The organism is Providencia sp. PROV150, from assembly GCF_028481025.1.
Lineage (GTDB): Bacteria > Pseudomonadota > Gammaproteobacteria > Enterobacterales > Enterobacteriaceae > Providencia > Providencia hangzhouensis.
This window is the reverse complement of sequence record NZ_JAMPPJ010000002.1, coordinates 115,343-170,900: the sequence shown is the minus strand read 5'-3', so window position 1 is coordinate 170,900 and position 55,558 is coordinate 115,343. Positions and strand designations below refer to the sequence as shown.

Annotated in this window: 67 protein-coding genes and 1 pseudogene (2 of these 68 cut by a window edge); 30 read left to right on the top strand and 38 right to left on the bottom strand. The window is 40.7% G+C overall.

Annotation, left to right across the window (positions count from 1 at the left end; all coding sequences use genetic code 11):
* From PSE83_RS03020 to PSE83_RS03010, 3 genes are all read left to right on the top strand, one after another.
* Window positions 1-375: the 3' portion of a GNAT family N-acetyltransferase gene (locus PSE83_RS03020; RefSeq protein WP_004254423.1), read on the top strand. The gene continues 168 nt to the left of window position 1, outside the view; the window shows 375 of its 543 coding nt (coding positions 169-543); the start codon falls outside the window, past its left edge; it ends in the stop codon at window positions 373-375.
* A 176-nt stretch (window positions 376-551) separates the two neighbouring features.
* Complete coding sequence (locus PSE83_RS03015; protein WP_004254427.1) at window positions 552-1,979, top strand: Na+/H+ antiporter NhaC family protein; 1,428 nt, start codon at window positions 552-554, stop codon at window positions 1,977-1,979.
* 15 nt (window positions 1,980-1,994) lie between these two features.
* A complete protein-coding gene (locus PSE83_RS03010; RefSeq protein ID WP_004254429.1) occupies window positions 1,995-2,984 on the top strand; it encodes a D-cysteine desulfhydrase in 990 nt (329 codons plus the stop codon).
* An 85-nt stretch (window positions 2,985-3,069) separates the two neighbouring features.
* On the opposite strand, the gene yqfB is transcribed toward PSE83_RS03010, so the two are convergent.
* Window positions 3,070-3,399, bottom strand: coding sequence for a N(4)-acetylcytidine aminohydrolase (gene yqfB / locus PSE83_RS03005; protein WP_004254432.1), 330 nt, complete (start codon window positions 3,397-3,399; stop codon window positions 3,070-3,072).
* A gap of 184 nt (window positions 3,400-3,583) precedes the next feature.
* Between yqfB and PSE83_RS03000 the strand changes: the two genes are divergently transcribed.
* Window positions 3,584-4,366: a GNAT family N-acetyltransferase gene (locus PSE83_RS03000; protein WP_172767188.1), complete on the top strand. Its 783-nt coding sequence runs from the start codon at window positions 3,584-3,586 to the stop codon at window positions 4,364-4,366.
* A 137-nt stretch (window positions 4,367-4,503) separates the two neighbouring features.
* On the opposite strand, the gene PSE83_RS02995 is transcribed toward PSE83_RS03000, so the two are convergent.
* The gene (locus PSE83_RS02995; protein ID WP_004254440.1) at window positions 4,504-5,424 is read right to left on the bottom strand and encodes an alpha/beta hydrolase family protein; all 921 of its coding nucleotides are present in this window, start codon (window positions 5,422-5,424) and stop codon (window positions 4,504-4,506) included.
* A gap of 145 nt (window positions 5,425-5,569) precedes the next feature.
* Here PSE83_RS02995 and PSE83_RS02990 point away from each other — a divergent pair.
* From PSE83_RS02990 to PSE83_RS02970, 5 genes and pseudogenes are all read left to right on the top strand, one after another.
* Window positions 5,570-5,836 (top strand): annotated as a pseudogene (locus tag PSE83_RS02990) (inositol monophosphatase family protein); the annotation flags it as partial.
* Between the two features lie 13 nt (window positions 5,837-5,849).
* Window positions 5,850-7,010, top strand: a complete 1,161-nt coding sequence (locus tag PSE83_RS02985) for an MFS transporter (RefSeq protein ID WP_004254467.1) — start codon at window positions 5,850-5,852, stop codon at window positions 7,008-7,010.
* A gap of 186 nt (window positions 7,011-7,196) precedes the next feature.
* A complete protein-coding gene (locus tag PSE83_RS02980) occupies window positions 7,197-7,385 on the top strand; it encodes an FAD-binding oxidoreductase (protein WP_109912282.1) in 189 nt (62 codons plus the stop codon).
* Window positions 7,386-7,388: 3 nt separating this feature from the next.
* Window positions 7,389-8,162, top strand: a complete 774-nt coding sequence (locus tag PSE83_RS02975; protein ID WP_036957743.1) for a GNAT family N-acetyltransferase — start codon at window positions 7,389-7,391, stop codon at window positions 8,160-8,162.
* A gap of 117 nt (window positions 8,163-8,279) precedes the next feature.
* Window positions 8,280-8,831 carry a hypothetical protein gene (locus PSE83_RS02970; RefSeq protein ID WP_004254476.1) on the top strand — a complete coding sequence of 184 codons (552 nt, stop codon included), beginning with the start codon at window positions 8,280-8,282 and terminating at the stop codon, window positions 8,829-8,831.
* 47 nt (window positions 8,832-8,878) lie between these two features.
* Here PSE83_RS02970 and ddlA read toward each other — a convergent pair whose 3' ends face one another.
* Together ddlA and PSE83_RS02960 are read right to left on the bottom strand one after the other, a co-directional pair.
* The gene (gene ddlA / locus PSE83_RS02965) at window positions 8,879-9,982 is read right to left on the bottom strand and encodes a D-alanine--D-alanine ligase (RefSeq protein WP_036957745.1); all 1,104 of its coding nucleotides are present in this window, start codon (window positions 9,980-9,982) and stop codon (window positions 8,879-8,881) included.
* 133 nt (window positions 9,983-10,115) lie between these two features.
* On the bottom strand, window positions 10,116-11,000 hold the full coding sequence (locus PSE83_RS02960; RefSeq protein WP_004254481.1) for a LysR family transcriptional regulator: 885 nt from the start codon (window positions 10,998-11,000) through the stop codon (window positions 10,116-10,118).
* A 149-nt stretch (window positions 11,001-11,149) separates the two neighbouring features.
* Here PSE83_RS02960 and PSE83_RS02955 point away from each other — a divergent pair, with 149 nt between their 5' ends.
* Window positions 11,150-11,764, top strand: a complete 615-nt coding sequence (locus PSE83_RS02955) for a LysE family translocator (protein WP_004254484.1) — start codon at window positions 11,150-11,152, stop codon at window positions 11,762-11,764.
* A gap of 23 nt (window positions 11,765-11,787) precedes the next feature.
* On the opposite strand, the gene PSE83_RS02950 is transcribed toward PSE83_RS02955, so the two are convergent.
* Both PSE83_RS02950 and leuE read right to left on the bottom strand, forming a co-directional pair.
* Window positions 11,788-12,261 (bottom strand): NUDIX hydrolase, encoded by a 474-nt coding sequence (locus PSE83_RS02950; RefSeq protein ID WP_036957747.1) that lies wholly within the window; start codon window positions 12,259-12,261, stop codon window positions 11,788-11,790.
* A 351-nt stretch (window positions 12,262-12,612) separates the two neighbouring features.
* Window positions 12,613-13,254, bottom strand: a complete 642-nt coding sequence (leuE, locus tag PSE83_RS02945; protein ID WP_004254492.1) for a leucine efflux protein LeuE — start codon at window positions 13,252-13,254, stop codon at window positions 12,613-12,615.
* A 473-nt stretch (window positions 13,255-13,727) separates the two neighbouring features.
* Here leuE and PSE83_RS02940 point away from each other — a divergent pair, with 473 nt between their 5' ends.
* The 5 genes from PSE83_RS02940 (at window position 13,728) to PSE83_RS02920 (ending at window position 16,400) form a co-directional block, all read left to right on the top strand.
* Window positions 13,728-14,429 carry an AzlC family ABC transporter permease gene (locus PSE83_RS02940; RefSeq protein ID WP_004254495.1) on the top strand — a complete coding sequence of 234 codons (702 nt, stop codon included), beginning with the start codon at window positions 13,728-13,730 and terminating at the stop codon, window positions 14,427-14,429.
* Window positions 14,426-14,740 carry an AzlD domain-containing protein gene (locus PSE83_RS02935; RefSeq protein ID WP_004254498.1) on the top strand — a complete coding sequence of 105 codons (315 nt, stop codon included), beginning with the start codon at window positions 14,426-14,428 and terminating at the stop codon, window positions 14,738-14,740. Before PSE83_RS02940 ends, PSE83_RS02935 begins: the two co-directional genes overlap by 4 nt.
* Before the next feature lie 187 nt (window positions 14,741-14,927).
* Window positions 14,928-15,395: a DUF1456 family protein gene (locus tag PSE83_RS02930; RefSeq protein ID WP_036957750.1), complete on the top strand. Its 468-nt coding sequence runs from the start codon at window positions 14,928-14,930 to the stop codon at window positions 15,393-15,395.
* An 88-nt stretch (window positions 15,396-15,483) separates the two neighbouring features.
* A complete protein-coding gene (gene parS / locus PSE83_RS02925) occupies window positions 15,484-15,945 on the top strand; it encodes a type II RES/Xre toxin-antitoxin system antitoxin (protein WP_004254502.1) in 462 nt (153 codons plus the stop codon).
* Window positions 15,942-16,400, top strand: coding sequence for an RES family NAD+ phosphorylase (locus PSE83_RS02920; protein WP_004254505.1), 459 nt, complete (start codon window positions 15,942-15,944; stop codon window positions 16,398-16,400). The genes parS and PSE83_RS02920 overlap by 4 nt, the downstream gene beginning before the upstream one ends.
* Here PSE83_RS02920 and PSE83_RS02915 read toward each other — a convergent pair whose 3' ends face one another.
* From PSE83_RS02915 to PSE83_RS02890, 6 genes are all read right to left on the bottom strand, one after another.
* A complete protein-coding gene (locus PSE83_RS02915; protein ID WP_004254508.1) occupies window positions 16,401-17,291 on the bottom strand; it encodes a LysR family transcriptional regulator in 891 nt (296 codons plus the stop codon).
* Window positions 17,292-17,336: 45 nt separating this feature from the next.
* A complete protein-coding gene (gene accA / locus PSE83_RS02910; RefSeq protein ID WP_004254511.1) occupies window positions 17,337-18,296 on the bottom strand; it encodes an acetyl-CoA carboxylase carboxyl transferase subunit alpha in 960 nt (319 codons plus the stop codon).
* A gap of 105 nt (window positions 18,297-18,401) precedes the next feature.
* Window positions 18,402-18,824: a helix-turn-helix domain-containing protein gene (locus PSE83_RS02905; protein WP_004254515.1), complete on the bottom strand. Its 423-nt coding sequence runs from the start codon at window positions 18,822-18,824 to the stop codon at window positions 18,402-18,404.
* 30 nt (window positions 18,825-18,854) lie between these two features.
* Window positions 18,855-19,418, bottom strand: a complete 564-nt coding sequence (locus PSE83_RS02900; RefSeq protein WP_004254518.1) for a GNAT family N-acetyltransferase — start codon at window positions 19,416-19,418, stop codon at window positions 18,855-18,857.
* On the bottom strand, window positions 19,399-20,859 hold the full coding sequence (locus PSE83_RS02895) for an AMP nucleosidase (RefSeq protein ID WP_377146078.1): 1,461 nt from the start codon (window positions 20,857-20,859) through the stop codon (window positions 19,399-19,401). Before PSE83_RS02895 ends, PSE83_RS02900 begins: the two co-directional genes overlap by 20 nt.
* 104 nt (window positions 20,860-20,963) lie before the next feature.
* Window positions 20,964-21,872, bottom strand: a complete 909-nt coding sequence (locus PSE83_RS02890; RefSeq protein ID WP_004254524.1) for an AEC family transporter — start codon at window positions 21,870-21,872, stop codon at window positions 20,964-20,966.
* A 298-nt stretch (window positions 21,873-22,170) separates the two neighbouring features.
* Here PSE83_RS02890 and PSE83_RS02885 point away from each other — a divergent pair, with 298 nt between their 5' ends.
* From PSE83_RS02885 to PSE83_RS02870, 4 genes are all read left to right on the top strand, one after another.
* Complete coding sequence (locus tag PSE83_RS02885) at window positions 22,171-22,938, top strand: basic amino acid ABC transporter substrate-binding protein (RefSeq protein ID WP_004254527.1); 768 nt, start codon at window positions 22,171-22,173, stop codon at window positions 22,936-22,938.
* Window positions 22,939-23,003: 65 nt separating this feature from the next.
* Window positions 23,004-23,768 (top strand): amino acid ABC transporter permease, encoded by a 765-nt coding sequence (locus PSE83_RS02880; RefSeq protein ID WP_004254530.1) that lies wholly within the window; start codon window positions 23,004-23,006, stop codon window positions 23,766-23,768.
* Window positions 23,755-24,477, top strand: coding sequence for an amino acid ABC transporter ATP-binding protein (locus tag PSE83_RS02875; RefSeq protein WP_004254533.1), 723 nt, complete (start codon window positions 23,755-23,757; stop codon window positions 24,475-24,477). Before PSE83_RS02880 ends, PSE83_RS02875 begins: the two co-directional genes overlap by 14 nt.
* 99 nt (window positions 24,478-24,576) lie before the next feature.
* Window positions 24,577-25,116 carry an NADAR family protein gene (locus PSE83_RS02870; protein WP_172767194.1) on the top strand — a complete coding sequence of 180 codons (540 nt, stop codon included), beginning with the start codon at window positions 24,577-24,579 and terminating at the stop codon, window positions 25,114-25,116.
* Between the two features lie 105 nt (window positions 25,117-25,221).
* On the opposite strand, the gene PSE83_RS02865 is transcribed toward PSE83_RS02870, so the two are convergent.
* A complete protein-coding gene (locus PSE83_RS02865) occupies window positions 25,222-25,680 on the bottom strand; it encodes a GNAT family N-acetyltransferase (RefSeq protein ID WP_036957755.1) in 459 nt (152 codons plus the stop codon).
* 103 nt (window positions 25,681-25,783) lie between these two features.
* On the opposite strand from PSE83_RS02865, the gene pdxR reads away from it, so the two are divergent.
* Both pdxR and PSE83_RS02855 read left to right on the top strand, forming a co-directional pair.
* Entirely contained in the window at window positions 25,784-27,271 is a 1,488-nt protein-coding gene (pdxR, locus tag PSE83_RS02860) for a MocR-like pyridoxine biosynthesis transcription factor PdxR (protein WP_004254548.1), read from the top strand.
* Window positions 27,272-27,364: 93 nt separating this feature from the next.
* A complete protein-coding gene (locus PSE83_RS02855) occupies window positions 27,365-27,946 on the top strand; it encodes a YebB family permuted papain-like enzyme (protein WP_004254550.1) in 582 nt (193 codons plus the stop codon).
* Between the two features lie 197 nt (window positions 27,947-28,143).
* Here PSE83_RS02855 and yajD read toward each other — a convergent pair whose 3' ends face one another.
* From yajD to PSE83_RS02825, 6 genes are all read right to left on the bottom strand, one after another.
* A complete protein-coding gene (gene yajD, locus PSE83_RS02850) occupies window positions 28,144-28,491 on the bottom strand; it encodes an HNH nuclease YajD (RefSeq protein ID WP_004254555.1) in 348 nt (115 codons plus the stop codon).
* A 171-nt stretch (window positions 28,492-28,662) separates the two neighbouring features.
* Window positions 28,663-29,694 (bottom strand): methionine synthase, encoded by a 1,032-nt coding sequence (locus PSE83_RS02845; RefSeq protein WP_004254558.1) that lies wholly within the window; start codon window positions 29,692-29,694, stop codon window positions 28,663-28,665.
* A 29-nt stretch (window positions 29,695-29,723) separates the two neighbouring features.
* Window positions 29,724-30,701: a DUF1852 domain-containing protein gene (locus PSE83_RS02840; RefSeq protein ID WP_004254561.1), complete on the bottom strand. Its 978-nt coding sequence runs from the start codon at window positions 30,699-30,701 to the stop codon at window positions 29,724-29,726.
* Window positions 30,702-31,365: 664 nt separating this feature from the next.
* Window positions 31,366-32,403 (bottom strand): DUF4238 domain-containing protein, encoded by a 1,038-nt coding sequence (locus PSE83_RS02835; protein ID WP_272660647.1) that lies wholly within the window; start codon window positions 32,401-32,403, stop codon window positions 31,366-31,368.
* A 24-nt stretch (window positions 32,404-32,427) separates the two neighbouring features.
* Window positions 32,428-32,676 (bottom strand): ogr/Delta-like zinc finger family protein, encoded by a 249-nt coding sequence (locus tag PSE83_RS02830; RefSeq protein WP_272660646.1) that lies wholly within the window; start codon window positions 32,674-32,676, stop codon window positions 32,428-32,430.
* Window positions 32,677-32,721: 45 nt separating this feature from the next.
* A complete protein-coding gene (locus tag PSE83_RS02825) occupies window positions 32,722-33,828 on the bottom strand; it encodes a phage late control D family protein (protein WP_272660645.1) in 1,107 nt (368 codons plus the stop codon).
* A gap of 158 nt (window positions 33,829-33,986) precedes the next feature.
* Between PSE83_RS02825 and PSE83_RS02820 the strand changes: the two genes are divergently transcribed.
* The 6 genes from PSE83_RS02820 to PSE83_RS02795 are packed head-to-tail and all read left to right on the top strand — an operon-like array spanning window position 33,987 to window position 39,489.
* The gene (locus PSE83_RS02820) at window positions 33,987-35,150 is read left to right on the top strand and encodes a phage tail sheath subtilisin-like domain-containing protein (RefSeq protein ID WP_272660644.1); all 1,164 of its coding nucleotides are present in this window, start codon (window positions 33,987-33,989) and stop codon (window positions 35,148-35,150) included.
* Window positions 35,151-35,162: 12 nt separating this feature from the next.
* A complete protein-coding gene (locus PSE83_RS02815) occupies window positions 35,163-35,675 on the top strand; it encodes a phage major tail tube protein (protein ID WP_004254594.1) in 513 nt (170 codons plus the stop codon).
* Window positions 35,676-35,735: 60 nt separating this feature from the next.
* Window positions 35,736-36,038 (top strand): phage tail assembly protein, encoded by a 303-nt coding sequence (locus PSE83_RS02810; RefSeq protein WP_272660643.1) that lies wholly within the window; start codon window positions 35,736-35,738, stop codon window positions 36,036-36,038.
* Window positions 36,038-36,187 carry a GpE family phage tail protein gene (locus PSE83_RS02805; protein ID WP_319867245.1) on the top strand — a complete coding sequence of 50 codons (150 nt, stop codon included), beginning with the start codon at window positions 36,038-36,040 and terminating at the stop codon, window positions 36,185-36,187. Before PSE83_RS02810 ends, PSE83_RS02805 begins: the two co-directional genes overlap by 1 nt.
* The gene (locus tag PSE83_RS02800) at window positions 36,184-39,054 is read left to right on the top strand and encodes a phage tail tape measure protein (RefSeq protein WP_272660642.1); all 2,871 of its coding nucleotides are present in this window, start codon (window positions 36,184-36,186) and stop codon (window positions 39,052-39,054) included. The genes PSE83_RS02805 and PSE83_RS02800 overlap by 4 nt, the downstream gene beginning before the upstream one ends.
* A 3-nt stretch (window positions 39,055-39,057) precedes the next feature.
* Entirely contained in the window at window positions 39,058-39,489 is a 432-nt protein-coding gene (locus PSE83_RS02795) for a phage tail protein (protein ID WP_272660641.1), read from the top strand.
* 51 nt (window positions 39,490-39,540) lie between these two features.
* On the opposite strand, the gene PSE83_RS02790 is transcribed toward PSE83_RS02795, so the two are convergent.
* Window positions 39,541-40,551 (bottom strand): protein NO VEIN domain-containing protein, encoded by a 1,011-nt coding sequence (locus PSE83_RS02790; RefSeq protein WP_272660640.1) that lies wholly within the window; start codon window positions 40,549-40,551, stop codon window positions 39,541-39,543.
* Window positions 40,552-40,733: 182 nt separating this feature from the next.
* Between PSE83_RS02790 and PSE83_RS02785 the strand changes: the two genes are divergently transcribed.
* On the top strand, window positions 40,734-41,186 hold the full coding sequence (locus PSE83_RS02785; protein ID WP_172767205.1) for a hypothetical protein: 453 nt from the start codon (window positions 40,734-40,736) through the stop codon (window positions 41,184-41,186).
* Between the two features lie 59 nt (window positions 41,187-41,245).
* Here PSE83_RS02785 and PSE83_RS02780 read toward each other — a convergent pair whose 3' ends face one another.
* The 17 genes from PSE83_RS02780 to PSE83_RS02700 all read right to left on the bottom strand — a co-directional run bounded on the left by PSE83_RS02780 (window position 41,246) and on the right by PSE83_RS02700 (window position 52,111).
* Window positions 41,246-41,866 carry a tail fiber assembly protein gene (locus PSE83_RS02780; protein ID WP_272660639.1) on the bottom strand — a complete coding sequence of 207 codons (621 nt, stop codon included), beginning with the start codon at window positions 41,864-41,866 and terminating at the stop codon, window positions 41,246-41,248.
* Window positions 41,866-43,578, bottom strand: coding sequence for a phage tail-collar fiber domain-containing protein (locus tag PSE83_RS02775; RefSeq protein ID WP_272660638.1), 1,713 nt, complete (start codon window positions 43,576-43,578; stop codon window positions 41,866-41,868). Before PSE83_RS02775 ends, PSE83_RS02780 begins: the two co-directional genes overlap by 1 nt.
* Window positions 43,575-44,186 carry a phage tail protein I gene (locus PSE83_RS02770; RefSeq protein WP_272660637.1) on the bottom strand — a complete coding sequence of 204 codons (612 nt, stop codon included), beginning with the start codon at window positions 44,184-44,186 and terminating at the stop codon, window positions 43,575-43,577. Before PSE83_RS02770 ends, PSE83_RS02775 begins: the two co-directional genes overlap by 4 nt.
* Window positions 44,179-45,090, bottom strand: a complete 912-nt coding sequence (locus tag PSE83_RS02765) for a baseplate assembly protein (protein WP_272660636.1) — start codon at window positions 45,088-45,090, stop codon at window positions 44,179-44,181. Before PSE83_RS02765 ends, PSE83_RS02770 begins: the two co-directional genes overlap by 8 nt.
* Window positions 45,091-45,092: 2 nt before the next feature.
* A complete protein-coding gene (locus tag PSE83_RS02760; RefSeq protein WP_272528689.1) occupies window positions 45,093-45,434 on the bottom strand; it encodes a GPW/gp25 family protein in 342 nt (113 codons plus the stop codon).
* The gene (locus PSE83_RS02755) at window positions 45,431-46,060 is read right to left on the bottom strand and encodes a phage baseplate assembly protein V (RefSeq protein ID WP_272660635.1); all 630 of its coding nucleotides are present in this window, start codon (window positions 46,058-46,060) and stop codon (window positions 45,431-45,433) included. Before PSE83_RS02755 ends, PSE83_RS02760 begins: the two co-directional genes overlap by 4 nt.
* Entirely contained in the window at window positions 46,057-46,695 is a 639-nt protein-coding gene (locus PSE83_RS02750) for a phage virion morphogenesis protein (protein ID WP_272660634.1), read from the bottom strand. The genes PSE83_RS02755 and PSE83_RS02750 overlap by 4 nt, the downstream gene beginning before the upstream one ends.
* Entirely contained in the window at window positions 46,688-47,140 is a 453-nt protein-coding gene (locus tag PSE83_RS02745; RefSeq protein ID WP_004254663.1) for a phage tail protein, read from the bottom strand. Before PSE83_RS02745 ends, PSE83_RS02750 begins: the two co-directional genes overlap by 8 nt.
* Window positions 47,140-47,310, bottom strand: coding sequence for a hypothetical protein (locus PSE83_RS02740; RefSeq protein WP_004254667.1), 171 nt, complete (start codon window positions 47,308-47,310; stop codon window positions 47,140-47,142). The genes PSE83_RS02745 and PSE83_RS02740 overlap by 1 nt, the downstream gene beginning before the upstream one ends.
* Window positions 47,307-47,840: a lysis system i-spanin subunit Rz gene (locus PSE83_RS02735; protein WP_272660633.1), complete on the bottom strand. Its 534-nt coding sequence runs from the start codon at window positions 47,838-47,840 to the stop codon at window positions 47,307-47,309. Before PSE83_RS02735 ends, PSE83_RS02740 begins: the two co-directional genes overlap by 4 nt.
* A complete protein-coding gene (locus tag PSE83_RS02730; protein ID WP_172767214.1) occupies window positions 47,840-48,376 on the bottom strand; it encodes a lysozyme in 537 nt (178 codons plus the stop codon). The genes PSE83_RS02735 and PSE83_RS02730 overlap by 1 nt, the downstream gene beginning before the upstream one ends.
* A 1-nt stretch (window position 48,377) precedes the next feature.
* Complete coding sequence (locus PSE83_RS02725; RefSeq protein WP_004254680.1) at window positions 48,378-48,665, bottom strand: hypothetical protein; 288 nt, start codon at window positions 48,663-48,665, stop codon at window positions 48,378-48,380.
* Window positions 48,666-48,683: 18 nt separating this feature from the next.
* On the bottom strand, window positions 48,684-48,887 hold the full coding sequence (locus tag PSE83_RS02720) for a tail protein X (protein ID WP_123381977.1): 204 nt from the start codon (window positions 48,885-48,887) through the stop codon (window positions 48,684-48,686).
* Window positions 48,887-49,375, bottom strand: coding sequence for a head completion/stabilization protein (locus tag PSE83_RS02715; RefSeq protein WP_272660632.1), 489 nt, complete (start codon window positions 49,373-49,375; stop codon window positions 48,887-48,889). The genes PSE83_RS02720 and PSE83_RS02715 overlap by 1 nt, the downstream gene beginning before the upstream one ends.
* A 102-nt stretch (window positions 49,376-49,477) precedes the next feature.
* The gene (gpM, locus tag PSE83_RS02710; protein ID WP_272660631.1) at window positions 49,478-50,173 is read right to left on the bottom strand and encodes a phage terminase small subunit; all 696 of its coding nucleotides are present in this window, start codon (window positions 50,171-50,173) and stop codon (window positions 49,478-49,480) included.
* Between the two features lie 20 nt (window positions 50,174-50,193).
* On the bottom strand, window positions 50,194-51,243 hold the full coding sequence (locus tag PSE83_RS02705) for a phage major capsid protein, P2 family (protein ID WP_141173620.1): 1,050 nt from the start codon (window positions 51,241-51,243) through the stop codon (window positions 50,194-50,196).
* Between the two features lie 46 nt (window positions 51,244-51,289).
* On the bottom strand, window positions 51,290-52,111 hold the full coding sequence (locus tag PSE83_RS02700; protein ID WP_172767218.1) for a GPO family capsid scaffolding protein: 822 nt from the start codon (window positions 52,109-52,111) through the stop codon (window positions 51,290-51,292).
* A 162-nt stretch (window positions 52,112-52,273) separates the two neighbouring features.
* On the opposite strand from PSE83_RS02700, the gene PSE83_RS02695 reads away from it, so the two are divergent.
* Together PSE83_RS02695 and PSE83_RS02690 are read left to right on the top strand one after the other, a co-directional pair.
* Window positions 52,274-53,998 (top strand): terminase large subunit domain-containing protein, encoded by a 1,725-nt coding sequence (locus tag PSE83_RS02695; protein WP_272660630.1) that lies wholly within the window; start codon window positions 52,274-52,276, stop codon window positions 53,996-53,998.
* A 2-nt stretch (window positions 53,999-54,000) separates the two neighbouring features.
* On the top strand, window positions 54,001-55,056 hold the full coding sequence (locus tag PSE83_RS02690; protein WP_272660629.1) for a phage portal protein: 1,056 nt from the start codon (window positions 54,001-54,003) through the stop codon (window positions 55,054-55,056).
* A gap of 56 nt (window positions 55,057-55,112) precedes the next feature.
* On the opposite strand, the gene PSE83_RS02685 is transcribed toward PSE83_RS02690, so the two are convergent.
* Window positions 55,113-55,558, bottom strand: partial view of a hypothetical protein gene (locus tag PSE83_RS02685; RefSeq protein ID WP_272660628.1) — the end only. Its footprint extends 988 nt past the window's final position; only the last 446 of its 1,434 coding nucleotides appear in the window; the start codon falls outside the window, past its right edge; it ends in the stop codon at window positions 55,113-55,115.

Below are 55,558 nucleotides of genomic sequence, written 5' to 3'. Positions count from 1 at the left end.
GAAATTTACGCGGTAACGTTAAAAAATGAAAACCAAGCTATTGGCCTGATTGGATTATCATTTAGCCATGAAAGTAATTTTCCCATTGGGGAAAATGATGCAGAAGTCAGTTATTGGATTGGTGTACCGTTCTGGGGTAAAGGCCTTATACCAGAGTCAATTAACGCCATCATGCACCATGCATTCACTAATTTGAAATTAGATAATTTATGGTGTGGTTACTTTCAAGGTAACGAACAATCTAAAATTGCCCAAGAAAAATGCGGCTTCAAATACTATGCAACTCTTGAACCACAATTTATTGAATTAATTGGTGAAACTAAGACAGAAGATATTAGTAAAATAACCGCTAAAGAGTGGCAAACTCGACAGTAATATTTGATTCTATCTATACATGTGGCCAGCATTTATCTGTTTGGCCTTTTTCTTATTAATTTATTGTCACAACTCATTTCAATGATGAATAAAATTATTCTACCGTGTTCCTATTAATGCTATGATTTTTCAATAATTATAAAATTCATACTTTCACTAGGATCACAGGTAAACACATGCAGGACTATGGTATTTGGACCGTTATCACTCCCATTGTGACTATAATTTTGGCGATATTAACTCGCCAAGTCATGCTTTCATTAATGCTAGGAATATTCGTTGGTTTTACTGTCATTAACGATCACAACCTATTATTAGGTGTGCAAGGTACCGTTGATGGTATTATTGATACATTTTCATCTGCAGGGAATACGCGAACAATTGTCTTTATGGTCATGATCGGAGGGATAATGAGGCTTGTTGTTGTGACAGGCGGAGTTCGAGCATTAGTTCAGCTACTAACCAATAAGACAAAACTGATTAAAAACCGTAAATCTACCCAGTTTCTTGCCATTATCATTACTTCTCTTATTTTTATTGAAAGCTCAATTAACCAATTAGTCGCTGGCGCCTCAACTAAAAATCTAGCACGACAATATGGTGTTGCTCCTGAAAAAATGTCCTATATTATCCAAACAGCATGTGTTTCTGTTTGTTCCTCCGCCATCATCAATGGTTGGGGTGCAGTAATAATGGGGTTAATCGGGGTACAAATTTCCCAAGGTCTGATTCAAGGCGAGCCCTTTGATATTTTAATTACTTCGATTGGTTACAATTTAATGGCATGGTTATCTATTATAACTATCCTATTCTATGTATTTACCAATATTTCATGGGGTCCCATGAAAAAAGCTGAAGATAAATATCAACAAAATTTTATTGAGGGGAATATTTCCCAGTTACAAAGCCAAGATAATGAAGAAGAGATTATTGATCACCCTAACGCTCATTCTTCATTAAACTTCTTTATTCCTATTTTATCTACGGTGTTAATGGTCCCTATCGCACTATATATCACTGGTGACGGTGACTTTAGCAAAGGAAGTGGTTCGACATCCGTATATTGGGGAGTCATGTTTGGTACTGTGGTATCTTTCTGTTGGTTTATCGGTCGGCGGTTACTAAATATTGATGAATTCTTTAAAGAATTATTTATCGGCTACGCCAATATGCTAAAAATCAGCTCAATTATGATCTTAGCGTTCTTGATGGGAAATGTCTCTGCTGAGTTAAACACGGGAGCCTATATTGCTGAAGTCACTCAAGGAGTTATGGCCCCAGGTTTTTCTATTGGATTTATCTTTATAATTAGCGCCATTATGTCTTTAGCAACAGGCACCTCTTGGGGAACTTTCGCGATAATGATACCTATCGGGGTTCAATTAGGTTTATCTGTAGGAATGCCTGTTGAATATATGATTGGTGCAGCAATTTCTGGCTCAATATTTGGCGATATGACCTCCCCAATTTCTGCGGATGCTATTGTTGCTTCAATGGCGACAGACTGCGAACATATTGAGCATATTCGTACTCAAATGCCTTATGCGTTAGTAACTGCCAGTATTGTTCTTGCTATTTACCTTTACCTTGGTTTTTCTTATTAATTATTGGGAGTTTAGATGTCTATCCAACAACAACTAACACAGTACGCAAAAATAGATTTACTTAACTCGTCAACTCCACTTAATCGATTGAATAATTTATCGCATAAGTTTGGTCGTGAGATTTATATAAAACGTGATGATATGACTCCCCTTGCTATGGGGGGAAATAAACTGCGTAAACTAGAATTTTTAATGGCTGATGCATTAGCCAAAAAAGCAAAAATTATTGTTACCGCGGGGGCAATTCAATCAAACCATGTCCGCCAAACTGCAGCTGTTGCTGCCATGTATGGGCTTGAATGCGTTGCGTTATTAGAAAATCCAATTAAAAGTGATAACCCTAACTTTCTGCATAATGGTAATAAATTATTAACTGACTTATTTGCCACCCGTTGTGTGATGTGTGATGAATTAACCGACCCACAATCCCAAATGGAAGCGCTAATTAAAACACTTTCTCTTAAAGATGCCTATATTGTCCCTGTGGGTGGGTCAAATACATTAGGTGCTTTAGGCTATGTCCAATGCGCTATTGAGATAGCTCAACAGAAACCAGAACATATTGAATTTGATAAAATTATTGTTGCTTCAGGAAGTGCTGGAACCCATGCAGGGCTTGCCATTGGTTTACAAGAATTACTACCACAGAGCCAAGTAATTGGCGTGACAGTGTCACGAAAGCAACAAGACCAAGCCCCTAAAGTTGAAAAATTGCAATCCGAACTGGCTCAATGGTTGGGTCTAGCTAAAACACCTGAAGTACAATTATGGGATAACTTTTTTGCTCCCATGTATGGAATGCCAAACCAAAAAGGCCTCGCCGCAATCAACTTATTAGCGCGGCAAGAAGGTATTTTATTAGACCCAGTTTATACCGGTAAAGCCATGGCTGGGTTAATTGACTACTTGGAAAGCTCTGAAGAAAAAACTCCCGTTCTGTTTATTCATACGGGTGGAGCCCAAGCATTATTTGCTTACTCAGATATTAGCCAAACAATTAAGTAATCATCATCAGATAAAAGGGCCAGATTGCCCTTTTATCTTCCTTTGTAAAGCTAAAATACTCGACTTCCCTCTTTATTATTGTTGATTAGTCTGTACTATCCAATAATTGGTAAGTGATCACGTATAAATATTGCTCGTTTGGGTAAATCTCTTTGATAAGCGCTTTCAACGTCTCTAGGCTCATGGCTTCTTGTTTAGCATGGTATTCAGAAATGTCATCATAAGAAATGGGCTCTACCGACAATATTTTAATATCAGTGTAATATTCACCTGTTTCCAGCGCGTATACCTTCACAATACTCCCAGGAACATAATGGCTCTCGCTTTTATCACGAATAGTGATAATTTTTTTACCGGAAACCACCAATGGAAGTAAACGCTCAAAAAAGGTTATCGTGTCTGGTGCGTTATTCATAATAATTCTCTTATTTTTATACAATCTCTTTTCTAGGAAGACCTATTTTCTTATAAATCCAATAAATTGCAATAAAATGGTTCTTTTTGTGCTTTCAATTATACGAACACTATAGCGATCATTCCGTTTTATATACAATCAGGCCATAAAAAGATTATCTACGTCTATAAACTGAGTACACATAATGGATAACAATGAAAATTTGTTCTATCAACAAGAATACTATTTTTGGTCTGCAATATGTGCAAATACGGTGAAAATTAGCAACCAAACTAGTGCTTATTTTTCTGAGCTACCATTGCCTATATTTAATTATATTTACCTCCACCAAGGCGCACTCATTTCAGATTACGAGAAGGCCGAAGCGCTGTTCAAAAAACAAACTAAGCCTTATGTGCTGGTTGTTCATGACCAAATACTTTCACTATTTGAGTCAGAAATAATAACACGGAGATTAGTCTTTGATGGTGAATCAACCGCAATGATTTTGCCACAAGGGGCTCTGTCTCAATACAATTCACCACCACCGCTTAATACTGATTTTCAGATAATACAGAGTAATGAGCGACTCAAAGATTGGGCTCAGCCGTTAATTACAGCATTCCATGTCGATTCTGATACAGATGAAAGTGACTCAACTGTTACTGACGAGTATATTCGTTATCACCAAAGAGCACTTGATAAACAAACTAATATGGTGCATTTAGTCTTATTTGCAGATCAGCAACCAGTCTCAACCTTAACTATGACATTTAATAATGAAACAGCTCGACTTGATGATATTGGTACTGATATTCAATACCAAGGTAAAGGGCTCGCGACTTCACTTATTAAACATGCGCTATACCTTTGCCATCAACAAGGGATTAAACAGTGTGTATTGGAGTCATCCAGTGAAGGGTTATCTATCTACAAAAAACTGGGTTTTGAACCTATTTTTAATTACTACAGCTATATTTCGGAGTGATTTTATTGAATGCATCTTAATAATCAAGATGCATTTTACTTTACCTAAAAAAATAAGGTTTAATGTAATCACTAATCGCAAAACTACACCTAGTGACACAATCATGGGGATTAATATAATGATAACTCCCAGTATATTTATTTTGTCACCGTTTGGTACCAATGCTGAATATCTGTCACAATTTGTTCAGTGTGCAACTGCCCATCTTTATCTTTGAAATAATGGTCTAAATCTTGATAAGAACGGTAACTAACATGGGTATTACGAACTTGTTTCATCATATTATCTGTACCATGAGCATCCACGTTGGTATCCGCCATCGCTTGTATCACCAAATGTGGGGTTTTAACTGACTGGATAAGTTTTAAATTGTCAATGGTGAGCATCTCATACCACCATTTCGAGCCATGGCCGCTGACAAATTGGTCGTTATTTAATTGCTTTTGTTTTACCGCTTCTGCAAATTGTTTAAAACCTTCCTTTGAGTTAGCAATTTCTTCTTTAGGTGTATTATTTTCAATACTATATAGAACATCATTAATGAAGTGTTGGCCGCCAACATTCAATGCAACGGATGCGGTAATAAAGTTTTCTTGTGCAACAATTAAATTAGTTACCAGCGCACCTTCACTTCCGCCTAATAGCACTATGTGTTGGTAATCATTTTTTAATTGCTTTAATACTGCTACATAATTATTGGCGCGTTCTAATGGCGAGTCTTTCGACATGTAGTCAACAGGACATTCTTCTTCTGAAGCTTCTTCGCCATTAACCCCCACTTGGCTGTTTAATCCTGTTTTTTCAACTAATAAAATATCATTATGAGGAAATACAGCCCCGAAATTTTTCAACATATTGGGGTTATTAATGACGCTTTTACAATCTGAGCCTTGTAATAAAACTAATAAATCCTTTGATTTTTTGGCTTGTTTTTGGATTAAATAATAATTTATATCTTTGCCTGCAAAGTGCATAGTTTGCATACTCACAGGTAAATTCTGTGCAAATACACTTAATGGATAAATTGAAAACAACAAAGGCGTAATTTTTAGTTTCATTGCACACTCATCATGTTCTATAAGGACCTTTCGACAATATTATATTGAGTTTTTTATAACAAATAGCGCCTAAAATGCCCTCGTAAAACAAGATTAAATATAGATATACGGTTTAGACCTGTACAATTTTTTTATGGCGCTTGAGAAACAAGTATTAATGACTCGCTATGGGGGAGAATGCTATGCAATGGCAATGTTAGCAGCGGGTAAAATCGATATTTGTGTCGAATTCGCACTGGAACCTTATGATATTGTTCCATTAATCCCTATTATAGAACGTGCTATTGGCAAAGTGACTACATTAGATGGTTGCTGAGCTGAAATTGGTGGTACGGTTGTAGCAACAGGCTACCCAAACCTTCATGAACAAATTCTGGCTATCTTAATACAGGTAGTTAATTTTATCTTTTAAGAAGTATTATAAAATGCAATCTACTCAACAAGTTAATAGTCATGTTTCCTTTATGCCTGCGAAAAGGGAACAAGTTTCTACTCGAATTATTTTTTTTATTGCCGGTTTTGTTACCGCGGCCTGGGCAGCCATTGTTCCTTATGTCAAACTTAACACAGGGGCAAATGATGCCACCCTTGGCATGCTACTATTATGTTTCGGTGGAGGAGCACTTATTGCTATGCCAGTAACTGGTGCATTAGCTGCCAAATTTGGTTGCCGCCGTTTAATGGTGTTTTCTACCATCGCCTTTAGTTTGTTATTCCCCATTTTATCCTCTTTATCGCAAATTAACTTTATTATCATTGCCTTATTATTATTTGGAATTTTCATTGGCTTAACAGATTGCGCGATGAATGTTCAAGCGGTGATTGTTGAAAAATCATCTGATAAGCCAATTATGTCCGGCTTTCATGGTTTTTATAGTGTCGGGGGGATAGCTGGTGCAGGTACCATGAGTTTGATCTTGTTGCTTGGTGTTTCCGCGACAATGGCATCAATCATCGTTTCAGTTATTGCCGTAGTTTTATTAGCTATTTGCTATAACGGTTTAATCCCTTACGCTAACACCCCAACAGGCCCTCTTATCGCTATACCGAAAGGCATTGTTTTGGTTATTGGGGTTGTTTGTTTTGCCGTTTTTCTTGCTGAAGGTGCAGTTCTTGACTGGGGAGCTGTATTTTTAATTGAACACCATGGATTAGAAGAAACTTTAGGCGGCTTAGGATTTGCTGCTTTTGCCACAACTATGACGATTGGCCGATTACTAGGCGACAAAATTGTTATGCGAGTCGGTTCCTCTCGCGTCGTATTTTTAGGTGCTTTACTCGCTTGCCTCGGTTTTGTTATTGCTGTTTTATCTCCTCATCTTATATTTGCCATCATGGGTTTTGCATTAGTCGGTGCAGGTTCATCTAATATAGTACCGGTGATGTTTTCTGCTGTAGGGAAGCAAAAAACGATGCCAGAGGCCCTTGCCGTACCTGCAATTTCAACTTTAGGCTATTTAGGTATTTTGGCGGGACCTGCAGCTATTGGTTTTGTTGCTTTTCAACTGTCCCTGGCAACTGCATTATTATTAATTTCTGCATTATTAGTTATTATTGCTTTTGTGACTCGTTTTATCCGTGTGTGATTTTTTGAATCTCATAAGGCAGCCCTTGCAGGTTCAGGTAAAATACTCTGTGTTGAAGATTATATTGATGATAAGCCTGAACACAACGCGTTAGCTATCGCACAAAACGCCCTTACAACAATTAAAAATTCATTTATAGGTAGTAACACGCTAAATCTTGAAAACGCTTTCACAGGAATGCGACCTATGCCTAAAGATGAGATGCCAATTGTCGGAAAAGTTGCTGATTTCGAAGGTTTATATATTATCAGTATGCACGCTGCGATTACGCTAGCGCCTTTGATATGCCAATTGGCTCAAGATGAAATCTTGCATGGGATAGAACAAGCCGCATTAGGTCCATATCGATTAACTCGTTTTGTATCAGGTAACTGACAAATGAATATTCCGTTGTACTATTTAAGACATTATCAATCGATTGAAAAAACATTCTGGACATCTATTTGTGAACATAGTATCCAGATTGCACAACACACAATTTGCTATTTAACGCCCCTTAATTCGCCAGCGTTTAACTTTATCTATTTACAGCCTGACTCGACCAGCCACGCCTTTATGCAGGCTCACAACCTGTTTGTTTCACAGAAGAAAAACCATACCTTAGTGATCCCCGAAGAGATGCTCCCGCAGGTGGTAACTGAGGCTGAGTCATTAGGGTATAAACGTGACAGTGTCACGACTGCAATGGCGCTGACCTTAGTAAAGCAAAATGAAGTTGAACTGCCTGATAACCAAGTTGATATCGTCTTAGCGAATCACGATTTGTCCTTGTGGGCAAAGCCTCTGGTTTCTGCGTTTTACCTGTCTGAAGAGCACGACCAGGTTATTCAGGAATATGTGCGTTATCATGAGGATGCATTACAACAAGGCGCCCCGCAGTTTCACCTTGTGTTACTCGTTAATGGTGAACCAGCGACCTCCATGACGGTGACGATCGAAGGTACGTTAGCGCGTTTTGATGATATTGGTACCGAGCCAAGCCATCAAGGTAATGGTTACGCTTCACAACTTATTGATTATGCGTTAGCATTTTGCCGCCAACAAGGTGTAGAACACTGTTTCCTAGATGCGTCTGAAGCGGGATTTGATTTGTATAAAAAATTTGGATTTGAACCTCTCTTTCGCTATATCAATTATGTTTGGTGCAAATAATTTATAACCATAATGTTATTTGTAGAGCTATCTGAAGTGGGATCATTGTTCACACAGTGGTTCCAAGCTCAGTCATTCCAGATTAATCATAATGACAAAATTATCTAATATTTACATATGAAAATTAATATTATTGGCACTAGTGGTAGCGGTAAAAGTACCCTTTGCCAACAACTTTCGCTGTTGTTAAACGTCCCTTCTATCGAATTGGATAGCTTATATTGGTTAGCGAATTGGCAAGGTTCTTCGGATGATGCGCTTAACCAGAAACTCACCGCTGCATTAGATAAAGCGGTATCTGGATGGGTTCTTGATGGAAACTATACTCGAACCCAACCCATTAAATGGAAAGAGGTTGATATGGTGGTATGGCTGGATTACTCCTTACCAAGAACGCTTTATCAGTCGATTACGCGCACATTGTCGCGCATTCGTTCAGGGCAAGAGTTGTGGGCAAATACAGGTAATAAAGAACGTTGGAAAAATGCTTTTTTCAGTCGTGACTCGATAATTCTGTGGCTACTAAAGACTTACTATCCAAATAAGAAAAGAAATCTAAGTCATATGGCAAATATCAACTTACGCCATATTCAGTTTGTTCGACTCACCTCACCAAAAGAAACAAACTTATTTTTACAACAAATGAAAGCTCAAGTTCAGGGTAAATAAACATCTCGGTAGCCATAAAAACTACCGAGATAGTATTTTTTCAGCAATTAAAGCTCATCACATGCCGTTTTCAACATCGCAGTTTGTTGGAATTTTTCAATTCCTAACTCAATCAAGCGGCTGATTAATTGCGGGTATGTCATACCCGCTTGTTGCCACAATTTGGGGTACATACTGATGTTCGTAAAGCCAGGCAATGTGTTGATTTCATTGATAACTACGTCGTTGTTTTCCGTTAAAAAAACATCCACACGGGACATTCCACTGCAATTTAATGCGCGATACGCGGATAAGGCAATCTCGCGTATTTTATCACTCACCGCAGCATCTAACTGTGCAGGAGCCACGACAGAGGCGCCATTTTCATCAATATACTTAGTGTGGTACGCATAGAAACTATCGTGTAATACGATTTCACCACAAGGGCTGGCAAGAGGTTCTTCATTACCCAGTACGGCGCATTCAATCTCACGCCCTTTTACTGCACTTTCAATAAGGACTTTCATATCAAATAAGAAAGCAAAGTCCAGTGCTGCGTAAAATTCCGATTCAGTGCTGACTTTACTGATCCCGACAGATGAACCTTGATTTGCTGGTTTAATAAAAAGTGGTAAACCTAATTGCGCCACGGTCGCTTCATATTCAGTTGTTGCGCGCTCATTTTTGAGCACTGTTATAAACGGAGCAATATTTAAGCCTGCATCTCTAAGTAATCTTTTGGTAACGTCTTTATCCATACAGGCAGAGGAACCTAAAACCCCCGGACCGACAAATGGTAAATTCGCCATGCGCAATAAACCTTGTAACGAGCCGTCTTCACCTAAGTTACCGTGAACAATAGGGAAAATAACATCGATTTGTGGCAATGGCTTAGCATCTTCTAACGAAATAAACTGTTCGCTTGTTTTACCTGGAACAAGTGCGATAGCTCGCTTAGGCGTATTCAACGCAATACGAGAGGGATCATCACCATGCAATAAAAAATCAGATTCGTTATATTCATGCCATTGCCCTTCTTTATTAATCCCTAAAAGGCATACATCAAATTTATTGCGATCTAACCCATTGATAATATTTTTAGCAGACTGTAGTGAAACTTCATGTTCTGTTGATCGGCCACCAAAAATAACACCGACTCGTATTTTGCTCATTATTTGCTCCGACATAAAACACCAAACCTAGCCGAGAAATATAGCACGCAAAGAAAAGGTTATGGCATAAATTATTTATTTTTCATTAAGATTAGCTGGCTTTATGACCAAACCTTCTTTTTTTGATAGCTAATTATCTTTTATCTATCAGAGTTTCAATACTGATATTCACCTGTTCAATTAGCCACTGCGTAAAAATAGCCGCTGCACTGCCTTGCTCTACAGGTTTAGATGACAATAAATAATATGCTGAATTATCTTCAATAAAGCCATATGGCGCGGTTAATTGTTTCGATTTTACTTCATCTGCAACCATCAAAAATGACGCAAGCGCCGCCCCTTGCCCAGCCAAAGCCGCTTGTATACACAAATAAAAGTGTTCATATGTAATAGTTTTATTATTTTGAAGCGCTATTTCTTTTATATTTTGCCAAGTTTCCCATGCAGTTGGCCTAGATAGAGTTGACAGTAGCGTTATATGACTAAAGTTTTCTTTAAAATCAAGTTCAGGCCGAACCACGACGCCCATACATTCTGAGCACACTTTCACCGCGCAAAGGTTGTCATTCCATTTGAAATCATTACGCCTCAATGCTAAATCAACATTCGTTTTTGTGAAATCGATAACACCACCTGCCGCCACTAAATGCACTGTAATATGGGGATATTGTTGATAAAAATGTGTAAGCCGAGGAATTAACCACTTCATTGCGATTGTAGGTTCACAAGACAAACTAACAACATCAGGAAAGGTACTGTTTTTTATCTTTTCAACACCCTCCTTGAGCTGTTCAAATATTACACTGGTTGTTTGTAACAATATTCGTCCATTCGCCGTTAAAAATACAGCACGGTTCCTTCGTTCGAATAGCTCAACACCAAGGTGTTCTTCTAATAAACGAATTTGTCGGCTAATCGCACTATGAGTCACATTCAGCTCTTGAGCCGCTTGCACAAAGCTACCTGCTTTCGCAGCAGTGTCAAAAAAACGTAATGACGTTAACGGTGGTAGTTTCATATATAGGTAATAAAAACTGACAGATTTATGTCAGGATAAATCGCTTTTTAGTTTTATTCAATCTATTGATAATAAAAACAATAAATGAACAAACAATTTCAGAATAAATCTGTTTTTGGTCTGTTTTCATTACCTTTTAGGAAATTAATATGAATGAAATTATTGCAGTTGCAACTATTACCATTTTAGCAGTCATTAGTCCGGGGCCAGACTTTGCTATGGTAACTCGTAATAGTTATACCTATGGCATTAAAACAGGCTTACTGTGTGCGCTAGGTATTGCTATTGGTGTGCAGGTTCATGTGTTTTATACCATTTTTGGCATCACTTTGGTCATTATGAGTTCACCCGCATTATTCTTAATCGTTAAACTTATTGGGGTGTTTTACTTGGTATACATCGGATTTAAATCATTGACCAATAAAGTAAAAATATCCTCAGATAAAGCAGTATCAAAGCCATTATCGGCCCTAAACGCGTTTAAAAATGGTTTTCTGACAAATGCATTAAACCCAAAAACCATGTTTTTTGTGGTTTCTGTGTATAGCCAAGTTATCAGTACACAGAACTCAATTTGGCTAAATTTGAGTTATGGCCTATTTATTTCTTTCACTCATTGGCTTTGGTTTAGTCTAATTGCTATTTTCTTTGCAACGCCAGCAGTCAGAAACAAAATTCTTAACTACCAATTTATTATGGACCGAACGATTGGAATTCTACTGATTTTATTGGGATTATCTCTACTATTCTTTAATATAAACTAACTCCACATTCACATTCATGGTAGTTATTTACCCTGCAATCGATAATATTCATTGACCACTTTCGCCAACTCAACCACATCGGTTGGAATATTGAGTTTGGCGAGTTGGTCAAATGGCACCCATTCAAATGGGGCAAAAGGCGATTGTGATGAGGGTAATAGCTCACATAAGTAAATCATATCAATATGCCAATGGTTCCCTTTCTTTTTATCCGCAATAAATTCTTTCAAGATAGCGATGGGCAACGGTAATACTTGTGTATGGGATGAATCCTGCACTTGCGATACAAAGGGGAAACCGCAACTGACCACTTGGCACTCTAATCCAGTTTCTTCAAGAACCTCTCGGAAAACAGCATGTTGTGGTTCTTCATTTGCTTCAATGTGACCGCCTGGAGGTAACCAAAAACCAAGTTTTTGATGTTCGTGTAATAAAAACTCACCATGCTCATTACGGATCATTGCTGTTGCCGTAAAATGTTTAACTTCCTCTCTCATCTCACCACATCCCTTTTTTATTTTGTTATTCTTACATTGTATTTCTGGTGTTGAGCCTAACACCTTGTTGCCTTCCAGTCACGGTAACCATTTCAACTTACATGAGGCATTTAAAGCGCAGTCAGCGGAAAGAAATTATCGTATGCTTAGCTGATAGCGATTGATTATTAACTCAGGTGGTTAAATTGAAAAAAGAATTTGATTTTTATAAGCAACAAGCTATGAACTTTGAGAATGGGGAACAAAATAAAAACCCATGAGATTTGTTATTGTTCATCATAAAGATGCGCAATAAATTGAACAAATTAGAGAAATAGCCAGCACATAGACTGGCTATTTCTGATAAAACCATTACGCGGTTAATGCAAGTTTTGCTCCAAACATCAAGAATACAGCACCAATACAGCTATTAGAGAACTTCGAAAGCTTTTTATTATGTTTAACCATATTCGTTACGGCAACAGCACCAAAAATCAGCAGTGATAAATAAATCATGCTACAAGTTTCTAAAATTAGGCCAAGTATGAAAAATGGCACACCTGCACTTGGGTAAGCTGGGTCAATAAATTGGATAAAAAATGAAACATAGAAAATGATCATCTTAGGATTTAGTAAACTTAAAAAAACGGCTTTTTTATAGGTGCCCTTGGTTTCTAAGATAATTGAATCAACATCACCTGTATTTTCTTTCTTATGCAATACGCTATACAGGGTTTTAATCCCTAAATAAAATAAATAAGCCGCCCCTGCGTATTTTATAACACTAAAAAAGATAGGTGATGTTTTTACTAAAGATGCAACGCCTAAAAATGATAGAAAAATGAGCACAGCATCTCCTGTAAAGACACCTAATGCGGCTTTATAACCATTTTTCACACCATATTTTGCACTGCTAGTTAAAACAAATAAAGAATTAGGGCCTGGTACCAATGTAATAAAAATAACACCGATAAGATAAGTCCATAAGTTTGTAATACCGAGATTTTCAAGCATAGGAAACCCGCTAACTCAATAAAAGTTATAACAAAAAATTCACATCATTTATTTATGACTATATGATACAGGCTTCACATTACTTATAAAAGATATCACCACATAATAATGCCAATATAAAATATAAATCCAAATAATATTAAAATACCAGATAAACAACAATGAATAAAGATCAAAAAACAGAATAATAACCCAAAACAAGAACCTTAGTTAGAAGCTAACTATAAATAGCCAATCAAGTAGTTGTAAATGCTAAAATAGATAATTAAATCAGCATTTAATTTTATAGAATAAATAAAAGCAGTAGTAGTGATTTGATTAAGGTTTCGCGTTATAACATAAAAGTTCGTGCTATTTAAAAGTAAAATTGGATCAAGCCAGTATAAAACTAAAATAGCCCATTACTAATATTTCATCTCTTTAAAATCAATCAAGTTATATAAGTGTTCAAAATTACAATAAGGTTAGCGTAAATGGTGTCACAACAAAGTAATCAATGGCAAAAAGCAATGATGGCAGGCGCTGTTCATACCGCTCCTCTTAATCTTGCTGTTATTCCTTGGGGAGTTTTAGCAGGTTCAATGGCGGTCGAAACTGGTCTCGATTTCTGGCAAAGCGTAGCGATGTCCGCGATGGTATTTGCAGGTGCAGCACAATTAGTCACCCTTGGGTTGCTTAACTCGGGTGCTGGCTATATCACGATTGTTATTTCTGTTTTTTTTATCACTTCCCAGCATTTACTTTATGGACTGACATTACGCCCCCAAGTTAAAGACTTTACAACTCCTCAGCGCCTTAGTATCGGTTTCTTATTAACAGATGAATTATTTGCAATTAGCGCTGCTAAACGTCAGAGTTTAAGCTTTCCTTATTTGTTTGGTGCGGGGTTTAGTTTTTATCTCGTTTGGTTAATTACTAGTCTTTGTGGGATTGCAATGGCCAATATTGTAGGCGATTTGAGCCGCTTACATCTCGACTTTTCTGTCGTGGCAACTTTGCTTGCAATCGTCGTTCCATTAACAAAAAAAATAAGTACGTTGTGTGGCGTGATCTTTTCACTCGTCGTCGCTATCGTACTTTCAATGTACTCCTTCAGTAGTGCTATTGTTATCGCAGGTGTGGGTGGGATGTTTGTTTCGGTAGCCGTTTCACGTTTATTGAAGGAGGAAAAATGATTTGGCTTTTAATTATTACCTTAACAGCGGTTGTTTTTACTCTACGTTATATTTTTCTAATACCACAGTTGCCAATACGCCTTCCTCTTGTGGTTCGTCAAGCATTAGGGTATTCAGCACCTTGTTTATTAACCGCAATTTGTGCCCCTGTTATCCTATTAGAAAACCATGAATTGCGATCCTTCCCTGATAATCCTTATTTATGGGGGGCGCTATTCTGTGTCATCGTGGCTTCTGTATTAAAAAACATGCTGCTAACTGTCGGCCTTACCTTAGTATTTTTCTATTCTCTTATTTATTTTATCGGTTAACTTATTATTTAAGATAAAGCATCGTTCAGCGCTTTGCTTTATCTTGGTTAATCCCTCATAATATAGCCCTCTCAAAATACATTCCTTTTCAATTTCACCCTGTCATTGATTGTCATAGTGAATACTTTATTGGCCTTACTCAATAAATAGCCAATTAACCTTTATAGATAATGGATAATACAATACCATGCTTAATAATTATGTTTTACGCAGCGTTCGCTATATGTTGGACTTAAGCGACGCCCAAATGGTTAAAATCGTAAAACTCGCAGATTTGGCTGTCACAAAAGAAGAAATGGTGGCTTGGTTAAAAAAAGATAATGAACCTGAATATGTTGAATGTAACGATAATGTAATGGGGCATTTTCTAAATGGCTTAATCTATCACCGCCGTGGTAAAGATGAAAACCACCCCGCTCCCGAAGTCGATAGCCGACTTAATAACAATATTATGCTCAAAAAATTACGCGTGGCTTTTGAATTAAAAGATACGGATATGATTGAAATTTATCAGCTTGTTGATTTTCGTGTATCCAAGCCTGAGCTTAACGCAGTTTTCCGTAAACCTGGGCATAAAAACTATCGCGAATGTGGAGACCAATTACTGCGTTACTTCCTAAAAGGCCTGACAATTCGCCTACGTGGTGATAAATAACCGTTATTTTTGTTTGTTTTTTATTCATTAATTTTGCATTCTCCTGACATTTGTCTATAATAGAAGTGACAAATGTCAGGAGATTCAAATGAGAAACTATATCCCCACAACCCCACTTCAACCGACTGCTTCATCCTTTAAACCACTGTGGCGCCATGTAGGGTTACCCGCAGAACGTGGTATTGAGTTAACTCATTTCTTGCGTCAAGGCCTATCTGTCTCTGTCTTAGACAATATCCAAGAATGGTCAGGAATGAGCAAAACTGAATTATTGCGAATATCCGGCATTAATGAGCGCAATATTGCTCGACGTAAAAATGCTGGCCAGCCCCTTAATGCTGATGAAAGTGAGAGAATTGCTCGTCTAGTGCGGGTATTCGATGCTGCGGTGCGTTTATTTAATGGAGATAAGCACGCGGCAAGTGATTGGCTTAACCACCCAGTTAAAGGGTTAGGACATTTACGCCCTATTGAGCTTATTGCGACAGAAAGCGGAGCCATTGAAGTGATTGATTTGATTGGCCGTATTGAACATGGCGTATTCTCATGATTTTATATCGATTGGTTAAATCCAATTTTGCGCATGATGCATGGTCGGGCCAAGGAGCTATGCTCTACGGCGGGCGTTGGAATCATAAAGGGACTCCTGCTGTTTATACTTCAACAAGTATTTCATTAGCGACCCTTGAAATACTCGTTCACATCAATCAAGACATACTATTGAGCCAGTTCAGCTTACTATCCATAGATATCAATGATAAGTACGTGATGAAATTGTCGTTAGATCACCTTCCGACAGATTGGCAACAAGACCCCGCACCAACCTCCACCATGGATATTGGCACTATATGGCTTAATAACCAAGATAGTCTAGCATTATTAATTCCCTCTTGTATTGTTCCCTATGAATACAACGCAATTATTAACCCGTTACATCCGCAATTTCAAAAAGCTTTACATACCGTTAAACCACTAGATTTTAGTGTTGACCCGCGCTTAGCATAATTAGATATTTGCTAATAAATACTGTAAAAAAGCATCTATTTTCGGTGATAATGCACTACGGCTCGCATAAACCGCGCGAAGTTCTATAGGCGCTGGCGATACTTCATCGAATGCTATCCGCACTAATTTCTTCTGTTTAATCTGTTCTTCGCATGCATCTAACGCCAAAATAGCATAACCTACCCCATTCACTGCAGCAGCATGAGCCAAAATACCACTATTCACTCGGTAGCTGCTGTCAATTATCACTTTTTTCTGTAAGCCAGATGAATCAATAAATATCCACGGTTGCCCCTGTAATGCACTCAAGCTCGAAATGCACGGCATATTGGCTAAGTCAGAGTATGAACACGGTTTTCCTACTTTTTCAATTAATTGGGGTGATGCAACCACAACGCTTTGCCATGATTTGATCAGACGTGAGTGATAGCTACTGTCTTCAAGATGACCACGATGAAAAGTGAGTAATAAATCAATATCATCACTAATAACATCTTGAGGTATTAGTTGTGTATCACAGTGAATATTCAATTGTGGGTGAGATAATGCAAACTTCGCTAATAAATCTGCTAATAATAAACTACCGGATTCACTGGGAATAGTTAGCCTTAACGTACCTGTAACTTGTTGTGGATGACATATTTGCACTACAACTTGCTCTAATTCACTGACTAGTTTTTGGCTTTGTTCAAATAAAATATTTCCTGTTTCCGTTAGCCGCATTTGCCGGGTTGTACGTTCAATTAACTGGCTATTAAGTTGTTGTTCCAACTGTTTAATATAACGACTCACATTCGATGTTGGCATTGAAAGTAACTTTGCCGCATTGACAAAATTTCCTTGTGTCGCGACGGCAATAAACACTTTCAATAAATTCAGGTCAACAGCCATTTCTAATTCCTACAGTTCACGCGCTATTAACTTGAACTAATAGCACTAGCAGTAACCAAAATCCATTATTTTTTGATACCGCTGTGCCAGTAATTCGTCTATGTCTAATTGAGTTAGCTCATTTAAATCAGTGAGTAACTGTTGTTTTAATTGTTGTGCAGCTAACTGATAGTCGCGGTGAGCTCCACCCAAAGGCTCAGGTATAATAGTATCGATAATACCTAACTCTTTTAACCGTGGAGCGGTCATTCCCATTACTTCAGCTGCAATTTGTGCCTTCTGGGAATCTTTCCATAAAATAGAGGCACAACCTTCTGGAGATATCGCCGCATAAGTACTGTATTCCAACATATTAATACGATCCCCCACACCAATCCCTAATGCACCACCAGAACAACCTTCACCTGTAATGATACAAATAATAGGGGTTTTTAAATGAGACATTTCTATAATATTGCGTGCAATAGCTTCTGCTTGCCCGCGCTCTTCAGCACCAACACCGGGGTAAGCCCCAGCAGAATCAATAAATACCATCACTGGTAAGTGGAAATGTTCCGCCATTTTCATTAAACGAAGTGCTTTACGGTAGCCTTCTGGCGATGGCATCCCAAAATTACGCATAACTTTCTCTTTTGTTGTCCGCCCTTTTTGTTGCCCAAGCACCATAACCGGCCTACCATCTAAACGAGCAAGGCCACCCACCAGCGCTTTGTCATCAGCAAAAGCTCGGTCACCCGCTAATTCCTGAAACTCAGTAAATATTAATGGAATATAATCAAGGGGATAAGGCCTTAATGGGTGTCTCGCTAATTGGACAATCTCCCATGCCCCAAGCGATGCAAATATGGTTTTCGTAAGCGAATGACTCTTTTTTCTCAAGAGCTGGATTTCTTCTTCTAATTTAATCTCTGATGGATGTCCTTTTTGCTTGAAGGCAATAAGCGCTTCAATTTTGTCATTGAGTTCAACGATAGGTTTCTCAAATGCAAGAAAATGATTAGTCATAATGTTCCTAAAATGGTAACAGCAATCTTAGGAGTGTAATCAGAGAATCAATCCCATTCTATGCTTAAAAATAGGATTGATTGTTATCAAGAATGGGATAATGTTTTAACGCTGACTTTTCTTTAGCGAATTTGATTTTAAGCTGTTTTCCATAATCTTTTGAAAATTAGGGCATAAAAAGTGATTTTCTTCAGGACAATTCGCAATATGCAAAATACCCTTTTTTAAGGCTAGTAACCCCTGTATGGTTTGCTCAATTTCTTCTGCTTTTTCAAGTAGGCTAGCACGTTCAATATTAGGGCCATCCTTATGGTTGAGCATGCTAGCAATTTCATCGAGTGAAAATTTAGCTTCTTGCCCCAATGCAATTAAAGACAAACGGTTTATTACGTCTTTCCCGTGATAAACCCGTTTTAACCCTTTACGCCCTATCGGCTTAATCAGCCCTCTCTCTTCATAATAACGTAGGGTTGATGCTGCTAAACCTGATAATTGGCTAACTTGAGAAATATCTAACTCATCAGACATGAAATACTAACCCGCTATAATACTCGCTAATCAGGCTAATTGTTGGCGCAGTAACACCGTAATCGTGCCATTCATAAAAATTTCACGGTCAACAACGTAACCTAACTTTTCAGCCACACGTAAAGAAGCTAAGTTCCTCGGTTCAATAAAACAAATAGATTGCCGATACTTATTTTCTTTCGTCAGCCAAGACAGTGCAGCCTGCATAGCCTCTGTTGCATAGCCTTTTCCTTGATGTTCAGGTGCAATGACCCAACCCGCTTCTGGAATGCCTTTAACATGGGGTTCGACCATACGATGAAAATCCGCGAAACCTAAATCACCAATATATTGACCACTCGCTTTTTCACGGACAGCCCAATAGCCAAAGCCTAGTAATGGCCATAAACCACCATAAGCTAACATTCTCATCCATGATTCGCGCTCACTAGAAGGCATACCCCCAATGTAACGAACCATTGACTCAGTCGCCCATAACTTCGCAAGTGCAGGAAAATCACTTACTTGGTGTTTATTTAATATCAGTCTATCTGTTTCAAGTTCAGGTATTACAGCCATTGATTGCTTCTCCTTGCTATCTAAATGGGGGTTCATCGAACGTTCTTAATTTCCTTGAATGCAATTTATCCCCTTCTTTCCTCAATAAATCAATAGCACGAATACCTATTTGCAAATGTTCTGAGATTGCACCTTCATAAAAACTGTTTGCTTGACCGGGCAATTTAATTTCACCATGCAGAGGCTTATCAGAAACACATAACAGCGTGCCATAAGGAACCCTGAAGCGATACCCCTGAGCTGCAATTGTGGCACTTTCCATATCCACGGCAACCGCGCGGCTTAAACTAAAACGGCGAGCTGTTGCAAAAAAACGTAATTCCCAATTTCTGTCATCTGTTGTAACAACGGTTCCAGTTCGTAGACGTTGTTTTACCAATTCCCCAGGCATATTGCTAACTTGTTTTGTAGCGTCATATAGCGCACGCTGGACTTCCGCAATACTTGGAATAGGAATATCTGGCGGTAATACATCATCAAGAATATGGTCATCACGCAAATAAGCATGGGCCAAAACATAATCGCCAATTTTTTGGCTTTCTCTTAACCCACCACAATGGCCAATCATCAACCAAGCATGTGGTCGTAAAACGGCTAAATGATCGCAAATATTCTTTGCATTTGAAGGACCAACACCGATATTTACTAAAGTAATTCCTGCCCCATCTCTAGCGATTAGATGATATGCAGGCATTTGAAATTTTTTCCATGTTAAATCAGAAGTCGCAATTTGTGGATCTGCATTCTCAGCGGTTAAATAATTATGTCCAACACAAGATAATGCAATATAACGACTTTCAGGATCACGTACCTGTTCACATGCCCAATTCACAAATTCATCGACATAACGATTATAATTAGTGAAAAGAATGTACGGTTGAACATGTTCAGGTGGGGTTCCTGTATAATGCTTTAATCGCGCTAATGAAAAATCCACACGTAATGCATCAAAATGAGACAGCGGCATTTCATCCGTAGCAGAGTTCAAACCATCTGTAATATCATCACTGATATGAGATAAATCGGTTATCGGAAAATGTGCAGCTAAATTACTGCTCATACTCCTATCTAATGCTAAATCTGAACCATCAATGACAAAAGGATAAGGAATTTCAATTTTTGAAGGGCGAACGGAAAAAGTGACATCATAATCCTGTTGTAGGATAGATAATTGCTCAACTAAATAAGCACGGAATAGTTCTGGCTGAGTCACCGTAATGGTGTAATCACCCCGTTTAACAAAACGTGCATAAGCACGGGTTTTTTCGCAATGATCAACTTTGCCTTCCCATGTAACACACAGTTCGGGATAAGCAAATAACCCATTTTCCCTTTCTGTAATATCGGGTATGCGGCCTTCTTTTACATAAATAGCGATAGCATCTCTTAATGAATCAATCGCATTGCTATATAACAACGAAAGTTTATCTAAAACATCTTCAATAGATAAGTTTTCATATTTCTGGCATTTTTCCAAAGACACACACAACTCCTTATCATCAGATAAAATTATCTCCGATAACATAGAGTATCAATGTGACAGTTGCAAAATATATCGCGATTAACGTACTTATATCACAGTTAATGTACTACAAAGGATAAAACAATTGGTAATGTGAATACCGCAGCCACGGTTTGTAATGTAATTATACCTGCCATTAGTTGGCTGTCCCCATTTAACTGACGCGTTAAAATATAAGCGGTTGGCGCAGTAGGAATAGCAAAAAATAGTACTAATAGAATTGTTTCAAGGTTTGGCAAAGAAAATAAGCCCGCCACTGTTAATGCTAAAATAGGCATAAGAAGTAAACGTAACAATGTTGACGCCATAATAGGCTTAAATTCATTTCTTAGTGTTGAGGTTTGTAATGCGGCTCCAATACAGATTAAGCCTAATGGTAAGCTGGCAGCTGCGAGCAGTTTTAAAAATTGGTCCGAGCCAAAGGGTAATCCCACTGGGGATATATTCAATAACACGCCAACGACACAGGAAATGATCAATGGATTTTTTATGATTGGTAATAAAATTTGCTTAGCTGAAACCTTTTGTCCTGAAGATAACGAAAGCACAGCAATGACATTACAGCTTGGTACTAAAACAGCCATAATTACCGCAGCAATAGCGATCCCTTCTTTGCCAAATAAATCAGCAACAATTGCCAACCCTAAATAAGTATTAAAACGCGTTATTCCTTGGATATGCGCGCCAAATCTCGGAATAGGTATTTTGAATAAATATTTACAACCTAGAACTAACACTGAACTAATCGCTAAAACACAAAGGATGGCGCTCGCTAAATAGGGTAATTTAGGGTTGTTCAAAGGTGCCGTTGCGAGACTGTTAATTAATAATGCAGGAAACAAAATAAAATAGTTTAATTTTTCAGCACTCGGCCAAAAATCAGCGGTGAATATTGTCGAGCGACGCAATACAAATCCCATTGTAATCAGAGCAAATAATGGCCACAAAACTAATAGAATCTTATCCATGAGAACGTAATCTGTTTTTATTTGAGCATTAAGTGAGTTTGTTAATCAGTCTATCGTTAAATTTTTGTAGCTGATAGGTAAAAAAAGCGCTATTCCCATATTTTGCTTTTCTTAGCTTATTTTCGATTAAATCGAGATTGCATCGACTTTCTCTTATTTATATTTAAATAATATATTTTTCCGCCCTTAAAACACAAGCTCCTAAACTTATCTCACTTCGGCATATAAAAATCATTTGCTTAGGAGTTCAATATTATGTATTTTTATTCATTATAAATGCATAATTAAAGAGGTTGGTATGTTTAAAAAATTAGTTTTTGCTGGCTGTATGTCATTGGCAGCCTTCGCCGGGAATGTTTACGCAAAAGAAAGCTATACCGTTGGTGCTGGTGGGACTTACCGTCCGTTTGAATATGAAAATAGCCAAAAACAGCTCGAAGGCTTTGATATTGATATCATTAAAGCAATTGCAGAAGCAGAAGGTTTTGACGTTAAACTTGTCAATACCCCTTGGGAAGGGATTTTTGCGACCTTATCGTCTGGTGATAGAGATATTTTAATTTCGGGGATCACAATTACAGATAAACGCAAAAATATGGTTGATTTCTCTAACCCCTATTTCCCGGCTGAGCAAGCGATCGTCATCAGTGAAACATCTGATGTTAAAGACTTAAATAGCTTAAAAGACCTGAATGTAGGTGTTGTGAACTCCAGCACTGGTGATATTGTTGTTTCTGATGTAATAGGTAAAAACAGTACAGCAATCAAACGTTTTGACAATACTCCTCTTTTATTACAAGAACTATTCGAAGATGGCATTGACGCTGCAGTTGGTGATGTCGGCGTAATTAAATATTATATAAAAACGCACCCTGAGAAAAAATTTAAACTGATTTACGATAACCATTTCGAAAAACAATATTTTGGTATTGCTGTCGCTAAAGGGAATAGTGAATTACAGCAAAAAATAAATAATGGCTTAGATAAGATTATTGCAGACGGTACATACAATAAAATTTACCAAAAATGGTTTGATGAAAATGTTCCTCAATTACCAAAACAATAATTAAATTTAACTTAAAGCCATCTATGGATGGCTTTTTCACGTTTTAAATCAGGGTGAAAATTAAGATGTCTGCGTTTCGTTGGGAAATAATTGAAGAGTATGCTCCATTATTTGCTGAAGGCGCAATGATGACGATAAAAGCAACCATCATTTGCGTTATTTTAGGCTCACTATGGGGATTAACCCTCGGTTTAGGCAGAACTGCCAAAGCTGAACAAGGGATTTGGAAACCTATTTTACACTATTTTGTACAGTGGCCGGTTCGCTTCTATGTCAGTGCCTTTCGTGGTACTCCACTATTTGTTCAAATAATGGTTGTTCACTTTGCCCTAGTGCCACTGTTTATTAACCCTCGTGATGGCTTATTTGTTACATCAGGGTTAATGTCTGTTGATACCGCTAAAATGCTCCGCTCCGATTACGGTGCATTTCTATCTTGCGTCATTGCAATTACTTTAAACTCAGGAGCTTATGTCTCTGAAATATTCCGTGCGGGTATTCAATCCATTGATAAAGGGCAAATGGAAGCTTCGCGTGCGCTTGGTATGAGTTGGGCAAAAACAATGCGCAAGGTGATTCTTCCGCAAGCTTTTCGGCGCATTCTTCCCCCACTGGGAAATAATGCCATCGCAATTGTCAAGGACTCATCCCTCGCTTCCGCAATCGGTTTGGCCGATCTCGCCTATGCTGCAAGAACGGTCTCCGGAGCTTACGCAACTTACTGGGAACCCTACTTAACAATATCTGTGATTTATTGGATGCTGACATTTATACTTGCTCAGTTGGTGCAATATATGGAAAGAAGGTTGGGCAGAAGTGATTTACGTTAATAATTTACAAAAAAAATTTGGTGATGCTCATGTACTTAGAGGTATTTCTTGTGAAGTTAAACCTCAAGAAGTTATTTGTGTCATTGGCCCTTCTGGTTCAGGAAAAAGTACCTTTTTACGCTGTTTGAATGCGCTAGAACGCCCTGACGGGGGAGAAATTCAAGTCAATGGTTTTAACGTTCATGATCCTAAAACTGATTTAAATAAAATGAGAGAAAATGTGGGGATGGTGTTTCAGCGTTTTAACCTATTCCCCCATATGACCGTGTTAGAAAACTTGATGATGGCGCCAACCTTAGTGAAAGGAATAAAAAAGGAATTGGCACTTAAACAAGCAGAACAACTTCTGATCAAGGTAGGGTTGTTAGATAAAATTGATGCATGGCCAGCCAGTTTATCCGGTGGGCAGCAACAACGAGTCGCTATTGCTAGAGCGTTAGCCATGCAACCATCCATTTTGTTATTTGATGAGCCGACATCTGCACTTGACCCCGAATTAGTTGGTGAGGTTCTTTCAGTGATGAAAACCCTTGCAAATGAAGGTATGACAATGGTTATCGTCACCCATGAAATGGGGTTTGCACGTGAAGTTGCCGACCGAGTCTTGTTTATTGACCAAGGTATTATTCAAGAAGAAGGCACGCCAGAACAACTCTTTACTGCACCTAAAAACCCACGGACTGCGGAGTTTCTAAGTAAAGTACTTTAATTTTATAGCCTGCTTAGTATGCTAAGCAGGTTTTTCTGATAGGCAGGTCTTTTTATTATCGATACGCTAAGAATATTCGCTCTTAATAAAGATTAATTTATGGATATCAAAAGCCTCTGCAAACAATACCGCTCAGGGAAAAAATTTAAATATGTTTTCTTCTGGGGCCACCAAACCAAACAAAATCAAATTACAAAAAGCTGCTTCAGCCAATGGTACCCTTCCCCATTTATTGTTAATAACCACCGCTTTGCCAGTGCAGAACATTTCATGATGGCCGAAAAAGCACGCTTATTTGGTGATTTAGAAACATTGGATAAAATCATTCATGCACCAAATCCCGGAGCGGCTAAAGCATTTGGTCGTGAAGTTCGTGGGTTTAAGCAAGATGTTTGGGATGAAAACCGTTTTGCTATTGTTGTCAGCGCTAATATGGCAAAATTCTCTCAACATGAAGAATTAAAACAGTTTTTACTCTCCACAAACGAACGTGTTCTAGTTGAAGCTAGCCCCGTCGATAAAATTTGGGGAATAGGCCTTGCCGAAGATAGTGAAAATATTGAAAACCCATTAACATGGAAAGGGTTAAACCTTCTCGGTTTCGCATTAATGGATGTTAGAAGTCAGCTAGCCAATTAACTCTCTAATTTTTGCTTATTTTCTGATAAAATGAAAAACCCGTTGTTATTAAACAGCGGGCCCGTCATTTTTTTATCAAAATATAGAATATACTACTGAGCTTTATTATAAAGGCATTCTGTATTCAATTACCCCAGGCTTTTCTGCCACCCAGTTATACAATTTTTGGCCTCGCAAATTGGTTTCTTGTGTATGCCAATATAGACGGCCACATTGTTTCTCTTGCGCTTGTGCGTGTACAAATTCAATTAATTGTTTTCCTACATGACGTCCTCTCATTTCTGGCGTCACATATAAATCTTCAAGGTAACAAAAATCATTTTCAGCCCATGTTGAGCGGTGAAATAAATAATTCACAAAACCAACAACTTTTCCATTTTCCAACGCAACAGCACAGTACATCGGCTCACTCTCATCAAAAAAGCGCTCCCATGCTTTTAAGGTAATTTCTTCACTTAAATCTACCTTATAAAATTTCTGATACTCTAACCAATACACTAACCACTCTGGGTAATGTTCCGGCGCAACAAATTCCACTGTAACTGGTAATGATGTTTTACTCATAATAACCCTTCCATTTGTAGACATATTACATAATGGCGCTATAGTACCTAGCAATCTGGCTCTATATAAGAGACACTTTTGTTATTTATTTAGGATCCACTTTATGCGACGCCAACAGCATGCCCAATTCCCATTACTATTACTTGAAAAAGGTTACATTAAAGAAAATGTTTATCACACAATACGTAATGCCATCTTAGATGGACGTATTGCTGCTGGAATTAAACTTCCTTCCTCTAGAGCATTAGCAGAAATGATGGCGATCTCACGAAATTCGGTAATTGCTGGGTTTGAACGACTAATTGATGAAGGATACCTTTATTCCCAAAAAGGCTCAGGGACTTATGTTTCCCCCCATATTCCTGATGAATTAATTGGTGCCATAAGTAGCACTAAACAGGGTGACCAATCTGGATATCCTGCATTAAATCTGAATCCTAGAGTTTCCACTTTATCGAATTTATGGGAAAAATCGCGTCCAAATACCAACAAACACCAAATGTTTAATATCGGTATTGGTTGTGTGGACCAATTCCCGCATGAATTATGGGGAAGATTATTGGGTCGAGTTTGGCGTAAGTCCAAACAAATTATTACGCATTTTAATCACCCTGATGGGTATGCACCACTAAAAGATTTATTGGTAGATTACGTCCGTTCGACTCGTGGGGTTCATTGTAAACAGCAACAAATTATTATTGTTAATGGAACACAGCAAGCCATTAATTTAGCGGCAAAAGTCTTATTACAGCAAGGGGATAAAGTATGGTTAGATGACCCTGGCTATGATAGTGCGAGAGCTATTTTAACCGCTGCTGGTGCTGATATTGACGCTATTCCATCAGACAAAGAAGGAATGGATATTATATATGGTGCGAAACACCATAAAACAGCAAAATTAATTTATACCACGCCTTCTCACCAGTTCCCTCTGGGCACAACTCTCAGCTTACCTCGGCGTTTAGCATTATTGGATTGGGCACAACAAAACAACGCATGGATTTTTGAGGATGACTACAATAGTGAATTTCGCTTTTTATCAAAGCCAATTCAAGCATTGCAAGGCTTAGATAATCATCAACGTGTTATTTATGCAGGGACATTTTCTAAAATGATGTACCCCGGCTTTCGTTTAGGTTTTTTAATAGTGCCAGAAATTCTGAGTGAGGCATTCACCATGATGAAATATTATAGTGATAGCCACTGTGGTTATTTAGAACAGGCCGCTTTAGCTCAGTTTATCCAAGAAGGCCACTATGCACGCCATGTCAGAAAAATACGGAAGATATGTTACGAGAGGCAAAATACTTTTATCAATGCCATCAATCACTATCTCCCTCACCTATTTAATGTACAGATGACAGATTCAGGCATTCATACTGTTTGTTGGGTGAAAGACGGTTATGATATTAACGTGATCCTTAACCAATGCCGTCTCTTGGGCTTTGGCGCACAACCGCTATCACGCTACTGTATTCAAAGTACTCACCAAAATGCAATTCTATTTGGCTATGCTGCCCATTGTGAAAACGAGATAATTAGCAATATAAAATTACTCAGTGAACAATTGAGTAATATATACCCTAGTTAAACAAAAATGATTTTCAGCGTTTATCCGATAGCTAGAATTTTTCTAATCTTTATAACTGTACCTTAATAGCATTGTTTATATTGAGGTACTTTTATGACAAAAATAAATTATCCCCATGAGTACGAAGTTGGCGATGTTGTCTTTACCAGTATTGGGACTGAGCTATTTCGCCAAATAGCCTCGGCATCTTTATGTTGGAGTAACCATGTTGGCATGATTGTAGGTCATAATGGTGAAGATTATTTAATTGCAGAAAGTCGCGTTCCCCTTTCAACAACCACGACCTTATCGCGGTTTATTGCCCGTTCGTCTGACAATCGTTACAGTGTACGCCGATTTTCCCATACATTAACAAGTGAACAAAAATCCGCATTAGTCGCCGAAGTTCCTGCTCGTTTAAATAAGTTTTATCACACGGGATTTAATTATGAGTCTTCTAGGCAGTTTTGTTCAAAGTTTGTTTTCGATATTTATCAATCTGCGTTATCAGTTCAAATAGGGGAATTAGAAACCTTCAAGGAATTATTAACTAAAAACCCGAATGCAAAATTAAATTTTTGGAAGTTATGGTTTATTGGGCAAATTCCATGGGAACGTAAAACTGTTACTCCTGCAAGTTTATGGCATCACCCTGAATTATCATTAATTTATCGCAGCCATGATGACATTCATTAATTAGCGATATTGATATTTGACTAAGCCACTCAACGTATATAAGAGTGGCTTAACATGATGCCTTAATCTTTATCAATCAATAAGCATTGCATCGCCATTAAACAAATTTGCTGTAATAGCCAGTTATTATAGTAAAGCCTCTTCTATTAGAGACTTTACTTTGCCTACCTGTACTGGAATTGCGTGGGTTATCGCGATTATTTTTTCTTATTTAGCATCGATTTCAAGTCAGCAAACGGGTTATAAGTTGCTGCTTCAATATCATTTTGTGCATCTTCCCCTGCCACGACATTAGTGCCATACATTTCAGCTTCTGTGTACTTCGAATGCTCATGATCATGGCAAAATAAACACAATAGTTCCCAATTGCTGCCATCTTCAGGGTTATTGGTATGATCATGGTCGATATGATGCACAGTTAATTCACGTAAATTTGAATACACAAACTCACGAGTACAGCGTCCACAAACCCATGGGTAAATTTTAAGTGCTTTTTCACGATAGCCACTTTCTAATCGCGCATAGTTTTTAGGGATCAAAGCCATTGCCGATATTCCTATTAAAAATAGTAATTTTGAGATAATACGCCTAATATACCTCAATTCAGAGCAAAAAAAGAAACTCAAAGCAACAAAAAACCCAGATATGATGACTCGCCAACTTTATAGGGCATGTCATCAACTCCGGGCTCATTTATTAGTTAGTTTTTACTTAGATTACTTATTCAACAATTCTCTACGGATAATCTCAGCCCCTGCACTTAATGCATTAAGTTTACCCGTTGCGACCCGTCGAGATAATGGTGCCATACCACAGTTTGTTGATGGATAAAGTTTATCAGCATCCACAAATTGCAACGCTTTACGTAACGTATTGGCGACTTCTTCTGGTGTTTCGATGATATTGCTAGCCACATCAATCGCCCCCACCATCACTTTTTTACCGCGAATAAGCTCAATTAAATCCATAGGAACATGGGAGTTATGACATTCTAAGGAGATAATATCAATATTTGAAGTTTGCAATTTTGGGAAAGCCTCTTCATATTGCCGCCACTCAGAACCTAGTGTCTTTTTCCAGTCAGTATTAGCTTTGATGCCGTATCCATAACAGATGTGAACTGCTGTTTCGCATTTCAGCCCTTCAATGGCTCTTTCTAACGCAGCCACCCCCCAATCGTTTACTTCATCAAAAAACACATTAAAAGCTGGCTCATCAAACTGAATAATATCAACGCCCGCGGCTTCAAGCTCTTTTGCTTCTTGATTCAATATTTTAGCGAACTCCCATGCCAGTTTTTCACGACTTTTATAATGGTTATCATACAGTGTATCAATCATCGTCATCGGCCCAGGAAGCGCCCATTTAATCGGCTGTTTTGTTAGCTTACGTAAAAATTTAGCATCTTCCACAAAAACAGGTTTTTGGCGTTCAACCGCCCCAACCACCGTCGGCACGCTCGCATCATAACGATCACGAATTTTAACCACTTCACGCTTTGCAAAATCAACACCACTGAGGTGTTCAATAAATGTCGTCACAAAATGCTGGCGTGTTTGCTCGCCATCGCTAACAATATCAATCCCAGCACGTAGTTGATCTTCAAGGGATAAGCGCAATGCGTCTTGTTTTCCCTCGATGAGTTCTTCATTTTGCAACTTCCAAGGAGACCAAAGCGTCTCAGGTTCAGCAAGCCAAGAAGGTTTTGGTAAGCTGCCCGCGGTAGATGTTGGTAATAATGTTTTCATAATAATTGACCTTAAATTTTTATAATTAATCAAAGCGCGTAGTTAGCAGACCATTGCTCTAGAATATGCTTATAGGGCTCAATAAAATGTTCTTCTGTATATTTTCCCTGCTCAATAGCCAATCGGCTACGTTCTTCGCGGTCATAAACAATTTTTGTTAGCGAATAATCTTGATTCGTCAAACTCGGTTGATAGCATTGCCCCGCAACGGAGTTCGCATTGTAAATCTCTGGCCGATAAATCTTCTGGAATGTTTCCATCGTGCTAATCGTACTAATTAATTCAATATTGCTGTAATCGCTCAGCAGATCTCCCGTAAAATAAAATGCCAGCGGTGCAACACTATTTTGAGGCATGAAATAACGAACCTGTAATCCCATCTTTTTAAAATATTGATCTGTTAATGAAGCCCCATTTTGCTGATATTCAATCCCCAATATAGGATGTTGATTCCCAGTTCTATGGTAGATATCTTTATTTGAGACACTTAGACATATCACTGGCGCCTTACTAAAATGCGCTTTATATTCACTAGAATTTACAAAATATTTAAAGATATTCCCATGCAAGTCACCAAAGTTTTCTGGAATACTAAAGCTTGCTTGGTCCTTATTGTGGTCTAACAATAAAACACTAAAATCATAATCACGCACATAAGATGAAAAGTTATTTCCGACAATACCCTCAGTTCGTTCACCTGTTTTATGATCAATAATATTAGTTTTTAATATTTCAATCACAGGGAACCTATTACTATTTTCCTCAACACTCATCTCGACAGAAATAATTTCCAACTCGATTGAATAACGGTCGCTTTTAGGGTTATCCCAATAGGCTAATGTATTGAAACGGTTGTTCATCATGACAAGCGTGTTACGCAAATTTTCTTGGCGATTTTCCCCTCTGGCTAAATTAGCAAAGTTAGTTGTAATACGTGTATTTTCAGAAGGATTATAATTTTCATCAAAAAGACTACTTTTAATCGTAAATGTAAAATTTTTGTTCATTGTCTCGTCACACCCTAAATTCCAAGATGGAAACTCAATTGACTTCTTGATTTTTTAGAAGTTTTAGTTGCCCATTCATCAATCTTTATGTTGTAGATAAGTTAATTTTCCTCGTTAGCTAATTTATGCCAGAGCTGTTGATTGAGTGAAAGCGACTTAATTTCATTTCGAACATGAACGATTTTCATGATCATCTATTTCACTTATTTTAATTATGTGACGAAGAACTAAGAAATATTATTTTTCATTATAATTCATGATGTTAAGTATATTATATGGACAATTTCCTAGAGGGGATGAATATTCGACTCGAAGACTTAAACATTGGTTAGTGAAATAAATTTATTTAGTGCATTTAGAAAACACTTAGGTCATACAGTCTAAGTTACTAACTAAAATTAACTACAATAATAAAAGGTGGCACAGTATTATGCACAAAAAAAAGGCACTCGCCCCCGAGTGCCTTTTGACTACAACTCACTGAATATAAAGTAAATTACACCTATTCAGCGGTTCTGGTACTTGTGCGGATGAGGTAGTCAAATGCGCTAAGTGCGGCGTTCTAAAAGTGAGTTAAACAATTGATTTAAATGGATTTAGTCAATGGTTGATGTCCACATATTGACCACACTTATAAAGCCTCTTGTCAAAAGAGGCTTTAATATCAAGTTATATTAACTAAGTGTTCTGTATATTTAATTAACTTTTTTTGATTATTTGAAAATACGAATTCGTCAGCATTTTTAACATTCATCCTACATATTGAATCCGCTAATTTTTCCGCATTAGTAATACGTTGAATAATACTTTTCGGAACAAAAATCAGAACAAAATTAGGTGTTAACGTAAATATAAGTGAAACAACTCCTTTTGATTTCTGTTTGAAAAATGGGGTGTCACTACCTATAATCATGTCTTTTTTGTTAACTCGATGTAAATAAATAGCGCAGCCATCAAAATCAAAATATTCATCACTCAATATTTTCAACAAATACCTTTCTATTTTAATAGCTTCCCGAGTGAATTCTTCTTTTAACTTCACATCATCATCATCTTCAAGTTCGCTGACCAGATTTAACTCTTCCTCCATTTCCAACTTACTGTATTCATCTATCACATCCTCCCCAAATTTATTATTTATAGTATCAGCAAAATCTATAAGCATTTTCTTTATTTCATCAAAGCCATTGTAATTCTTGACATTTAATTCACCATCTAAACTCTTGTTCCTTGTAACTAAGGCTCTTATGTTAATTTTAATTATTTTTATCAAATCAACATCATAAATAGGAAAAAAAACAGGATTTAAATTTGTATAATTAAGCTTATTGATTTTTTTTAATGAATAAATTAGGTTGTGTTTATAACAATATTTTTCTTGTATAAACTTTTTCCGAACCATAGAATAATACTTAGTAATCAACTGGATAAAACGATGGTATTCCTGTTCTAGCTCGCTAAAGCTTTTCTCGATGAAGACTTCTCTATCACCATTAATGACCATTGTATGCCTATCATTTTCACCACACATTTTATCTAGTCTTAACGGCTTGTAACTTATAGCTCTTGGATTTTTTTCGGCTATTTTTTTATTAAACGCATAAGGTGCAGTTCTACTCTTTCCCTCCTTGCACATAAAGTATCTAAGATAACTTTCTGGTAAATAATGTTGGTATAAATACTCTATACTATTTTTATTCATCTTATATGACCTAATATTTTATGACTAAAACATCTCCACTTGTTTCTCCCCCCGATGTGATTTAGGTAACTTATCCATCGGGATTTCAAACCCTTCTGGCAACTTTTGTGGGATTGTTTTTGTTAGATAAATCTCCACTGAGGTTATTGTCGTAAAAGAACAGCCACACAACATATTTTGGCATTGATGGTAACTTCTACGGGTTTCACTGCTCATGGATTTACTGGTTTTGGTATAAGTCACAGCGCCACACTTTGGACAATTGAACGCCATTTTATAACCTTGGGTTATGGGTATGCCTGACGTTATTATAATCAATTATGTTTCGTTTTGCTCGTCATCCGTCATATCAATGTCTTTGATTTTTATTTCCAGTTCTAAATGGGTGATAAACCCGTTCCCATCAATGGTGTGTGTCACTCGGCTAATTACCCATTGGTGACTATCAATGGTCGGTTTAAAGCCAGTTACCGTGACGGGCATCTCAGGGTAAAGGTCTGCGCGCCCCTCGGCTAAGGTGATATTAAATTCTGCTACACCTCTTTGTAATTTTGACCACTTGGCCGCGGCGGCTCGCTTGGCTGATTGCTCGTTTTTAAAGGTCTGTCGCATCACTAAAACATTACCCTCGGCGCCCTCAATATAATCCCCCTCTTTTTTGCTCGACTTCTCTTTTTTGGGTTTTTGCTTGCGTTTAAGATTGGTTTTCTTTTGTTTACCGTAGTTCAAATCTAACCAGTAAGCTTGTACGCCGGTGTACGCTTGCCGGTCGGCCAACCTGAAATAATGCCTATCCCCACTTTCCCGCATGATGGTGATCACAGGTAAGGGTTTACCACTTTGGGTGACTCCCTGATTAGGCACGATAAATAATAAACTACCATTTTTAATGGTGGCTATCGCGCCGAGCATTTCAGCCATGCGCGTTAAAAAGCTAATATCGCTTTCATTGGTCTGGTCAGCGTGGTCAATTTCAATGTGCATCAATTGTTTGCTCACCGCTGGCTTGAGGTTATAACGCCCCGCTATCGCACTGACCACATCTGGTACTTTGATATCGTGCCAGCTGTATTCCCGTTTGACGTTAAAGTCTTGCCGAAAGTCCGCGCTACGGGCGGTTACCGTGATTTGGTCAGGTGGGCCTGAATGGCTAATTTCATCCACGGTATATATCCCTTTGTGTACCAAAGCTTCCCCCTGCCAACCAAGGGAAACGGAAATCTCAGCCCCACGCGCCGGTAACGCAATTTTGCCGTCAGTATCATCGATAGTAAGTTCGAGTGTGTCAGCCTCAAAACCCCGATTATCCGTTAATGTTAATGACATAAGCCGGTCATTGACGCCGAGGAGCTGCACGCCACCAACCGTTAAATCAAAGGCAGGAACTTTAACTAAATTCCCCTCTGTCCAATCCGTAAAAGACATATTCACCACCTAGCCAATTTAATATACCTAGATTGTCGTCGCGCGCGTAGGTGAGCAATCATCCGTGGTTCTCATGTGCCTATGAGAACCCTAAGTACATGATTTGTTATCAAACATCCCTGAGAATAAAGATAAATAGACATCAGGAGATAATAACGATGGCCGTATATCATCACGGTGTTGAAGTCCATGAGACCACCGACCTCAGCACCCTTATTCGAGATATCGACACCTCAGTGATTGGCATTGTCTGCACCGCAGAAGATGCCGATCCCGAAGTGTTCCCACTAGACACCCCCGTGTTAGTCACACGCATTAAAACAGTACTGAGTAAAGCAGGAAAAACCGGCACGCTTTACACCACTCTGAAAGCGATTGATGACCAATGCAGCCCAAAAGTAGTGGTTGTTCGTGTTGCCGAAGCGAAAGGCGGTGAAAAGACACAAGACCAATTAGTGATTGGCGGTACGGGTGACGATGGCCGCTATACCGGCCTTTATGCCCTGCTGACCGCTGAAGCGAATATCGGTGAGCGTCCGCGCATTTTAGCGGTACCAAAGTTGGACACTAAACCGGTTGCTATGCAGCTTGCGATTTTTGCCGAGCAAATCAAAGCCTTTGCCTATATCAGCGCAAACGGCTGTAAAACTATCGCCGAAGCCAAGAAATACCGCGAGGATTTCAATCAGCGCGAGGTGATGATCATCTATCCTGAATTTATCGCCTACAACAAAGAAAGTGGCCAAAACGAAGTTATCCCCGCCACCGCTTACGCCATTGGTTTACGCGCCAAGATTGATGCGGAACAAGGCTGGCATAAGTCGATTTCTAACGTGCCGGTTAATGGTGTTTTGGGTATTAGCGCGGATATTTACTGGACGTTACAAGGTAAAGACACCGACGCCAACGATTTAAACAGCCACCAAATCACCACGTTGATTAAACGCGATGGGTACCGCATTTGGGGTAATCGCACCGGCGACAAAGAAATCTATACCTTTGAAGTGTATACCCGCACCGCACAAATCTTGGCTGAAATGATCGCCGAGGCGCATTTTAGCTATATCGACAAAACACTCACCCCCTCATTGGTGAAAGATATTGTCGATGGGATCAACCGCAAAGGCGCACAACTCGTCACGCAAGGCCGTTTATTAGGGTTCCAATGTTGGTATGACCCATCGGATAACCCGAAAGAAAATTTACGCGATGGTAAGGCGCACATTCGCTACAAGTACACCCCCGTACCGCCACTGGAAAACCTGTCTTTAACGCAGGAATTCACTGACGAGTATTTCGCTGTTTTTGACCAACTGGGCTAAGGAAATTGAATTATGGGTATGCCTAAAAAACTTTTTATGTTTGACCTGTTTATTGATGGCCAAACCTACCTTGGACAAGTAGAAGAAGTCACCCCACCAAAGCTGTCATTAAAAACAGAGGATTATCAGGGTGCCGGTATGGTGGGCTCTGTGGCTGTCATGATGGGCTTTGATTCTGGTGCATTAGATATGGAGGCCTCTATGGGGGGCTTAATGTCTGAATTGCTGGAAAGCTGGGGCGCCACCATTGACGGTAAGCAATTCCGCTTTGCGGGCTCTTACTACAATGATTCAACTGGTGAATCCGTTCCGTGTGAAATTCAAACTCGCGGACGTTTTACCGAATTGGATTTAGGCAGTGCGAAAGCCGGTGATAACACGCAACACAAATACACCATCAAAAATACCTACTGCAAAATCACCATCAATAACAAAGAATCATTTGAAGTGGATTTGCTCAACATGGTGTGGAAAGTCAACGGCAAAGACATGCTAGAAAAACACCGCGCCAATATTGGCCACTAATTAACACGGTGGGTTTAATTACCCACCCATTTCACGTTTATTTTAATAGGAATAATAACCATGGCTGAAGTTATTCAATTCGACGTACCCATTAAATTAGAGTCAGGGCAAGAAGTCACTGAAATCACCATCACCGACACCATGAAGCAAGTCGGCGCATTACGGGGCTTAAAACTGTATGACGTGATGACCTCTGATGTGGACTCACTGATTAAGTTGATGCCGCGAGTGACGTCACCCCGCATGACTGAGCGCGATGTTTCACTGCTTCCAATCCCTGCATTTAATGCACTCGCCACCGGTATTGCTAATTTTTTAGTACCGAACTCCCCGCAAGAGACGACAGACAGCGCGGACGAGTAATTGAGTGCCCGAACATTGAAACGGACGAGTTAATCGCTGATATCGCCACCGTTTTCCACTGGGCGCCGTCTGAATATGACGCCATGACGGTTGGCGAAATCCTGTTATGGCATAAACGCGCAGCCGCCAGAACAGGAAATGAATCATGAGTGACCGCAATTTAAATATCAAAGTGTCGTTAAGTGCTGCGAATAAGTTATCATCCCCTGTCAGTGCTGCACAGCGCAGCGCGGCAGGGTTAGCAACTCAAATCAAAGCCACACACGCTTCAATCCGTAATTTACAAAGCCAGTCGAAAACGTTCGAAAGGCTTTCTAATTCTGTGAATAAAAACTCACAAGCCTACGAAACAGCTAAAAATAAAGTTAAGGCGTTACGTGACCAATACCCCCCGCTGACCCAGCAAACCGAAGAACAAAAGAAAGCCTTGGCTGCTGCACGGTTAGAGCGTGACCGTTACGGCCGCACGCTTGACAAAGAAAAACAAAAACTCAATACCGTAACGGCCACATTATACCGCCACGGCATATCCGCACGACAAAGCGGCGATGCGACGGCACAAGTGACACGACGCACTGAAATCTATAACCGCCAACTGGATGAACAACGCCGCCGGCTTAATGCGGTGACGCGGGCACAAGGCCAATATGCAAAATCAAAAGAGCTACGCAATAAATTAGCCACTGGCGGTGCGATTGCTACCGCAAGCGGTGCGGGTGCGCTGTATGCCGGCGCACGGATCACGGCTCCTGGTCGAGACTTTGATGAGGGTATGTCAACGGTTCAAGCTCTCACCCGATTAGATAAAAACTCGCCACAACTGGCCATGTTACGTCAGCAAGCGCGAGAGCTGGGCGCCAGTACGGCGTATACCTCCACCGACGTTGCAGCCGGCCAAAAGTTTTTAGCAATGGCTGGTTTTACACCGGATGCCATCAAGGCGGCATTGGGTGGCGTGTTAAACATGGGGTTAGCCGGTGACATGGATCTCGGTGAGGCTTCCGACATTGGTTCAAACGTTCTGACGCAATTTCAATTAAAAGCGGAAGACATGAACCGCGTTTCTGACGTGCTCACGGCCACCTTTACCCGCAGTAATACCGATTTACGCCAACTCGGTGAAACCATGACCTATGCAGGCCCGATTGCTGCACAACTTGGCGTCAGCCTTGAAAGCATGGCGGCAATGGCGGGAACCATGGCAGATAATGGTATTCGGGGCAGTATGGCCGGTACGTCACTCCGCGCCGGCTTATCCCGTATGGTTGCCCCTGTCGGCAAAGGCCAAGCCGCCCTTGATAAACTGGGAGTGAGTGTTAAAGACGCTAGCGGCAAACTCCGTGACGCCGACGAAATCTTAAAAGACGTTGGCAAAAGCATGCGTAAGTTTGACCAAGCCAGCCAGATTCGCATGAAAAAAGATATTTTCGGCGAAGAAGCAATGGTCGGTATGGGTGCCGTCATTGATGCCGTAATGAATGGGCGCTATGACGCACTGAAAACAGCCAATATTGGCGCTGAGGGTGAAGCCGATAAAAATGCCAAGGTTAAAATTGACAACTTAAAAGGTGACCTGAAACAGTTGCAATCCGCATGGGAAGATCTCGGCATTGAAATTCAAGAAAATGTCGATTCCCCTTTACGCCGTGTCACCCAATCATTGACAGGTTTCATTGGCAAAGTTGGCCAGTGGATGAAAGAACATCCCAAAATGACGCAAGCCCTTGCTGTCGGTGGGATTGCTATTGCCACCTTAGTCACTACGCTTGGCGCGTTAGCCCTTGCCGCTGCCACGGTGATTGTGCCGTTTGCGGCGATGCGACTTAGTCTATTTATGCTTACCGGAGCTCAAGGTTTTGGCGGCTTAATGGCCGCGGGTAGTAGTGCTATTAACCTTATTGGTGGCGGCTTTTCTTTGTTATTGAGCCCTGTGGGTTTATTTGTTGCCGCCATCGTGGCCGCTGGGATATTAATTTATCAATATTGGGAACCCATTAAAGCCTTTTTTAGCGGTTTTTGGGATGGTTTCACGTCTGCCCTCGCGCCTATTGGTGTGGCTTTCAGCGCTACTTTTGCCCCGTTCGCCCCAATATTCGACAGCATTTCAAATGCGGTCAGCAAGGTGTGGAATTGGTTTAAAGAATTACTGTCACCGGTTCAATTATCCGCTGAAGAATTGAAATCGTGCACCGAAGCCGGTCAAGTGTTCGGCGATGTAGTGGGTAAAGCTATCAGCGCCCTATTTTTTCCCATTCAGCAAGTCGCCAAAGGCCTTGGCTGGATATTAGAAAAACTGGGTGTTATCCCCTCCGCAGCCGAAGCCGCCGCCGATGCGGCGCGTGCCATGGGCGTTGACCCAAACGAAAAAGATCCGTTCAAAGTGCTGAACTCCGTTTCCGCTTACGCAGGGAAAACCGCTAAGGCCAACGAGCAGGCACAAAAACAGCAAGCCGAGGCAACCAGTAAAATCACCAGTAGCGTCACCGTTGCCGGTAAACAATTGGAAAAAAACAGCGAGCTACAACAAAAAGCCAATGACATTAACCCGCTAGATAATGCGGAAAAATACGGTACCTTGGTGTATGACGGCGCAGAGAAAAAGAGTAAAGCCAAAGGCAGTAAATCTGCATTAAGTGACGCCGCGGAAAGTGTCGATAGAAATAAACTCGGCGATATTGTGTTTAAAAACTTTCCTGCAGTAACGGCCGTTAATGGGCTATATCAAGAGCCCCGTATAGCCGCGAGAAAAACCTCATTATTTCCACAATTCAATGATGCATTGATTAATACCTTAGCCCCTATTCAGCCCAAATTAAATGCGGTACCGGTGGCAGTCTCGCCGACACGGCCAGAACGCCAAATCATGCAGCCGGAATACAATACTTTTGAGTTGAATTTTTACGGGGTTGATATGAGTAATAAAAAAGAAATTGCCGATATTGTGAAACAGCAATTAACCACCTTGTTACGTGAACGTGATAGCCGCCGCCGTTCCAGCTTAAAAGATCAGGACTAAATTATGATGATGATTTATGGCATGTTTGTGTTTGAGCTACGCACCGCCCCTTATCAAACATTTAACCATTCCCTTGACTGGCGCCATGTGAAAAATGACCGTGTTGGCCGTAGTGCTAAATGGCAGTATGTGGGCGCAGGTGAAGATAAGATTACGCTGGCCGGTACGCTTTACCCCGAAGTGACTGGCGGTGATGTGTCGCTGGAATTGTTAAAAACCTCGGCCTATGTTGCCCTCCCTCTACCCTTGATTGAGGGCACTGGTACCATTTATGGGATGTATGTGATCACCAATTTAGTCACCGATAGAACGGAATTTTTTACCGATGGTAAGGCAAAGAAAATAGATTTTACGTTGTCATTGAGTCGAGTCAATGAGGATGTTAGGGAAAGGCTGGCAGGTGTAGATGTTGGTGAGTTGATTACAATACAATAACCAAATTATCATTCCAGCTCTATCAACTGGAATGATATTTTTTTAATATAACTATGCAGTAATTTGAACTATTGCCGAAACATACTCATTCCAATTCACTTTACCACCTGAACAGTTTTCAATTGACCAACATTGATTTCTAGAACTGTAAAAACATACATATAAATTAAAATCTTCATCAGAAAGTGCATTATTGACAATACAAAGCCTATAATCAGATTCATTTTTTAAGAAGTGTCTATATTCATTGGGGGTTAGCTGAATTTGTTTGCCAAGGCCAAATAAACCTTTAACTTCGATTCTTAATAGTTCATCAGATTTATATGCTTCTAAATCCCAACCAACATTGTCACGCTCAACACTTTTTATACTATAACCCTGTTTCTCATAGTACTCCGTCGTTCTTGCAACTGCTGATTTTTCTGTTTTCCTTCTTAGCTCAGGATTACTATTATAAATAGCAGAGATAATATCTTCTTGCGTCATACTGTCTTGTTGTTCATTTATTAAAGAGGTTCTTAAATTTATAATTCTCTTCACTCGTTCAACAAAGTCAGCGCCTTCACGGCTATCCCCATACCAAAAAGGTGATGTTCCCATTAAACCTTTTCCATTTCTAGGTACTCTCAAAGTTCGTTCTTCTACAGGAAGCAGTAAGCTATCTTTTGCATCAGCTTCAAACCAATAACTTTCCTCTTCATCATAATGAGCTCTTGGTTTAGCAGTATTCTCATCTAGTTTTTGAATATTCCTAAAAACACGTGCATTTCTATACCACCCAATGACAACATTCCCATCACTAGGACTAGTTGCGCACCAGATAACATCAACACCATCAATGTATGGCTCTTTTATATTATCATTGCCTGAAATCCGTTCTAAATTAAAAGAAGAGCCTCTGTTCCTGACGTAACCATAATATTTACCGCCAAACTCCAAAAAATTTCGGTTTTCATGACCTGTTTTCATCTCACTAACGTAAGAACCACCATTGACTATTTTATCCGTAGTTTCTCCACGGTAATTTTCCATCCATCCAATATTACAAAATAAAATCGCCATATATTTCTCCTTTTTATATATGATTACTCTATAACATTAATTATGATTATTCTGTAAGATAAATTGCTTAGCCGTTAATTCTATGAGACCAATTTATTGTCTTGTGTTTCCTATTTAGTATTCATATATTTTTCATGTAACATACTATGCAGTATAAAATTACTTTACTGAGTTTATTGCTAATGAAAAAAGCATTTCAACGAATTGGTTCTGTATCTAATGCGCATGTTGGCCTTGATTTTGAACTCAAAGCTCAATTGTTTTTTGAAAAACAAGGCATTTTGTTGGAAAAAAATCACAAAGTAATGATAGGTGTTGATAAAATCAAAAAATATCATCGGTTTGATTTAGGTTGTTCTGAACAAAAAATCTTAGTTGAATGTAAATCGCATCGCTGGACAACAGGTAATAATGTACCAAGCGCAAAATTAACAGTATGGAATGAAGCTATGTTTTATTTTCATTCTGCGCCAACTGACTATCGAAAAATAATGTTTGTACTTAAAGACAAAAGAAAAAAATCTGGTGAAACATTAGGTCAATATTATGTAAATAGATTTAAACATCTTATTCCTAATGGTGTAGAACTATGGGAATACGATGAAGTTTCGATGAGTGCTACTCAGGTTTATTGATTTGACAGAAATATTTTAATAACAAAGCCCCATTGGTTGGGGCTCAGAGTAGATTAATGTTATTCGGGTTTTTCAGGCCAATCAATATCAGGGGCAGTAGAAGTATCAACACGGTTTAACAAAACACGGTATGTTTTCCACGCTGTTAATTTTGCTTGGTAATCGTCATCATCAAGACCGACTTCAATGGCATCTTGTAAATACGTGATAGTGGCATTCGCTTCCTCTAATCGCTGCGTCTTTTCCTGCTCGGCTTGTGCAACTAATGCCGCTTTTTGAGCTTCAGTATCTGTTACCCATTTTTTGCCGTTCCACTTATCAAATTCTGTTTTCGGCTCTAAAAGAGTTAGCGTATCGGGTAAATCACCAATAAAATCAATTTCCATTGGTTGGCGTGTTTCTGTGCTGTACGCTGTTTTCCCTCGGTTATCTGTTACGATTTCCCACTTAGAGCCATCTTCACTACGCACCACCGCAAAACCAGCTTTTGTGGGTAATTCTGGCGCATCAATATAAGCGCCAGCCGACACACTCACATCAAAATAAATATTCTCCATGCTTGCGTTTAAATATTCACGCGTTTGTGGATCTGCAATATAGACTTTAATCCAACCTGCTTTTGTTGCTAAACCGTTGTCGCCTATTTCGGCTTGTTCAATCTCTAAATTATAATTTTTCATTATGCTGCTCTCACGATATATAAAAATGCAATGTTGCGCGGGCGACTTTCTTTGCCGCCAGATTTTTCGGTTGTATATGTGGCATTACTAACATTGATTGATAACGTTCTTAGCGCGTATTGTTCTGAGCCACCTGAACCACTCGCGTTCTTTAATATAATGTTATGATTATGCTCTTTATTATCATCACCTTGCGATGATAAAGCAGCACGACCAGAATCAATACCTCGCCCCGCATCAAGACCTCGAAGGAACTCTCCTCGTAAATCAGGTAAAATTCCTGTTGGGTATGCTTTTGCTAAAAGTGGATAGGTTGTTTTATTAAATGACTGTCCATTGCAGACTAAATAACCTGATGGAGCGGTTGCTTGAGGCCATGGAATCGGAGCACCTACAGGGTAATCACTTAATTCATCTGGAAAGTTAGTGCGTTTTAAATGTCCATTACGATCGGATTTGGCAATCTCTGTACTATAAAACTCAGCCCAATCATTCATCGTTGATGCGCTTTTGGAAGAGCGCATATATAACCGATTTGACCAATCTGGCGAATAAAGCATATGAGTAGATACTGCAGGGTCTCGACCAAAAAATATCCCTCCGCCGTATTGATGGCCATTCGGTGTGTTTTTTGCATCTGAATCATGATAAAAAACACCAAATGTTCTATGTTTATTAATACCAAAATCAGTCTCTTTTATTGAGTTTTCTTTTTTTGACGCACCCCAGCCAAAATCACCAACTAGCATCACATCTATGCCGCCGTATGTTAGTTTGCCATTTTCAGTTAAAGCTAAAGACTTGCTTGTTTTTTGATTTGTGATTGCAAACCTATCTGATTCATTTGGATTTCCGATATATCCACGCAATTCATTATCACTTCCACGAAACCCTATTGTCGCTTGAGTCTTTTTTGTTGTTCTGATAGTAATTGATTCGCCATCTCGCGTTATAATTCCCCCTACTTTATCAAACTTCCCATCTAGCCCGTTCTTTAACGCTGTATTGGTTGCATAGTCACCCGCAGGGGCATAATTTCCTTTAGGTTGATATCTGCCGTCTGATTCAATTTTTGAATAGCTGTACCCAATTACGGCAAGTTTACCAATTTCAGTAGTGAACAAATGCAGACTAGGCACTTTATCGTTATCGTTGCCTTTGACGCCTGAAATGTTCGCCTTGTCGAATTTTTTATTTAAATCCAGTTTGGTTTGTGCTGATAGTGCATCAATTTTTTTGTCCAGCACGGTGATTTCAGTATTCACATATTCACGAGTTGCCAGAACAACTGACGGGTCAATTTTTAACGTTACTGATTCAGTGTGGCTGACAATTAACACTATACGAATAGACTGCGTGCGACCTGACCCCTCCGCTAATTGTGGCTTATACGTTTCGGGGCAGTTTGCTACCGCAATTAAATTACCGGCTTTATCAAATAAGCCAATCTCACGTATCCACCAACCGCCATCCTGTTCAGGAATAATTTGTTCAGCAATGATTTGATTTTTATTTTTATCATCAATAAACAATGTGTTAATGGCGGCTCTGCGTTTTTCAGCAATTAATTTAGTTTGATTGGTATCCGGCGTTGGCAAACTCCCGCCACCATCGCCAACCGCCATGTGTGTTAATTCAAGTTTTGTGCCTAGCGCTGTCGCTTGGGCTAATAAGTTCTCACCTAATTTTGTGAGTAAGGCAAAGTATTTCATTGTGGATTAATCCTCATTTCATCAATTAAGTGAATAGCCGCACCTTGAACATCAAGGCCAGAAACCGAAATTAAAGGCGGTGTATACGCGTAAACAGTCAATGAGTCACCGGTGTAACTCGATGCCGCACAATAAAATTCACCGCGGGTTTCTAGTTGAATAGTCAGCCCGACAAGGTGACGGCTTGCCGGCTTGGCATCAAAAATTAATGCCTCTAACTCTTGATACATTTCCTCAGTGATACCCGTTTCAAGCACGCCAATATCAAGGCGAAACGTGCCGGCGGTTTCGTTGGTTTTCCACCATTCAATCACACGAATTAAATAGCCCAATGGCTCAACCACGCGGCGCAATGCTCCAATGGTGCCCTTGTGTTTATGAATAAACATGGCGGCTTTAACGGCATCCCGTTTGGCTTTCTCCGTCCAGTTTTTATCCCATCGGTCAACACTAAACGCCCACGCCAAATACGGCAGCAAATGCACGGGGCATTTATCAGGGTGCCAAAGTTCACGAATAGGAATAGGCACGCGCTCAATCTGGGCTAGTGATTCAGCCGCCGCGATCTCTAACGGTGATGAGCCGACAGGTAATAAACGATTATTCATCTGAGCCCCCTAGTGCCACGTTAATTTGTGTGCAGAAGCTCGCCTGTGTTTTATCCAATTTGATATCTGCTGTGGGCTTTTTCAGTTCCACGCGTTGCACGCCTTGAACATGCAGCGCGGCATAAATCGCACTGAGCACAATGTCACGGCCTAACCGGTGTTGCTGTGTCGCATAACGTTTCACTTGTTCCTCTGCCGCCGCCATAATCGGCTCGTATTCAGGCGAGGGATAACAGTAAATCACCGCGTCAATTTCATAATTAACGATGGTTGCCGATTGCACTGTGACACGATCAGCAACCGGCCTAACATCTTCATCGTTTAAGGCAATATCGACTTTCTCAATTAAATCAGCCGGCGCGCTGCCGTTCCCCTCGCGGGATAAAACCGTAACGGTGACATGAGCCGGTAGCGGGCTAATGACAGAAGCGTCAGAAACCCGACCATCGGCAGACCGTGCATGATATTCATAACTGCCAATCGGGCCTGCTACGCTTAACGCTTCAAAAGCGGCCGGTATACGCATGCGTAAATTGGAATCCGACTCATACACTGGCGTAATGGGTGGAATAGCGTTCTCATCACCCTCCGAAAGTATCAAGCGTTTCACGTTGTTATTGGCCGCGAGTTGGTCAAGGTCGGCACCGGTGGCAAAAGCCACCATACTTGCGCGAGCTGCTTCATTGACACGCTGACGTAAAATCAGTTCACGGTAACAACTTTCTTGCAATAATTTGGTTAACGGCTCAGATTCCAATTCTAAGGTGCGAGTGATGGCTTCCCGTTGTTCTGCTGGCATCGCACCAATTAGTGCGGCTTTGCGCTCGGCAAAGAGCACTTCAAAATCTAACGTTTCGACCACATCCGGTGCTGGTAATAAACTTAAATCAATACTGGCTGCCATACCTACCTCACTGGAATAGAAATCGAAATCGGTTCACCCGTTTGCATAATGACACCGGATAAACTCACACCCATCTCGCCAACATCTGAACGAATATAATCAATGGTTTGCAGCCTAACGCGGGGCTCCCACTGCATTAACGCCATATAACACGCACTCATGATTTTGAGTCTCAGTGCAGAGTTTTGTGGCTGGTCAATCAAGTCATACAACAGTGAACCGTATTGCCGGCGCATCACCCGCGAACCAATGGGCGTTCGCAAAATATCAGCGATACTTTGGCGAATATGCTCACTGTCTGTCAGGCCACGACCTGTTTTCGCATTCATGCCATAATATTTCATACCGGTTTCCCTGATGTGTCCCCACCCGAACGCACGCCGCCATGTTGGTGAGTATGAATAACCACACCATTAGACGTTATCGACCCGCCGTTATGGTTAAAATTGCCGGTCATTTCGCCGCCCTTTTCCACATTCAACGTGGCGGTGGTGAGGTTATTGGTACAAATCACATTCGGTGTATCGAGCTTGATTTCGACAGAGGCTTTGCAAATCACTTTTTTTGTTGTTGCACTAATTTCATCGCTAGCCTCAATCACCGCTTTTTTAATACCAACGGCCTTTAATGTTCCGTTTTCTGGCTCATACTCAATCACCGCACCATCGGGAAAAGTGTGGTGTAATGCATTGGCTGAATGTGTTGGCACGGGGTTAGCGTTGCTATACAGGGAGCCCAAAACAAAACCGGTTGTTAGCTCACCGCCAATCGCCCCAATCAACACTTGCTCACCTACCGTCGGCGCCCAGTAACTCCGAGATTCACCGGCGCGATGCACTAACCATCGAATCCAATCTGTGACTAATTCCCCTACTTGAACACGGCAACAGTTATTGTCTAAATCCACCTCAGTGACCACGCCTTGACGAAAAAGGTTACTGAGTAAACGATATAGCTCTTGTAAACTCATAGCTGCCCCACCAAATCGAGATAAATCATTTCCAATAGACCCAAGCGTTCATGCTCTGATAGCCCCAACAATTCCCGTTTAGGGTAACGTGCCCGCGCCAGCTCATTTACTGCCCCTTCAAGCCCGTATTGATGTTCCCGCGCAATTGCCGCAGCTTTGCCTTGAAAACCCACTATCGCGCTATCTTGTGTATTGCAGGCATGAAGAAAACGCGCCGCCCTAAGCCGCCTGAACATCGGCACGTTACGTTTTGTGCTGCGCTTGACCGAGGAAAAATTAATATCTAAAAAACGGGTAATATCTTGGCGATAAAAGGTTCTTACCGCGCCTCTATCTTCATCAAAACCGGTAATGGTTTTACCGCGACGACCTTTTGACCCTTGCCAATTTCGCAGGGTGCGAACATCACCACGGTGAATAAATCTAATTTGCTGCTGTGCGCGTAACACTTTGAGTTTACGTGGTTCATAGGCCGAGCCGTCCGCATTTTGTTGGCTGCGAATGCGCTTTTGCTGGTCAGCACGAATTGCCCGCGCTAATTTGCCCGTCAGTTTTCGCCGGTAAGCTGGTGAGGTTGTCGATAACAAGCCATTAAGCTCATTTTCAAGTTGCATAAATAGGCTGTTATCACTCATGAACCATCACCCCCTCATCGATTACGATATCCCATGCAGGTAAGGCGATTTCTGGCTCGGAAATATGCTCTTGAACAATTTTTCCATTCACTTTTTTAACAATCACGCGCTCGGTGGCCTTGATGGTATACAGCACGTCGATTTTTTCATTGTCGAGAATGTCGGCCTTATAGCGAATGCCATTCGCCCGTTTATCAGGGTTAAATAACAAATCTGGCTGATGTTTTCTGGCAAAAGTCAGGATAGCCAATGACAATGCGCTCAATTCGCCAGCGTAATCCATGGCCAACACCTGAATTTGGTACTCATTCAAGTAAGATGCGGATTGTGTACCGGTGGCCTGTATACCACCCTCAGTGATATAGACCTCTAATAAATCAGGGTTTTGTTTAAACTGGGGTATCTGCTCAACAATAGTTTGTCGTAATAGATTTGGCTTTAACATTATCTCCCCCGAGTGTCATAGAGTGCTTTTTGGCAACGCATTTCAATGCGTTCTTGTAGTGGTGCCGTGGCGCATTTGGGTTCTTGCAGTAACACCACACCGCGAAGCAAAACCACGGTTAACAGGAGAATAAACACGATAAACATCAAGATATTGAATAATATTTTCATTTCGCCCCCTTGCACTGGTCTACCACGTCACGGATATAGCCCTGTAAATAACTTATTTTGGTTCTGTCTCGCTGAATTCCGGTTCGGATATCGTGAACAATAAGTCCACCTTTTCGAGTGAGTCCGACGGTGGCAGCATCGCCCACGCTGCCGGCGCGGGCAGTGTGATTGATGGTGAGCTCACAGGTTGCAAGGTCGGCTCTGGCGAACTGCACGCGACGACGCTCAGTGAGCAAATCATCACGAAAACGTTGAGATTTATTTTGTTCATTTAACAACCTCTGGCTATAGGTCACATCAAGCTGGTGCAAGGTCTCTTGTGCTTTTTTTAGTTGAGCGAGTTTTTCATTTGCATCAATAAAGGCTTGGGCGCTTATCGCACTGAGTGCCATTTGGTGCCCCAGTTCGCTCACACTTAACTTGGCTTTGAAGTCCAAACGTGCAATGCCAAACACCGCACCGCCGCTCACTAATGCCGCAATACAAGCAACCGCTAAATATCCCCCAAAAACCTGACAATAATTCACCATTACCGCCCCCATTCGCCGCACAGTAATTCGGCCTCTTGGTCACGGCGGATCACTTGGCCATAACAGCCGTTTGGCTGGCCTTTAGTTTGGCGACAATCTTTACCGCCATCCCGCGTCCATTTAGGGAGCTCCGCACAGGCGCCCTTGATATCCCCCGCATTTAACTTGCGATAGAACGTGGATGAGAAACATTTAGATGGCCCGATGTTGTAAGGGCAAAATGAAGCAATACCGGCGATTTGCGGCTCGGTTAGTGGCACATGCACATGGCGTTTAACCCATGCAATCGCTTTGTCAGCTTCAATCTGATTTAGCCGGTCACATTCCGCTGGGGATAATTGGGTACCTATTTTTACTGGCTTACCGTCAATACGTGTTACACCACGACAAATAGTGACCACGCCGCCCCCATCACGATATGCCTTGAGCGAGTTCCCCTCTTTTTCATTCAAAAAGCCGGAGAGGATCGCACCACCACTGGCACCGGAAATAATCAACGCAATAACAGCCTGACTTAATCGTGATTTGGTGTTCATTTCATAAATCCTTTGGTGATTGCTCGGTCACTTTCACAATGTTTTCAATATCGCGCTCACTGATGGGGTGGCGAGAGAAATAACGTTCTAATATGCGTGTGCGTTTCATTTGCTCACGGCGGTTTAACCTGTAAGTCATTACGCCCAATGAAACACTGGCAATTAACCCGACTAAAAAGCCCCACTCATACACGGAGAAATCACCAAAAAACCCTAAAATTCCCGACCCACTGAACAAACCGCCAAATCCAGAAAGTGCGTAAGTTAGGCGGCTCCACCAATCATTCATGCTATTAATCCTGTTTTGTTAATCCCAAAGTTGGATCATTTCTTGTTTTGCCACCGGTGCGAGTTCGGGTAATTCCACCCATTGCCCCGCAGCTAGCTGTATGCCGCCCTCAACCAAATTCGGATTGGCCTGTAACACTTGCTCAACGATGCCCTGAGTGCGCCCATAATGCCGCCAACACAATAAATCAACGGTGTCACCTTGCAGCGCCTGCACTTTCATTAGACGATCTCCGCAAACATGCGTAACTTGCCGAGAATATCCCGCACGGCGTTTTGGCCATCGCGGCGCAGATCATCAATTTGCGTGCTCAAGGCTTGGGCGTGTTTTTCACCCTCGCGCGTGGTGTCAATGTCGCGGTAGTTTTCAATCAATAAGGCTTTGGTAAAGCTATACACCGCATGGTGATAACGAAAAACAACGGCCGTGGTATCGTTAATTTGCGGTGATGGCACCGCAGATAACTGGTTAAGCCCTTTGGCGTTCTGTTCCTGCCGCCATTCATCCAATAGCTGATTGACATACAACACCGCTTCAGTGGCCATATGCTTTAAGCGGCTTGTGGTGACATTACCTGTCAAACGCATGGATTGACGTAACTGGTCTAAGCCAATATCTGGCCAAAATTCACCTGACGTGATTTTTTCATCACCATCACTGATGCTTTCGTCTTGCACACTATGAATCTGTTTTGATGCCACTAAGCCCATGATTACCCCTTTGAAAAAACGGAGGTGGACAGCGACAATACAGAGGGTTAACCCTTTATTATTGCTGTGCCTCCGTGGCACGCGGGTGCAACTCGGTTAATGCTATTTTTTAGGCGTATCGTCTTCTTGCTTACGCACTGCCCGTAATAGCTGTTCAATCTCTTTTTTCACGCCAATATCTTTGTCAATAAGAATGGCTTTTTGTAGGTATTCAAGAGCTAAGGCTTGTTGCTTATCATCATTTTTGAGTGTTAAACCAATGACTTTGTACAACTTGGCACGCGCCCCATCAGGCATATCTGATTGCGCTGTAATACGCTCTAAACTCAGCAAATCATCAAGTGACGCTGTCACTTCATCTTCTTTGCCACTTGCTTTCACGGCTAATGACCAGTCGCAGATTTCATCAACTAAAACAGTGGCTAAGGTGCGGTTATAGTTATCGGGCAACGGCAGATTAAATTGGATAGCATATTCGGCCATGTGTAAGGCTTCTGTGTATAAACCTGCGTCGATATGCCACACCAAAGTGCGAGTAAAGACCTCATCAGCCACACCGCTCTGGCTTTCCAACACGCCCTCAATCCAACCACGATAATTAGGTAAAACCTTGCGCTTATACGCCGCTTTGCGGTCATTGCCTTGGATATTGCTTAATTGCGCTTGGTCAGCCCGTAAACGGTGCAAAATATTTTCATAAGCGGTCATATCGGCCCGTGACATTTCGGCTGGTAACCCACCACGGCGCGATGCCATCACTTTTTGCCAGTGCTGCTGTGCCGGTGTTAAATGTTCCATTTGTGATCCCCAATGTTGGCTTAAATTTCTTTGCTTTCGGCGTAGTTGATGCCTTCAATCAGGCAAGACAGGCCATAATCTTCAATCACATAGCCTTCGTTGCCCGACGAATACGTCGCCACACGGTTATATTCCGGCTCATCTTTGATCACACGACGATACTTGCCTTTCTGCCAGTACACCGACAGGTTTTTAAAGGTCGTTATCAAGGTTGCGCCATCGGGGAAAAACGGCACTTGTAAGGTCGGTAAGTTACCCATTGAACTCAATTTCAACAGTTCATTACCCGCGAGCATTTCCATGTTTGGGTTTTGCTCACTGTGCTGGTTCATGATTTTGAAGTTTTTATCGGTATAGAGCTGATAACCGGTGATCGCCACTAAGCCCTGCGCACGGCGGTGCCACGGGTCTAACAATGAATTCACCGCATCGAATACCATCGCATCCACATTGGCATACATCCCTTTGGCAATGATTTTCCCGCTTTCATCACGGCTGGTTAACGTGACATCTTTCATCACGCGTTGTGGCGCCGCATTACGGATTTTTTGCAACCAACCGATATTGACGTCTTGTAACAATGGATTTTCGGCTTTATTGGACTTTTTCACCCGTTTCACACCATTGAACCCAATCATTAAGCGGTCATTAGCTTCTTGTTGTGCAATCAGTTGGCTGATCATCGGTTGAAATTCAGGGTGCCCCGCCCATGCGTCTAACCATGAATACGGGATAAACGTATCCCAGTTGGTTTTATCACAACGATAATCGTCGCTGTTTTCCTCATTGACTTGCTCAGGCTGACGGCGCTCAGTCGTTGAGTCATTTGTACCGGCAATAGGGCCATTGACCGAACCAAAAACCTTTTGCCCCTCCTGGTCCGTCACTCCAAATGAGTTGATTTGTTTTAAAAATGGGCTGTTTTCCATTTTTGCTTTTTCTAAGCGCTGCTGCACCGCAGGGTCAACGCTAAAATTTAATGACGAACCCTCACGGCGTACTCCATTTAAGCGGGCTTGCTGGTCAAGCCATGAGAGATAATTCGCCAGTGATTCATTACTGATACCCATAGTAAAAACCTTTTATTGATTAAAATTGAAGAAAGTAAAGCGCGGCTTAATACTCAGCCAACTTAGTCGAACCACCGGTGACTTGAGGGCGTGACTCCCCTGAACCATCAGTCACTGCAAGTTGCTGCTTTAAGGCGTTAAAATCATTAGTTAGCTGTGATAACGCTCGTTTTTGCGCTTCATTTTCGGTTAGCAAGGTGCCGCATTGCTGTGCGGTCAACTCAATGGCTGTTTTTAGGTTGGTGGTTTCTTCTGAGTTGTGATTACGTTCAAGCCCTAGCCACTGTTTCACCGTCGATAAAAACTTCTTACTGGCTTCCTTTTCCTCTTGGTGTTCGGTGTGTTGCTCACTTAACAAATGGCACTGCGTTTCTAATGAAGCGGTAAAGTAATTGCCGCTATCCGGTAAGCCGCGAGAAACCGCGCTTAGTTCAATAGGACGGGAACCAATAGCCGCAGGGTAATCAGTTAACGCTACCCCTGTTAAATAGGCGCGTTTGGTCTGTGGGAATGAGGGGTAATATTCGATACTGGAAAAAATCTTTTGGCCTGACTTATTCAGGTTAACAATGTATTCATCTTTTAAATCATCAATATCAATAGTGACTTCAAGCCCTAATTTGCCTTTAAGTTCACCCTCTGTTAATTCAACGGTATTCACCGCTGAAATCATGCTATAGCTGCGAAATTGGCTATCTGGAAACAGACTTTTAATGTGATCCAAATTCACACGACCACAGTAAAATTTAGGGTCGTAATCTTTCGCCATCTGCTCGATATGTTCACGCTCAACGGGAAAACCATTTAGTGTCATCCCCTCTGCACAAGCAATCAGCTTTATCTGGCGCGTATTTTTACCTTGCGACATAAATCAATCTCCATTTCTGACGTAACTGTCATTTCGATGCTGCCGTTTCAATAACAGCACTATCTCAATCATCTTCTTTTTACTCAAAGGGTTACGGTTCTCATGGTGCTATGAGAACCCATATTCATAGAGGGTTACGCGCGGGCGTGACAAAGTGACAGCATGATGAAAACAGACATTGACCCACGACAAGAAGCCAAAGAACTTTATTGGCAGGCTTACAGCGTTTCGCAGATTGCAAAGCGGCTGGGCTTAAGCATTCACACCATTTATTCATGGCGACGACGTGATAAATGGGATGATGCATCCCCTATTCACCGTGTCACCGACCAAATACATGTAAAAGTGCTGCGTATCATGGCGAAAGACACGATGACCGCCCATGACTTTAAAACGGTGGATTTCTTTAACCGCCAATTAGACCGCTTTGAGCGTTTGGAAATGAAGAAACAAACGGCGGGAACAAGTAAAGTTAAGGCACAAAAGAATCACTTTACCCCTGAACAAATCGAACAGCTTAAAAACCTAGTGCTAGGTAGCTTATTTGAGTATCAGCGCCAATGGTGGGATGAACGCACGCAGCGAAACCGCTTTATTCTTAAATCACGGCAAATTGGGGCTACGTGGTATTTTGCCCGCGAAGCTTTATTAACTGCATTGGAAACCGGTAATAACCAAATATTTCTATCTGCTAGCCGTGCACAGGCCTTTCAGTTCAAACGCTTTATTCAATTATTGGCGCGCCAAGTGGGTGTTGAGCTCAAAGGCGGCGATGAAATTATGTTGTCTAACGGGGCGATCCTGTTTTTCTTGGGTACCGCAGCAGCGACAGCGCAGTCATATACCGGTGACCTCTATTTTGATGAGGTATTCTGGGTATCGCGTTTCTTAGAATTACGTAAAGTCGCCTCAGCCATGGCCACACAAACGGGATTACGCCGTACCTACTTTTCCACTCCATCCAGTGAAGATCACGAAGCCTATGAGTTTTGGACGGGGGATTTTTATAACAAAGGTAAGCCCGAGAAAGAGCGCAAAATCATTGAGCTATCCCATAAGGTATTAAAGCTTGGCCATTACTGCGCGGATAGTATGTGGCGGCAAATCGTGAATATTCATGATGCCATCGCACGCGGACTGAACCGCGTTAATTTGGAAGAAATCAAAGACGAAAACCCGCCCGACGACTTTCGTAATTTATATGAGTGTGAGTTCGTTAAAACGGGTGAACGGGCATTCAGTTATGATACCTTAATCAATTGTGGCGTGGATGGCTATAACAGTGATGTTTGGCCAGACTGGAAACCTTACGCGCCGCGCCCGCTAGGTAATCGCCCAGTTTGGGTGGGTGCTGACCCAACTGGTACTGGAGATAATGGCGATGGCTTGGGGTTAGTGATTGCCTCACCACCGGCAGTCAGTGGCGGGAAATTCCGCATTATTGAAACTATCCAGTTACGCGGGATGGCATTCGAAAAACAAGCCGAAGAAATCAAACGCATTACTCAGCGTTATAACGTGCAATCCATCACTATTGATGGCACAGGGGGTACTGGTGCCGCCGTACACGAGCTGGTCGTTAAATTCTTTCCTGCCGCCAATTTACTCAACTATTCGGCTCCTATCAAACGCATGATGATCATGAAAATGCTCATGCTCATTCGTAATGGCCGTTTTGAATACGACGCGGGATTACATAAGCCCCTGATCACCTCTTTTATGACCATCAAAAAAGTGCAAGCCCCAAGCGGGATTATCACCTATGAATCAAGCCGTGTTCGCGGCTTAGACCATGGCGATTTAGCGTGGGCGGCAATGAACATTTTCTCTAACGAAGCGATATCCAGTGAAACTGGCGGCGCTGGCGCACAAGTTATGGAGTTTTAACCATGGAACAAGCAACAGAATTAGCAGCAACCGAAGAACAAACACAAAGCCCTGAATTTTGTTCATTTACTTTTGACCCGCCATCAATTGTCTCTGGCATTGGTGATTTGCTGGACTGCATGGAGTGCAACCACAATGGCCGTTGGTATGAAACCCCTATTGACTTCACTGGCATTGCACGCTCGTTTACCTCGTCAGCGGCCTACCATCAATCACCGTTAGTGTTTAAACGCAATGTGATCACAAGTTGTTTTGAACCAACGCCGTATTTATCACGCCCTGATTTCACCACCTTAGCGCAGGATTTTGTGGTTTTTGGTAATGGTTACCTTGAAAAGCGCATTAACCGGCTCGGCGATATGTTAACGCTTAAACCCTCATTGGCTAAGTATACCCGCGCCGGTGTGAATGAGGGGCAATACTGGCAAGTGAAGAATTACCAAGATGCCTACGAATTTCGCAAAAATAGCGTGATTCACTTGAAAAACCCATGTATTCACCAAGAGATATATGGCGTTCCTGACTACCTAGCGGGACTCATCTCAGCAAATTTGAATCATTCGGCTACCCTGTTTCGGACAAACTATTATGAGAATGGAAGTCACGCTGGTGTCATGGTGTATCTTTCCGCGGCATTGGCTGACGACAAGGCCGTCGAGTCATTAAAAAAGTCACTCACCGAAGCCCGTAAAGGTAAGGCATTTAAAAATATCTTTGTGTATGCCGCCAATGGGGGCAAGGATGGGATTCAAATTTTACCTTTCTCCCAAATCAGCGCCAAAGATGAGTTTGTCGGTATCAAGGACACCACACGCGATGATTTGTTGGCCATGCACCGGATACCACCACAACTGATGGGGATCATTCCACAAGGCTCGGGTAGCCTTGGCGATATCGAAAAAGCCGCAATGGTGTTTTGGTTCAATGAGTTATTACCGTTGATGGAAAGCATGAAATCAATTAACGACATGCTAGGTGTTGAGGTGATCCGCTTTAAACAATATGCATTGCTGGATTTTTTGACACAGGCGAAAGGTAAAGAGCCGAATTATAAATAACTAAAGATAAGCAAACTGAGTGGTCCATTAACTCAGTTTGCTTATCTAGGCAGCGATTAAGACTTGTACTTGGCTAACATCTCATTAATTTTATTTAATTCCACTTCAATCATTCGATCACAAATATTTGGTAAACCTTTTAATTTTTGTAGCAATGCTTTTTTCTCATCTTCATTAAGAGTCCAACTCTCAGCGATACCTGTAACTAAGTAGTTGTTGCAACCTGCTTCATAACTGCCAGTCGTTTTCATTTCATAGTTATAATCTTCGATTTTAAACAATTTATTTTCAATCAAATAATTAATCATTTCTGCATTACCAACATAAAATGCATAAAAAATTAGATTTATATTTTTCTTTTTATAAAAGTAGGAATCAATATCATTGATGGTTGTATTTTCTAAAACACCTCTATCACTCTTAATTTTCTCAGTGATGAAAGGTAAATTATTCGTCAATATATTCATTGCTAATTTGTAATCTTCATTACTAGGCGGCAATC

Coding starts and splice junctions, on each gene's coding strand:
- PSE83_RS02725 (WP_004254680.1), bottom strand. CDS start 48,665: ATGAATGATTGGTGGAGCCGCCTAACTTACGCACTTTCTGGATTTGGC.
- PSE83_RS02835 (WP_272660647.1), bottom strand. CDS start 32,403: ATGAATAAAAATAGTATAGAGTATTTATACCAACATTATTTACCAGAA.
- PSE83_RS02995 (WP_004254440.1), bottom strand. CDS start 5,424: ATGAAACTAAAAATTACGCCTTTGTTGTTTTCAATTTATCCATTAAGT.
- PSE83_RS02775 (WP_272660638.1), bottom strand. CDS start 43,578: ATGAAATACTTTGCCTTACTCACAAAATTAGGTGAGAACTTATTAGCC.
- PSE83_RS02715 (WP_272660632.1), bottom strand. CDS start 49,375: ATGGGCTTAGTGGCATCAAAACAGATTCATAGTGTGCAAGACGAAAGC.
- PSE83_RS02705 (WP_141173620.1), bottom strand. CDS start 51,243: ATGGGTATCAGTAATGAATCACTGGCGAATTATCTCTCATGGCTTGAC.
- PSE83_RS03015 (WP_004254427.1), top strand. CDS start 552: ATGCAGGACTATGGTATTTGGACCGTTATCACTCCCATTGTGACTATA.
- PSE83_RS02915 (WP_004254508.1), bottom strand. CDS start 17,291: ATGGCTGTTGACCTGAATTTATTGAAAGTGTTTATTGCCGTCGCGACA.
- PSE83_RS02980 (WP_109912282.1), top strand. CDS start 7,197: ATGCCTAAAGATGAGATGCCAATTGTCGGAAAAGTTGCTGATTTCGAA.
- PSE83_RS02820 (WP_272660644.1), top strand. CDS start 33,987: ATGGCCGTATATCATCACGGTGTTGAAGTCCATGAGACCACCGACCTC.
- PSE83_RS02885 (WP_004254527.1), top strand. CDS start 22,171: ATGTTTAAAAAATTAGTTTTTGCTGGCTGTATGTCATTGGCAGCCTTC.
- PSE83_RS02935 (WP_004254498.1), top strand. CDS start 14,426: ATGATTTGGCTTTTAATTATTACCTTAACAGCGGTTGTTTTTACTCTA.
- ddlA (WP_036957745.1), bottom strand. CDS start 9,982: ATGAGCAAAATACGAGTCGGTGTTATTTTTGGTGGCCGATCAACAGAA.
- PSE83_RS02845 (WP_004254558.1), bottom strand. CDS start 29,694: ATGAAAACATTATTACCAACATCTACCGCGGGCAGCTTACCAAAACCT.
- PSE83_RS02940 (WP_004254495.1), top strand. CDS start 13,728: ATGGTGTCACAACAAAGTAATCAATGGCAAAAAGCAATGATGGCAGGC.
- PSE83_RS02755 (WP_272660635.1), bottom strand. CDS start 46,060: ATGAGTTTACAAGAGCTATATCGTTTACTCAGTAACCTTTTTCGTCAA.
- PSE83_RS02695 (WP_272660630.1), top strand. CDS start 52,274: ATGATGAAAACAGACATTGACCCACGACAAGAAGCCAAAGAACTTTAT.
- PSE83_RS02955 (WP_004254484.1), top strand. CDS start 11,150: ATGAATGAAATTATTGCAGTTGCAACTATTACCATTTTAGCAGTCATT.
- PSE83_RS02720 (WP_123381977.1), bottom strand. CDS start 48,887: ATGAAAGTGCAGGCGCTGCAAGGTGACACCGTTGATTTATTGTGTTGG.
- accA (WP_004254511.1), bottom strand. CDS start 18,296: ATGACTAATCATTTTCTTGCATTTGAGAAACCTATCGTTGAACTCAAT.
- PSE83_RS02765 (WP_272660636.1), bottom strand. CDS start 45,090: ATGGCAGCCAGTATTGATTTAAGTTTATTACCAGCACCGGATGTGGTC.
- PSE83_RS03000 (WP_172767188.1), top strand. CDS start 3,584: ATGGATAACAATGAAAATTTGTTCTATCAACAAGAATACTATTTTTGG.
- PSE83_RS02690 (WP_272660629.1), top strand. CDS start 54,001: ATGGAACAAGCAACAGAATTAGCAGCAACCGAAGAACAAACACAAAGC.
- PSE83_RS02700 (WP_172767218.1), bottom strand. CDS start 52,111: ATGTCGCAAGGTAAAAATACGCGCCAGATAAAGCTGATTGCTTGTGCA.
- gpM (WP_272660631.1), bottom strand. CDS start 50,173: ATGGAACATTTAACACCGGCACAGCAGCACTGGCAAAAAGTGATGGCA.
- leuE (WP_004254492.1), bottom strand. CDS start 13,254: ATGCTTGAAAATCTCGGTATTACAAACTTATGGACTTATCTTATCGGT.
- PSE83_RS02930 (WP_036957750.1), top strand. CDS start 14,928: ATGCTTAATAATTATGTTTTACGCAGCGTTCGCTATATGTTGGACTTA.
- PSE83_RS02865 (WP_036957755.1), bottom strand. CDS start 25,680: ATGAGTAAAACATCATTACCAGTTACAGTGGAATTTGTTGCGCCGGAA.
- pdxR (WP_004254548.1), top strand. CDS start 25,784: ATGCGACGCCAACAGCATGCCCAATTCCCATTACTATTACTTGAAAAA.
- PSE83_RS02880 (WP_004254530.1), top strand. CDS start 23,004: ATGTCTGCGTTTCGTTGGGAAATAATTGAAGAGTATGCTCCATTATTT.
- PSE83_RS02785 (WP_172767205.1), top strand. CDS start 40,734: ATGAAAAAAGCATTTCAACGAATTGGTTCTGTATCTAATGCGCATGTT.
- PSE83_RS02870 (WP_172767194.1), top strand. CDS start 24,577: ATGGATATCAAAAGCCTCTGCAAACAATACCGCTCAGGGAAAAAATTT.
- PSE83_RS02970 (WP_004254476.1), top strand. CDS start 8,280: ATGAAAATTAATATTATTGGCACTAGTGGTAGCGGTAAAAGTACCCTT.
- PSE83_RS02985 (WP_004254467.1), top strand. CDS start 5,850: ATGCAATCTACTCAACAAGTTAATAGTCATGTTTCCTTTATGCCTGCG.
- PSE83_RS02780 (WP_272660639.1), bottom strand. CDS start 41,866: ATGAAAAATTATAATTTAGAGATTGAACAAGCCGAAATAGGCGACAAC.
- PSE83_RS03010 (WP_004254429.1), top strand. CDS start 1,995: ATGTCTATCCAACAACAACTAACACAGTACGCAAAAATAGATTTACTT.
- PSE83_RS02890 (WP_004254524.1), bottom strand. CDS start 21,872: ATGGATAAGATTCTATTAGTTTTGTGGCCATTATTTGCTCTGATTACA.
- parS (WP_004254502.1), top strand. CDS start 15,484: ATGAGAAACTATATCCCCACAACCCCACTTCAACCGACTGCTTCATCC.
- PSE83_RS02960 (WP_004254481.1), bottom strand. CDS start 11,000: ATGAAACTACCACCGTTAACGTCATTACGTTTTTTTGACACTGCTGCG.
- PSE83_RS02825 (WP_272660645.1), bottom strand. CDS start 33,828: ATGTCTTTTACGGATTGGACAGAGGGGAATTTAGTTAAAGTTCCTGCC.
- PSE83_RS02975 (WP_036957743.1), top strand. CDS start 7,389: ATGAATATTCCGTTGTACTATTTAAGACATTATCAATCGATTGAAAAA.
- PSE83_RS02810 (WP_272660643.1), top strand. CDS start 35,736: ATGGCTGAAGTTATTCAATTCGACGTACCCATTAAATTAGAGTCAGGG.
- PSE83_RS02760 (WP_272528689.1), bottom strand. CDS start 45,434: ATGAAATATTATGGCATGAATGCGAAAACAGGTCGTGGCCTGACAGAC.
- PSE83_RS02905 (WP_004254515.1), bottom strand. CDS start 18,824: ATGTCTGATGAGTTAGATATTTCTCAAGTTAGCCAATTATCAGGTTTA.
- PSE83_RS02750 (WP_272660634.1), bottom strand. CDS start 46,695: ATGAGTGATAACAGCCTATTTATGCAACTTGAAAATGAGCTTAATGGC.
- PSE83_RS02840 (WP_004254561.1), bottom strand. CDS start 30,701: ATGAACAAAAATTTTACATTTACGATTAAAAGTAGTCTTTTTGATGAA.
- PSE83_RS02770 (WP_272660637.1), bottom strand. CDS start 44,186: ATGAATAATCGTTTATTACCTGTCGGCTCATCACCGTTAGAGATCGCG.
- PSE83_RS02815 (WP_004254594.1), top strand. CDS start 35,163: ATGGGTATGCCTAAAAAACTTTTTATGTTTGACCTGTTTATTGATGGC.
- PSE83_RS02730 (WP_172767214.1), bottom strand. CDS start 48,376: ATGAACACCAAATCACGATTAAGTCAGGCTGTTATTGCGTTGATTATT.
- PSE83_RS02790 (WP_272660640.1), bottom strand. CDS start 40,551: ATGGCGATTTTATTTTGTAATATTGGATGGATGGAAAATTACCGTGGA.
- yqfB (WP_004254432.1), bottom strand. CDS start 3,399: ATGAATAACGCACCAGACACGATAACCTTTTTTGAGCGTTTACTTCCA.
- PSE83_RS02735 (WP_272660633.1), bottom strand. CDS start 47,840: ATGGTGAATTATTGTCAGGTTTTTGGGGGATATTTAGCGGTTGCTTGT.
- PSE83_RS02795 (WP_272660641.1), top strand. CDS start 39,058: ATGATGATGATTTATGGCATGTTTGTGTTTGAGCTACGCACCGCCCCT.
- PSE83_RS02900 (WP_004254518.1), bottom strand. CDS start 19,418: ATGAACCCCCATTTAGATAGCAAGGAGAAGCAATCAATGGCTGTAATA.
- PSE83_RS02745 (WP_004254663.1), bottom strand. CDS start 47,140: ATGTTAAAGCCAAATCTATTACGACAAACTATTGTTGAGCAGATACCC.
- PSE83_RS02800 (WP_272660642.1), top strand. CDS start 36,184: ATGAGTGACCGCAATTTAAATATCAAAGTGTCGTTAAGTGCTGCGAAT.
- PSE83_RS02830 (WP_272660646.1), bottom strand. CDS start 32,676: ATGGCGTTCAATTGTCCAAAGTGTGGCGCTGTGACTTATACCAAAACC.
- PSE83_RS02740 (WP_004254667.1), bottom strand. CDS start 47,310: ATGAAAATATTATTCAATATCTTGATGTTTATCGTGTTTATTCTCCTG.
- yajD (WP_004254555.1), bottom strand. CDS start 28,491: ATGGCTTTGATCCCTAAAAACTATGCGCGATTAGAAAGTGGCTATCGT.
- PSE83_RS02950 (WP_036957747.1), bottom strand. CDS start 12,261: ATGAGAGAGGAAGTTAAACATTTTACGGCAACAGCAATGATCCGTAAT.
- PSE83_RS02855 (WP_004254550.1), top strand. CDS start 27,365: ATGACAAAAATAAATTATCCCCATGAGTACGAAGTTGGCGATGTTGTC.
- PSE83_RS02920 (WP_004254505.1), top strand. CDS start 15,942: ATGATTTTATATCGATTGGTTAAATCCAATTTTGCGCATGATGCATGG.